We start from the raw sequence: 46014 nt of genomic DNA, 5'->3' as shown, positions 1-46014 counted from the left end.
CGGAGCCGAGTGGCCCGCCGGTGCCGCCCTCCCGTAGCCCCCGCCACCCACCGGTCCCGCCCCGGAGCCGAGTGGCCCGCCGGTGCCGCCCTCCCGTAGCCCCCGCCACCCACCGGTCCCGCCCCGGAGCCGAGTGGCCCGCCGGTGCCGCCCTCCCGTGGCCCTCGCTACCACCGGTCCCGCCCCGCGGCCCGAGCCGGGTGGCCCACCGGCGCCGGCCTTCGGTAGCCCCCGCCACCCACCCGACCCGCCCCGAGCCGAAGGGGCGCGCCGGTGCCGAAAGGGAGAAGCGAGGACGACCGAGGTACGAGGGCGTTGGAGCGCCGACCGTCGGCACCGGATCAAGCGCCCCGGAGGCGAGCGGGCGACGGATCAGTGCGCCGTGCCGCTGAGTTGGAGGCCGATCACCCCGGCGATGACCAGGGAGATCGAGACCAGCTTGAGCACCGAGGTGGTCTCGTCCAGGAAGAGCATGCCGTAGATCGCGGTGCCGGCCGCGCCGATGCCGGTCCAGACCGCGTACGCCGGACCGACCGGCAGGCTCTTCAGGGAGAGGGTGAGCAGGCCGAAGCTGCTGAGGGCGAAGACGCAGAAGCTGATGGTGGGCCAGAGCTTGGTGAAGCCTTCGCTGAGCTTGAGGTTGATCGCGAAGCCGGTCTCCAGGAGGCCGGCCAGGATCACCAGGGCCCATGCCATCGCGTGCTCTCCCTGTCGATCGACGGGCCGGGCCGTGATCCGGCCCGACTTTCCTATGATCACCAGGCTGGCCCGCTCCGACACCTCGAACGCGGCGAAAACGGCCGGGGCCGCGCCGTCAGTCGCCCTCGCGGGTCTCCTTGCTCGCCAGCAGACGGCGCAACGAGTACAGCCGGGCCTGCTCCGCGTGGCCGTCCGCGACCCAGGCGTCCAGCGCGCAGTCCGGTTCGTCGTGGCTGCACGCGCGCGGGCAGTCGACGGTGCCGGGCTCCAGGTCGGGGAAGGCGTGGATGACCCGGGACGGGTCGATGTGCGAGAGGCCGAAGGAGCGGAACCCCGGGGTGTCGATCACCCAGCCCGGGTCGAGCGCCTTCTTCGAGCCCGGCTTGGCGCCCGGGGGCGGCGGCAGCCGCAGCGCCAGCGCCGACACGGTGGTGTGCCGGCCGCGACCGGTCACCGCGTTGACCACCCCGGTGGTCCGCTGGTGGAGCGGCACCAGGGCGTTGACCAGGGTGGTCTTGCCGACGCCGGAGTGGCCGATGAACACCGTCGAGCGGCCGCGCAGGTGCGCCCGGACCGCCTCGGCGCCCTCGGTGGCCAGCTCGTCCCGCCGGGTCACCACGTAGTTGATGCCGAGCGGGGCGTAGGACTCCAGCAGCGGCTCGGCCGGGGCCAGGTCGGACTTGGTGAGCACCAGCAGCGGCTCCATGCCGGCGTCGTACGCGGCCACCAGGCAGCGGTCGATCAGCCGGGGCCGGGGCTCCGGGTCGGCCAGCGCGGTGACGATGGCCAACTGCTGGGCGTTGGCGACGACGATCCGCTCGAACGGGTCGTCGTCGTCCGCGGTCCGGCGCAGCACCGAGGTGCGCTCCTCGACCCGGACGATCCGGGCCAGGGTGTCGGCGTCCCCCGAGAGGTCGCCGACGATGTTGACGATGTCGCCGACGACGACGCCCTTGCGGCCCAGCTCACGGGCCTTCATGGCGACGATCTCGCGCTCCTGCTTCGTTCCGACGTCCAGCAGGCAGGTCAGCCGGCCGCGGTCGACGGTGAGCACCATCGCCTCGGCCGCGTCGTCGTGTTTGGGCCGGATCCGGGTCCGCGGCCGGGAGCCCCGGCGGGCGGGGCGGTTGCGGATGTCGTCCTCGTCGGCGTCCTTGCCGTAGCGGCGCATGTGCCCAGTCTCCCGCTCAGCCGCCCACCACTGCTCCGCCGAGCAACTCGTCCCACATCCTCGGGAAGTCCGGCAAGGTCTTGGCGGTGGTGGCCACGTTCTCCACCTGGACCCCCTCGACGGCCAGCCCGATCACCGCGGCCGCGGTGGCCAGGCGGTGGTCCTCGTAGGTGTGGAACACGCCGCCGCGCAGCGCGCGCGGGCGGATCCGCAGGCCGTCCTCGGTCTCGGTGACGTCGCCGCCGAGGTCGTTGATCTCCTTGGCCAGCGCGGCCAGCCGGTCCGTCTCGTGCATCCGCAGGTGTGCGATGCCGTACAGGTGGGACTCGGAGTCGGCGAGCGCGGCGACGGCGGCGATCACCGGGGTGAGCTCGCCGACGTCGTGCAGGTCCGCCTCGATGCCGTGGATCCGGCCGGTGCCGGTGAACTGCAGGCCCTCGTCGGTGAACTCGCAGACGCCGCCCATCCGGGTGTAGATGTCGCGCAGCTGGTCGCCGGGCTGGGTGGTGTGCTTCGGCCAGTCGCGGACGGTCACCCGACCGCCGGTGACCAGGGCGGCGGCGAAGAACGGCGCCGCGTTGGAGAGGTCCGGCTCGACCACCATGTCGCGGCCGAGCAGGGCGCCGGGGGTGACCCGCCAGACGTCCTTCTCGCCGCCGTCCTCCGGGGCGTCCACCTGGGCGCCGGCCAGCCGCAGCATCTCGACCGTCATCCGGATGTGCGGCAGCGAGGGGACCGGTCCGCCGACGTGGCGGACCTCGACGCCCTGGTTGTACCGGGCGCCGGAGAGCAGCAGGGCGGAGACGAACTGCGAGGAGGAGGAGGCGTCCAGCTCCACCACGCCGCCGTCCAGCGCGCCGGTGCCGTGCACGGTGAGCGGGAAGGCGCCGCGGCCGCCGTCGTCGATCCGGGCGCCGAGCGCGCGCAGGGCGTTGATCACGCCGTGCTGGGGGCGCTCGTAGCTGCGCGGGTCGCCGTCGAAGTGCACCGGGCCGTCGGCGAGGACGGCGAGCGGGGGGAGGAAGCGCATGACCGTGCCCGCGTTGCCGACGTCCACGGAGGCCGGGCCGCGCAGTGCGGGGGCCGGGATGACCCGCCAGGCCTCCCCGCCGCCGAGGCCGCCGGAGTCGTTGTTGACCTGCTCCTCGATGCCGACCCCGAGCGCCCGCAGGCCGTCGGCCATCAGCTGGGAGTCGCGGCTGCGCAGCGGGCGCCGCACCCAGCCGGGTTCGGTGGAGAGGGCGGCCAGCACCAGAGCCCGGTTGGTGACCGACTTGGAGCCGGGGATGGTGACGGTGGCGTCAACGGGGGTGGTCGCGACGGGGGCGGGCCACAGGGTCTCGGTCATGGGGCAAGTTTAGGGGCCGTACGGGAACTGTCCGCTCCGCGGCCGGATGGCGGGACGGGCCGGCCGGCGGGGCACCGTCGGCCCCGCGGCTCACAGCGGGGACAGCAGCCAGCTCGCGCCGAGACCCAGGCAGGCCAGCGCGGTGACCAGGAAGAGGAACACCCAGGCGAGCCCGGGAACGCCGGTGAGCCGGGCGAGCTGGTCGGCGTCGGAGTCCCCGCCCTGGCCGCGCCGGCGCTGGTGCTGCAGCTCCAGGACCGGGCGGACGGCGCCGAGCAGCAGGAACCAGCTGCCGAGGCAGGCGAAGCCGGCCTGGACGTCGGTGCTGCCGAACCAGGAGACCAGGAAGAAGGCGGCGCCGGCGAGCAGCACGGTGAGGAAGCCGAAGGCGTTGCGGATCCGGACCAGCAGGGCCAGCAGCAGGGCTATCGCGAGCCAGAGCAGCAGGGTGATCCGGTCGGCCGCGAGCAGTGCGGCGCAGCCGAGGCCGAGCAGGGCGGGGGCGCAGTAGCCGGCGGCGGCGGTGAGCACCATGCCCGGCCCGGTGGGGCGGCCGTAGGAGAGGGTGAGGCCGGAGGTGTCCGAGTGCAGCCGGATGCCCGCGAGCTTGCGGCGGGTGGCCAGGGCGGCCAGGCCGTGTCCGCCCTCGTGGGCGATGGTGATCGCGTTGCGGGCGAACCGCCAGAGCGGGCGGGCCGCCACCAGGAGCAGGGCGGCGGCGCCGGTGGCCAGGGTGAGCCAGCCCGGCGGGGCGGGCTGGGTGCCGGTGACGCGGTCCCACACCTCGCCGATGCTCTGTGCGTCCATGCCCGCTCCCGTTCTCGTCCGGCCCGGTCCGGGGCGGCCGCGGTCGGCCGGCCCGGGTGGCAGCCTCCCATGCGGGGACGGCCGGGCGGGAGGCCGCGGTTCGCACTTCGGGATGAGGAAGTGCTGAGAGCGGCGGTCGTGGCAAGCTGACGGCATGTGCGGTCGCTTCGCCTCCAGCCTCCGGCCCGAGGACCTCGTCGAGCTCTTCGGCGTCCAGCAGTGGGACCCGGTCGAGACGCTGGCACCCAGTTGGAACGTCGCGCCGACCGAGCGCGCCTTCGTGGTGCTGGAACGGCAGCGCAGGGGTGAGCCGGCCCCGGTCCGGCAGTTGCGGGTGCTGCGCTGGGGCCTGGTGCCGCAGTGGGCGAAGTCGCCCGAGACCGCGGTGAAGATGATCAACGCCCGCTCGGACACGGTGCACGAGAAGCCCTCGTACCGGCAGGCCCTCGCCTCCCGGCGGTGCATCCTGCCGGTCGACGGCTACTACGAGTGGCAGACCCTGCCGGGCGAGCGCGGCAAGCCCCGGAAGAAGCCGTTCTTCGTCTCCCGGGCCGACGGCGGCCCGCTGGCGCTGGCCGGGCTGTACGAGTTCTGGCGCAACCGGGCGGTGCCCGCGGACCACCCGGAGGCCTGGCTGGTGACCTTCACCGTCGTCACCACCGAGGCGGAGGAGCTGCTGGCCCCGATCCACGAGCGGATGCCGCTCTTCCTGGACCGGGAGTCCTACGACGACTGGCTGGACCCGGGCCTGGTGGACCCGGACGCGATACGCCCGCTGCTGGTCCCGCCGCCGCCCGGCGCGCTGCTGGCCACGCCGGTCTCGCCGGCGGTCGGCAGCATCCGCAACAACGGTCCCGAGCTGACCCGGCCGTGGGTCGAGGCCGAGCACGAGACCACCCTCTTCTGAATTCTGAGCACCGCTTCCCGCCGGCGCGCCTCGTCGGCACCGCTCTCCGAGCACTGGAGTCCACGCCGTGACGCAGGAACTCGTCCCCACCCCCGCCGGGGACGCCCGGATCAGTTACCACCCGGCGGCCGCGCCGAAGGCGCTGCTCGCGCTCGGCCACGGCGCCGGCGGCGGGATCGGCGCGCGCGACCTGGTGGCGCTGGCCGCGGCGCTGCCGCCGCGCGGGATCACGGTGGCACTGGTCGAGCAGCCCTGGCGGGTGGCCGGGAAGCGGCTGGGGCCGGCGCCCAGGACGCTGGACACCGGGTGGACGCCGGTCGCCGAGCGCCTCGCCGGGCAGGGGGTGCCGCTGGTCGTCGGCGGGCGCAGCGCCGGGGCCCGGGTGGCCTGCCGGACGGGCGCCGCCACCGGCGCGGCCGGGGTGGTGGCGCTGGCGTTCCCGCTGCACCCGCCGGGCAAGCCGGAGAAGAGCCGGGCCGCGGAGCTGCTGGAGTCGGGGCTGCCGACGCTGGTGGTGCAGAGCGTGGCGGATCCGTTCGGCGGGCCGGCCGAGTTCCCGGCGCTGCCGGCCGGGCACCGGATGGTGCCGGTGCCCTACGGCAGCCACGGCTTCGAGGTGCCGAAGCGGGCGCCCACCGGGCAGGACGAGGTGCTGGAGCTGATCACCGGGGCGGTCGGCGACTGGGTGCTCGGGCTGCTCTGAGCCGCCCGGGAACGCACGGTCGCGAACCGCTCACCCGTGCGGGTGAAAACCTGCCGGGGGCCGGGAATGCGGGCGCCCTCGGCATGGTTGACACCCTCGTCAGCTTGAGTCCCGGACGGAAGGCAGCACAGATGGGTTCGATCGCGTGCCCCGAGCGGCCGGAGGAGCGCGAGGCCTCCGCGGCCTTCACCCCTTCCTGGTCGGAGTGGATTGCCGCGGGCGAGAAGCCCGTCAGCCCGATATCCTCCATTTCGGGGCGGCCCGCTGTGGGCGGCCATGCCGAGGAGGTGGGTCCGGTCGTCGGGACCGAGCACGAGGCCGAGCCGGGCCGGGGCCCGGAGGAGAGCCTGCCCGCGGGCGAGGCGCTCACCGGTGAGGAGCTGGCCGAGGCGATCGGTGAGGACACCTTCCGGGTGTCCGCGGCGGAGAGCGAGGCGGCCCGGCGGGAGCGCTTCGAGCGCGACGCCCTGGGCTACCTGGATCCGATGTACTCCGCCGCGCTGCGGATGACCCGCAATCCGGCCGATGCGGAGGACCTCCTCCAGGAGGCGTTCGCGAAGGCGTACGCGTCGTTCCACCAGTTCCGCGAGGGCACCAACCTCAAGGCCTGGCTGTACCGCATCCTCACCAACACGTTCATCAACTCGTACCGCAAGAAGCAGCGGGAGCCCCAGCGGACCGCCGCCGAGGAGATCGAGGACTGGCAGCTGGCCCGGGCCGAGTCGCACATGTCGACGGGTCTGCGCTCGGCCGAGACCCAGGCGCTCGACCACCTCCCGGACAGCGATGTGAAGGACGCCCTCCAGGCCATCCCGGAGGAGTTCCGCATCGCCGTCTATCTCGCGGACGTCGAGGGCTTTGCGTACAAGGAGATCGCGGACATCATGGGTACTCCCATCGGTACGGTGATGTCCCGGCTGCACCGCGGCCGCCGTCAGCTGCGCGGCATGCTGGAGGACTACGCCCGTGAGCGCGGGCTGGTCCCGGCCGGCAGCGGGGCAGGGCAGGAAGCGAAGGGCTCGGGCTCATGAGCTGCGGCGATCCGCACGACACCGAGTGTGGCGAGGTCCTCGACCACCTCTACGAATTCCTCGACAACGAGATGGCCGAGGGCGACTACGACAAGCTGCGGGTGCACTTCGAGGAGTGCTCGCCCTGCTTGGAGAAGTACGGCCTGGAGCAGGCCATCAAGGCGCTGATCAAGCGGTGCTGCGGCTGCGACGACACCCCGGCCGACCTGCGGGGCAAGGTGCTGGCCAGGATCGACTCGATCCGGGCCGGGCAGCGCTCCGGCGAGGCGGTGGTGGTCGCCGTGGACGCCGCGGCCGAGGCGCACGGCGACAGCGAGCAGGGCCGGCCGCCCGCGAAGGCCTCCGCCGAGGCGGCGGCCAGGCCCGGTACGCCGGTCGAGGCGGGCGCTCCGGCGGAGTGAGCACGCCGCCGTCCCACGGCGGGCCGTCCACCCGAGGACCAGGCGACCCCCGGAGCGTGCGCTCCGGGGGTCGCTCCGTCTCTGCTTGCGGGCGCCCTCACTCGTTCGAGTGAGTTGGTGGTGCGCCAACTGCGGCATTCCGCGATCATGCGCCCCGACGCCGGAACGGCGGCCTATCCTCCTGACGGACGCTCACCGCCGGTAGCCCGGTGCGCTGAGCGCGGAGCGGGCCAGGACGGCGGGGAGGTCGAGATCGCTACCGACAGTGGAGGAACGGACCTGCCGACGGGCGCGGTGTGCTACCTCGTGGCCGTCCCGGTGGCGGCGCTCTGCTGCCTGCTGCCCCTGCTGCCGGGGCCCGTCCCGGCCGCCGTGCCACGCTGGCTCGGCGCTCCGGTGGACTGGCCCAAGGTCGGCCTGCTGGCCTTTCTGCACGGCTGCTGGGAATCGCTGGCGCAGGGCCAGCCCACCCCCTGCCGACGGCTGCTCCGGGCCCTGCTGGGCCGGCCGCCGCTGCCCTCCCGGCCACCGGCCCGGCCCCTGGCCAACGCCTTCTTCCCGGTGCTGTTCGCCGGGGTGCTGATGCTCGCCCCGGCCGCCGCCGCCCTGGTCGCGGTGCCGATCGCACTGTTCGGCAACACCGAGCCGGACTGCCGCCGGCGCCAGGTGTGGAACGGCGCCCAGCTCGCCCTCTCCGCCTTCGCCGCCTCGGCGGTCTTCCACCTGCTCGCCGGACCGCAGCTGCTGCTCGGCTCCCGCTTCCCGGCCGCGCTGCTCCCCGGGGCCGCCGCGCTGGCCGCGTTCTGCCTGGCCAACGGGGTGCTGGTGGGCGGCATGCTGGTGCTGGCCGAGGGCCGGCGGGCGAGTGTCCTGCTGCTCGGCCCGGTCGCCGCGTTCGGGCTGCCGGTGCTGGTGCACGCGGCCGGCGGGCTGATGGTCGCGGTGCTCTGGCAGGGCCCGTACGGGGCCTTCGCGGCGCTGCTGGCCCTGCTGCCGCTCTCCATCTCGGCCTGGGTGTTCGCCCAGGGCCACCGCGAGCGGGACGCCCACCAGGCCACCGTCCAGGCGCTGGTGCAGGCCGTGGAGATCAAGGACTCCTACACCCGGGGGCACAGCGAACGCGTGGGCAAGGCCGCGGTGCTGATCGCCGGTCAGCTGGGCATGGAGGCCGAGCGGCTGCGTACCCTCCGGTTCGCGGGCATCCTGCACGACGTCGGCAAGCTCGGCGTGGCCACCGAGCTGCTGCGCAGGAACGGTCCCCTCGACGAGGCCGAGCGGCGGGCCGTCGAGGTGCACCCGGTGCACGGCTACGAGCTGGTGCGCGGCATCGTCTTCCTCGGCGAGGCGCACGCCGGGATCCTGCACCACCACGAGCGGATGGACGGCCGGGGCTACCCGAGCGGGCTGGCGGGCGAGCAGATCCCCGAGTTCGCCCGGATCATCTCGGTCGCCGACGCCTTCGACTCGATGACCTCCACCCGGTCCTACCGGCGCGGCCGGCCGGTCACCGAGGCGGTGGCCGAGCTGGAGCGCTGCTCGGGCAGCCAGTTCGACCCGGTGATGGTGCGGGCGCTGGTCGACGCGCTCGCCGTGCACGACTGGCAGCCGGTGCTGCCCCCCGACGACGACTGCATCCGGGCGGTGCCCGACATCCCGCTGGGCGTGCCCGAACCGGTGCGGCCGGGCCCGGGCCGGGTGCCCGCCCAGGGCGGCACCGTGCCGACGGCCGGACCGTCGTGAGCGCCCGCCCGCCGGCCGGCGGGGTGGCCGCGGTGCACGCCGCGGCCGTCGTGCTGCTGGCGTTCTCGTTCGGCGCGGTGGCGGTGCGCGGGATGGCCGAGCCCGGGGTGGCGCTGGCGTTCACCGTGCTGATCGCGCTCGGCGAGTGCGTCCGGATCACTCTTCCGGGCGATCGCGAGCAGGCACCGATCGGTGCCGCCGGTGCGCTGGCGTACGCCCTGCTGGGGCCGCTGCGCGGGCTGCCCACCGCGCACGGCGTGCTCCAGGCGGTCGCGGTGACCGGCGCGGGGCTACTGCTGGCGCTGCTCCCGGCGGTGGCGCTGCCCCGCGGGGCCCGGCGGCCGCGGCGAGCGCCGTGGCGGGACCGGGCCCGGCTCGACGGCGCCGCCCGGCGGCTGCTCGGGGCCGGGTTCGCGGCCGCGATCTTCCAGCCGCTCTACAACAGCGGAGTGGTCGACCGGTTCTCGGCGGACGGCCCCGCCTACGGGGTGTTCCTCACGGTGGTGGCGGCGCTGGCCGCGCTCTGCGACGCCACCCTGGCGGCGGTGCTGCGGCGGGCCCGGAGCGGGCTGCGGTTCCCGGCGGCGCTGGAGGACGAGCTGCGGTCGCTGTTCGGGATCGGCTCGGCGATCGCCGCCACCGGGATGCTGGTCAGCCTGGCGGCGGGCGAGGTCGGGCTCTGGGCGCTCCCGCTGTTCTGCGCGCCCCTGCTGCTGGCGCAGGTGTCGTTCCGGCGGGCCGCCGCCGTCCGGGCCACCACCGGGCAGACCATCGCCAGCCTGGCCAAGGCCACCGAGGTGGCCGGCTACACCCCGTACGGCCACGCCCGCCGGGTCGCCGACACGGCGTGCGCGGTCGGCCGCGAGCTGGGGCTGAGCACCCGCGAGCTCGCCCTGCTGGAGTACGCCGCGCTGATGCACGACATCGGGCAGCTGTCGCTGGTCGAGCCGGTGCCGGACGGGGCGACGGCGCTGCTCCCGGAGGAGGAGCAGCAGCGGATCGCCCGGCTGGGCAGCGAGGTGATCCGGCGGACGGGGGTGCCGCGGCAGGTCGCCGAGCAGGTCGCCCGGCTGGCCGATCCCTGGCCCGGGCGGCCCGACCCGGACGAGCGGGCGGTGCCGCTGGCGGCCCGGATCATCCGGGTGGCGAACGCGCACGACGACCTGCTGACGGCGGCGCGCGGGCGCGGGGTGGAGGAGGTGGTGGGGCGGCTGGAGGTGCTGGAGGTGCTGCGGCTGGGGCGGGGCCGGATCTACGACGGACGGGTCGTGGACGCGCTGGTGAGGGTGCGGGGGTAGGGGAGGGGCGCGCGGCGGGTGGGGGCGGCGGGCGCTGTTCAGGGGTTGGGGTTGAGGCGGGGCGTCGGGGCGGGCAGGCTGGGTAGGGGTGGGGCCGGGAGCGGCCGGAACCCCGGCTGCGGGGAGCGCGGGCGACGGCGGGCGTGGTTGGATGCGGTCGTAGCGTGGAACACCGACCCGGGGCACCGGGCCCGTGGCAGCGGGAGCGGACACGGGACTTGAGCGGACGACGACGGCAGGGACGAACGTGAGGATCTTCCACCGGGCACGGCACCGGCCGTCCGCCACCTGGCGGCAGACGACCGATCGGGCTTTCACGCTGATCGGCGACGGCCGCTACGAGGACGCGGGCGCCCTGCTGGTGATGGCGGCCGATCTGGAGCCGTGGCTGTCGGACTCCTGGTTCAACCTCGCGCTGTTGCACAAGTTCCGGCGGGACTGGGAGCAGGCGCGGGCGGCCGGCCTGCGGGCGGTGGCGCTGCTGGACCGCGAGCAGGGCGCCCCCGACTGGTGGAACCTGGGGATCACGGCGACGGCGCTGCAGGACTGGCCGCTGGCGCGGCGGGCCTGGCAGGCGTACGGGCTGCGGCTGCCGGGCGGGGCCGGGGCCCACCCGGACGGCCCGGTCAGCCTGGACCTGGGGACGACGCCGGTGCGGCTGTCGCCGGACGGCGAGTCCGAGGTGGTCTGGGGGCGCCGGCTGGATCCCGCGCGCATCGAGGTGCTGTCCATCCCGCTGCCTTCGTCGGGCCGCCGCTGGGGCGAGGTGGTGCTGCACGACGGCGCCCCGCACGGCGAGCGGGTGACCGACGGGGTGGCGTACCCGGTGTTCGACGAGATCGAGCTGTGGGCGCCCTCCCCGGTGCCGACCTACGTGGTGCTGCTGCAGGCCGCCACCGCGGCGGACCGGGACGCCCTGGAGCGGCTGGTCGCGGACGCGGGGTACGCGGCGGAGGACTGGACGTCGTCGGTGCGGCTGCTCTGTCGGGCGTGTTCGGAGAGCCGGATGGCCTCCGACGACGGGCACACCGCGCACCACGACCCGCACGACGACGGGGACGCGGCCCACCCGGGGCACCTGAGCCATCTGAGCCAGGGCGCCGGCGGGATGTCCTGGCTGGTGGAGCGGGAGTGCGGGATCGCGGCTCCGGCGCTGCTGGTGCGTACGCTGCTGGACCGCTGGGTGGCGGCGGCCCCCGGTACCCGCGCGTACCGGGATCTCGAAGAGGTCTGCTGAGCGGTCCGCTTACCCTTGGTCGGTACGGCCAGACGATCCAGGGAAGCGGAAGACACACAGCGATGGCGGAGCAGCACGACCACCAGCACGACCACGACCACGAGCCCGCGCAGGGTGAGGCCCAGCCGGTGAAGGTGGTCGGCGAGGAGCCGGACCTCTCGAAGGGCACCGCGCGTCCGATCACCGTCTACGGCAACCCGGTGCTGCACCGGGAGGTCAAGACCGTCACGGCCTTCGACGGCGAGCTGTCGGGGCTGATCGACGACATGTTCCAGTCGATGTACGCGGCCGAGGGCGTGGGCCTGGCGGCCAACCAGATCGGCGTGGACCTCAAGGTGTTCGTCTACGACTGCCCGGACGACGAGGGTGTGCGCCACATCGGCCACGTCATCAACCCCGTCCTGGAGGAGCTGCCGGCCGGCAGCAAGCGGGTGCTGGACGACGGCAACGAGGGCTGCCTGTCGGTGCCGACCGCGTACGCCGAGCTGCCCCGGCCGGACTACGCCGCGGTGACCGGCCAGGACAAGGACGGCAACCCGATCCGGGTCGAGGGCACCGGCTTCTTCGCCCGCTGCCTGCAGCACGAGACCGACCACCTGTACGGGTTCCTCTACATCGACAAGCTGTCGAAGCGGGACCGCAAGGACGCGCTGCGGCAGATGGCCGAGGGCACGCCGCGGTACGCGACGGTGTCGAACGGCTGACGTGTCACGGAAGGGCCGGTGCACGCGCACCGGCCCTTCCGCGCGGGTGCCTACCGCGGCACGAACAGCCACTCCGGGCCGTACGTGAAGCGGGGGGCGGCGGGCAGCTTGACGCCGTTGATCTGCTGGGCGGTCCGGCGCATCTGGCCCATCTGCCCGATCGCCGGGCCGATCGAATCGGGGCCGGCGTCGCCCCAGGCGCCTTCGAGGGCGTACAGCATGTCGCTGTAGTGCTGGTTGAAGGTCGCCAGGAGGGTGGCGGTGGGCTGGTCGGGCTCGTTGCCGGGGCTGTTGGCCCAGCCGCCCAGGGGGACCCGGGCGACCGGGGAGGCGTCCGGCAGCGGGACCTCCGGGCCGGTGAACCCGTACTTCTTCGTCCCCTCGTCGAGGACGAGCTTGCGGCCTTCGGCGATCTCCTTGAAGGCGTAGTAGTGGGCGAGTTCGCCCGGGGCGCCGGGGAAGGGGTTCTCCGGCGAGGCGTCCGTGCCCTCGCCCTGCGACTGGATGACGTGGATGGCGGCCAGCACGTCGTCGATGGTGTTCATCGGGACGATGTCGTTGCCGGCGCCGTGGCTCGACCCGAGCGGGAAGCTCACCTGCCGCTGCCCGGTGAGCAGGTGGGCGAAGGTGGGGAAGACGTTCGCGATCCGCTGGTAGAAGGCGCCGATGGTGTTGCCGTCGGCGGCGAAGGCGAGCGGGTGCTCGGGCTTCTCGATGTCGGCGAACAGGCCCGCCGAATCGCGGGTCAGCCCGCTCAGGTAGACCTCCAGGCCGGGGTTGACGCCGCCGGGGAGCTCACCGGGGTACTTGGGGACGGTGAGCGGGTCGGTGAGGACGACCGTGCCGCCGATGCTGGTGAGCATGTTGCAGACCAGGCCGAAGTGCGACATCTCGTCGAAGACGATCTCGCGGATGGTGTGGCGCACCGGCTTGGAGCTGTCGGGGTCGGTGATCGACCAGAGCGCGGTGGCGTAGGGCGGGATCGTGGACAGCTCCAGCATGATCGCCCGCTGGAGCGCGTCCTTGAGTTCCTGCTCCGTCCAGTCCTCCTCCGCCATGCTCATGAGCTGGACGATGGCGTCGCTCCGGTAGTCGAGGATTCCGGTCGGCACGGTGGGCCCCTTTCGTTCGGCTGTGGCCGGACCGTAGCGGGGGACGGCACCGTCCGTATGCGTGCCGTTCCGGTGGGGCCCGGCGGTTTCATTCGGACGAGCGAACGACGCCGCCCCGCCCGGTGCGAACACCGGGCGGGGCGGCGGCTGTTGGCCGGGCCCCCGGAGGAGCGGGACCGGGCGGGCCGGGCGGGCCTAGAAGTCGTCGTCGAAGGAGACCGAGCCCTCGACGGCGACCTGGTACGCGGAGACCCGGCGCTCGAAGAAGTTGGTCAGCTCCTGGACGTTCTGCAGCTCCATGAACCCGAAGGGGTTGGTGGAGCCGTAGCGGATCGGCAGGCCGAGGCGGGCGAGCCGCTGGTCGGCCACCGCCTGCAGGTACTCGCGCATGGACTCGGTGTTCATGCCCGGCAGGCCCTCGCCGCAGAGGTCACGGGCGAACTGGAGCTCGGCCTCGACGGCCTCCTCCAGCATCTCGGTGACCTGCTGGGCCATCTTCTCGTCGAAGAGGTCGGGCTCCTCCTCGCGGACGGTGTCCACCACCGACATCGCGAAGTCCATGTGCATGGACTCGTCCCGGAACACCCAGTTGGTGCCGGTGGCGAGGCCGTGCAGCAGGCCGCGGCTGCGGAACCAGTACACGTACGCGAAGGCGCCGTAGAAGAACAGGCCCTCGACGCAGGCCGCGAAGCAGATCAGGTTGAGGAGGAACGCGCGGCGGTCGTCCTTGCTCCGCAACGAGTCGATGTGGTCGACCGCGTTCATGTACTTGAAGCAGAACTGGGCCTTCTGGTGGATGGAGGGGATGTTCTCCACCGCGGCGAAGGCCGCGTTGCGGTCCTCGGGATCGGGCAGGTAGGTGTCGAGCAGCGTCAGGTAGAACTGGACGTGCACGGCCTCCTCGAACAGCTGCCGGGACAGGTAGAGCCGGGCCTCGGGGGAGTTGATGTGCTTGTAGAGGCTCAGCACCACGTTGTTGGAGACGATCGAGTCACCGGTGGCGAAGAAGGCGACCAGCCGGCCGATCATGTGCCGCTCGCCGTCGCTCAGCTTGGCGAGGTCGGCGACGTCGGAGTGCAGGTCCACCTCCTCGACGGTCCAGGTGTTCTTGATCGCGTCCCGGTAGCGGTCGTAGAACGACGGGTACCGCATCGGCCGCAGGGTCAGCTCGAAGCCGGGGTCGAGCAGCATCTTCTCGCGGTCGGGACGGGCTTCGGGGGTGGTGCTCACTGGCAGGCCTCGCAGGACTCGGGGTTCTCCAGGGAGCAGGCCAGCGCGGCCTCCTCCTCCGGGCTGAGGGTCGGGGACGCCACCGGCACCGGCGCGGCGGCGCGGGCGGTGCCCGAGGCGGCCTGGGCGATCCGGGTGGCGGGCCGCGACCGCAGGTAGTAGGTGGTCTTCAGACCGACCTTCCACGCGTACGCGTACATCGAGCTCAGCTTGCCGATGGTGGGCGCCGCCATGAAGAGGTTCAGCGACTGGCTCTGGTCGATGTACGGCATCCGGGCGGCGGCCAGGTCGATCAGCGCGCGCTGGGGCAGCTCCCAGGCCGTGCGGTACAGCGAACGGACCTCGGCGGGCAGCCAGTTGAGGTCCTGGACGGAGCCGTTGGCGTCGCGCAGCGCGTCCCGGGTCTGCTGGTCCCAGACGCCGAGCTCCTTCAGCTCGCGCACCAGGTACGGGTTGACCTGGAGGAACTCGCCGGAGAGGGTCTCGCGCTTGAACAGGTTGGAGACCTGCGGCTCGATGCACTCGTACACACCGGCGATCGAGGCGATCGTGGCGGTGGGGGCGATGGCGAGCAGCAGCGAGTTGCGCAGACCGGTCTCGGCGATCCGGGCGCGCAGCGCCTCCCAGCGGCCGGCCCAGTGCGGCGCGGCCGAACCGAAGTGGTCGATGTGCAGCTCGCCGCGGGCGGCGCGGGTCTCGCCGTAGGCCTCGTGGCGGCCCAGCTGCTCGGCCAGATCGGCGGAACGCTCGTACGCGGTGAGCATGATGCGCTCGGCGATGAGGGTGGAGAGGGCCTTCGCCTCGGCGGAGTCGAAGTCCAGGCGGAGCTGGAAGAAGACGTCCTGGAGGCCCATCACGCCGAGGCCGACCGGGCGCCAGCGCGAGTTGGACGCGCCGGCCTCGGGGGTCGGGTAGAAGTTGATGTCCACCACGCGGTCGAGGAAGGTGACGGCGGTGCGGACGGTGGCGTCCAGGCGGTCCCAGTCCATCGCGTTCAGCAGGTCGGCGGCGGTGGCGCCGGGGGCGACGTGGGCGCCGAGGTTGACCGAGCCGAGGTTGCAGACGGCGGTCTCGGAGTCGTCCGTGACCTCCAGGATCTCGGTGCAGAGGTTGGAGCTGTGCACCGTGCGGCCGGGCAGCGCGGTCTGGTTGGCGGCGCGGTTGGAGGCGTCCTTGAAGGTCATCCAGCCGTTGCCGGTCTGCGCCAGGGTGCGCATCATCCGGGAGTAGAGGGTCTGCGCCGGGATGGTGCGGACGGCCTTGCCGGCCTGCTCGGCCTTCAGGTACGCCTCGTCGAACTCGGCGCCCCAGAGGTCGACCAGCTCGGGCACGTCGGCGGGGGAGAACAGCGACCAGTCGGCGTTCGCGTTGACGCGGCGCATGAACTCGTCCGGGATCCAGTGCGCCAGGTTGAGGTTGTGGGTGCGGCGCGCCTCCTCACCGGTGTTGTCGCGCAGCTCCAGGAACTCCTCGATGTCCGCGTGCCAGGTCTCCAGGTAGACGCAGGCCGCGCCCTTGCGGCGGCCGCCCTGGTTGACCGCGGCGACCGAGGAGTCGAGGGTGCGCAGGAACGGGACGATGCCGTTGGACTTGCCGTTGGTGCCCCGGATCAGGCTGCCGCGCGAGCGGATCCGCGAGTAGGACAGGCCGATGCCGCCGGCGTGCTTGGAGAGGCGGGCGATCTGGGCGTACCGGGAGTAGATCGAGTCCAGGTTGTCCAGCGGCGAGTCCAGCAGGTAGCAGCTCGACATCTGCGGGTGCTTGGTGCCGGAGTTGAAGAGCGTCGGCGAGGAGGTCAGGTACTCCAGCCGGCTCATCAGGCCGTACAGCTCGGAGACCTCGCGCACCGACTGCTCGTTGTCGCCGACCGCCAGACCACAGGCGACGCGGAGCAGGAACTGCTGCGGGGTCTCGACGACCTTGCGGGTGATCGGGTGGCGCAGCAGGTACCGGGACTGCACGGTGCGCAGGCCGAAGTACTCGAAGCGGCCGTCGCCCTCGGGGTCGATCAGCGCGTTCAGGGCGGTGGCGTGCTTGGCGACGAAGTCGGCGGTGGAGTCGCCGATCAGGCCCTCGGCGTGGCCGACCGCGATCGAGTCCGAGAAGGTGACCGAACCCTGGCTCACCGCCTCGTCGACGATCTCCAGCGCGAGCAGTCGCGCGGCCAGCTTCGAGTACTGCGGGTCCTCGGCGATCATCGACGCTGCGGCGTCCACGGCCAGCCCGCGCAGCTCGGCGAAGTCCGAGCCGGCGTGGCGGCCGCGCAGCGCGGCGGCGGCGACATGGCCGGGGTCCACCTGGGGGAGGTCGGCGCTGCGGTCGGTCAGCAGCCGGAGCAGTGCGCCACCGGGGTCGGACACCGTCGGGTCGACGGGGGCGGAGCTGGAACCCTGGGCGGGCAGGGTGACTGAGGCAGCGGTGGTCAAGGCGCTCTCTCCTGGCGGCGATCGGCGTCGGCGGTGGCTCGGGCCGGACCGTTCGGGGCAGGGGAGCACGGCGCGCCGGCCCGGAGGCGGCGCGCGACGGTGGCATCCCCGGCCCGCCCGCGAGGCCCGGAAGTGGTGCTGGTGCGAAAGGCCTCTGCGGGGAGGCCAGGCGGCACGCCGTCGGCAGGTATTCGGACTCGCGGGCTCTGTCGGAGCCGCCCGCACACCGCTGCGGGGCAGTCCCGGACTCGCACCGGGTTCCCCTGCGTCGACAGCAGGGATGAGCATACATCTAGTGGTGTCCGCTCGATGCGACCCCACATGTTGTGCGGCGTCGCGTGTCGACGTGATCGCAGGTGGTACCGGCGAGAGGCCTTTCCCGGGCTGTTCCGGGGCCGTTCCGGGGCTGCGGCCGGCCCCCGGCCGCCCGCCGCGGGGGCCGGCGCCGGGGGCCGCCGCAGGGTCGTTCCAGGGCCTTCGCGGACCGCGGCGCAGGGCGTCGCCGGGAGTGCCCGGGGCCCGGCCGGTGTTCGGATTCGGAAACGGATCGGCCACCGGGCAGGCCCGCCGTCAGGGGCATGCCCTACGATCTCGGCTCATGAGGGAGCGGAGCCAGCGGGTCGTCGACACCGACGTGATTCGCGGAGCGGCCGCCGAAGGCAGTGAGGGGGGCGCATGAGCGACGGAACGGGCACGCCTGGGGAGTGGAGCGGCCGACCCGGCTCGCCGGGGCAGCAGCCGCACCCTCCCGCCGGGCCGGGTGGCGCGCAGAACCAGCAGCCGGGCACGCCCGGACAGCCGCCGCAGGGCCCGCCGCCCGCGCCGTACCCCGGCGTGCCGCAGCCGGTGCCGCCGGCCCCGGGCGGGTTCGGTCCGCCGCCCGCCTCGTACGGGCCGCCGGTGCCCGCGCCGCAGCCGGTCCAGCCGCCGGTGCCGTCCGTGCCGCAGCCGCCGCAGCAGGTCCAGCCGCCCGTGCCGCAGCCGGTCCCGCAGCAGCAGCCGGTCCCGCAGCAGCCGGCGCCGGTGCAGCCGCAGCCCCAGCCCCCGGTGCACCAGCAGCATGTCCAGCCGCAGCCGCAGCCGCAGCCGCAGCCGCAGCAGCACCAGTGGCAGCCGCAGCCCCAGCACCCCCAGCCCGTGCCGCAGCACGCCGAGCCGGACTGGGCCGCCCTCGCGGACCGGAACGAGGCGGAGGCCAAGCGCAAGGGCCGGACGCGGATCATCGGCGGCGTGGTCGCCCTCCTGGTGGTCGGCGGCCTGGTCGCCGGCGGCCTGCTGTTCCTGAACAAGGGCGACGACAAGAAGCCGGTCGCGGATCCCACCGGCGCCGCCACGGCGGCCACCCAGCCGCCGGCGCCCACGGCGTCCGGCAAGGCGTCCCCGACGGCCACCCCGAGCGCCACGCCCGAGGACCCGTCGAAGCCGCTCTGGGAGGCGACCACCGACCCGGCTCCGCAGGACGCGGCGGCGCTCTTCTCGGCGCTCACCGTGACGGTCAACGGCGCCACCTGGAACCGCACCGTGGTCTCGCTCGACTCGCCCTGCTGGGACGGCAACTCCACGGTCGGCGGCCTCGGCAAGGTCCTCGGTGACCAGGGCTGCCGCCAGGTGCTCCGGGCCACCTACGTCTCCGGCGACAGCGCGGTGACGGTCGGCGTCGCGGTCTTCGACCACAAGCAGCAGGCCGAGACCGCGGTGAAGAACTACGTCGGCCACCTCAAGGGCGCCGCGGCCCCCGGCTCGCCGGCGTTCTGCACCACCCCCGGCTGCACCAACACCAAGGGCACCCTGGGCCGGTACGGCTTCTTCACCGTCGAGGGCTCCGCCAAGGGCGGCAACACCGCGGACGCCGCCGCGACCGCGGCCGCCGCGGGCTTCGACGAGCACGTGAAGAACCAGCTCCTCCAGCGCACCAAGGCGGCGGGCGGCGCACCGGCCGCCACCCCGGCAGGCTGACGGTCCGCCCGGTTCGGCCCGGTTCCGGCCGGGCCCGCCCCGGTTCGCGCCCGGCGGGTCCGCTCGCCCCGGCCCCGGGGGATGTGGCAGGCTCACCGCCTGTCAGTCGTACACGTGTTCCGGTTGTGACGGCGCAGGCCGGTGCCGGTGAGCATCCGGAGGAGTGTCCGTGGCCCTGCCCCGCGCGCTGCGTGCCAAACCGGCCGTGCTGGCCGCGGCCGGCGCGCTGCTCGCCGCCGGCGCGGTGGTGCTGGCCGGCCAGGACGGCCGGGCCGACGGCGACCGCCGGGACGCGCCCGCCCGCAGCACGCTCACCCTGGGCGGCGCCGGGCGCACCCTGGCGCCGGAGGTCGGCCGCGAGCTGCTGGCCCGCGACCCGCAGGCCTCGCCCAACGCGCGGGCCGTCCAGCAGTTCCTCGCCGACCTGGAGAGCGCGGCCCGCGCCGGCCGCTCCGGCGGGACGGTGATCGGCCAGCACGTCGAGGCGCACAACGAGCTCTACAACCCCGAGTACGGGGACTACCGGGGGACCAAGCCGGTCGGCTACTACTACAAGAAGGCCGCCGACATCACCGGCCGGCTGCCCGGCTTCGTCGAGACCGACCTCGGCCCCGGCTACGGCCAGACCGGCTGGGGCGTCGGCAACCCGCGCTCCTACTCGGCGGGCCGCTGGCCGGCCTGCGCGGTCGGCTGGCAGTACACCGACGACGCCGTCGACCTGATGACCGCCGTCTGGTCCGGCCACCCGCGCCCGGACGACGGCACCTACGGGGCGTCGGGCACCCAGAAGAACTGCGACGGCACCAGCACCGAGCTGCCCGACAACGGCGGCGGCCCGGCCGGACTGGTCGGGATGTCCTTCCACGAGCCGTACCCGGGCTCGGACGTGAAGTCCTTCGACCGGGTGCTCTGCTCGGCCTCGCCCGGCGCGAAGGACCCGGGCTGGTTCGGCCGGGTCGTCGACAGCGCCGGCGACACCCCCGAGTACCGCGCGCTGCTGACGGACCTCTCCTTCCTGGCGGACCACCTGGAGTACCTGGCGGCCCACGACGTGCCGGTGCTGCTGCGGCCGTACCACGAGATGAACGCGGCCGACTGCGCCCGCGGCTTCTGGTGGTCGGGCCGCAAACCCGCCGACTACCAGGCGCTCTGGCGGATCACCTACCACTACCTGGTGGAGACCAGGGGCCTGCACAACCTGCTGTTCGCCTGGACGCCGGTCTCCTGGGACGGCGCCCCGGGCGTCGATCCGTGGGACTACTACCCGGGCGCGCGGTACGTCGACGTGGTCGGGGTGGACGACTACAGCGGCAGCCCGGCGCACCCGATCGGCACCGGCGAGGTGTGGACCAAGCGCTACTACGACGGCCTGGCCGGCTACGGCAAGCCGCGGATCCTGGCCGAGTCCTTCGCCGCGCCGGTCAACTCCCGCCAGCCGGACACCCTGCGGCGGACCCCGTGGACGATCTGGACGGTCTGGGGTCAGTCGCTGACGGCGGACAACCTGACCCCGGACCAGCCCCGCAACTCCAACGCCGACGTCAAGGCCACCTACGGCAACGGCCTGGCGCTCACCGGCGGCTCCGGCCCGTTCGGCGCGGACGTCGACTGGAGCGGTCTGCACGTCCGGTGAACCGGCCGGTCTCGTCCGTGAGATCGACAACACGTCCGCACCCTCCTGAACCGGGGGAATTCCTGGTCCGTTCGCGCGTGTGGCATCCTGTGGCCCGGAATCGAACGGGTTGAAGCCGGGTGCGCCCGGCAGGGGCGGGGGTACGGGAGATGACACAGGCGCGTCCTGACCGTCCGGCCGGTGGCCTCGCGGTGGCCTGGGGGGCGGTGATGCTCGGCTGGGCGGTCTACAACTGCTTCTGGCAGGTCGGCTTCGCCACCTTCGCCAAGGGCGTCTTCTACTACGGCGGCTCCTCGGTGGGCGCCGAGACCGGCAGCCTCAACTTCGCGGTGCTGTACCTGACCTCCGGCATCCTGCTGCTGCGCGGGCGGGACTGGGCACGCGGCGTGGTGGTCGGCGTGGCGCTGGTCGAGGGCTACAACCGGGTGCGCAGCCTGACCGGCGCGCTGCTGGACGCCCCGCAGCGCCGGTGGTTCACCGGCACCACCGAGGGCTGGCTGAAGCTGGCGACCTTCGGGCTCGGGGTGGCCGTCACCGCGACGCTGGCGGTGCTGCTGGTCGTCTCGCTGCGCCGGACCGGATCCCGCTGGGCGCCGGCGCCGGGCCCGTGGGCGGCCGCCGGGCAGCCCTCGCCGTTCCAGCCGCTGCCCGCCCAGCAGTCGGGGCAGCAGCCCGGCCAACTGCACTGGTCGCTGCTGCAGACCCTGCCGCAGGACCAGGCTCCCGGCCACCCGCCGACCCAGCCCCAGCAGCCCGCGCAGGCCTGGCCGCAGCCCCAGCAGGTTCCGCAGCCCCCGCAGCCCCAGCAGGCTCCGCACCCCCCGCACGACCGGACGCAACCCGGCTGGACCCCACCGCCGGCCGCCGTCCCGCCGCAGCCCCCGCAGCCCCAGCACTCGTGGCCGGCCCCGCCGGTGACGCCCGGACCGGTTCCGCCGGCCCCGGGGACGCCGCCCTACCCGGGGTAGCGAGCAGGACCCGCCGGCCCGGACCGGCGGGGTGAACGGACAGACGCAACAGACGAGGAACGACTTTCGCCATGACAGCACCAGCACCCGCGCGGACGGTACTCACCACGTCCCGCGAGGCCGCTCGGCTCGCCGACCGGCAGATGTCGTGGAAGCCGCGCATCGTCCCGTTCTACCTCTCGTTCGTGATCATCTTCGGCTTCTCGCTCTGGGCGTACGTGCCCAACCCGACCCCGCTCGGCTGGGCGATCACGATCCTCTGGGGCATGCCGGTCTTCGGCGTGCTGATCGGCTTCCAGGGTGTGCTGATGGTCCGCCGCCGGCTGCGCAAGGCGAACCGGATGACCCCGGCGGTGCCGGTCGACGACGACTACCTGATCGTCCTGGTGCCGACCATCGGCCGGCACGACACCTACCCGGCGCTGGAGCGCTCGGTGCTGTCGTACGTCGACCACCTGCCCGCCTACTTCCCGTGGATGCGGGTGGACATCCTCACCGAGGAGGGCTGCGCGGCCGGCGAGAAGATCGACGAGCTGGCCGCCCGCAACCCGCTGATCCGGGTGGTGACCGTCCCGAAGGCCTACCAGACGCCCAACGGAACCAAGTTCAAGGCCCGCGCCAACCACTACTCGCACGAGCTGCGGATCGAGGAGGGCGAGGCCGAGGACGACGTCTGGGTGCTGCACATGGACGACGACACCGGGGTCGGGCCGGACACCGCCGCCGCGGTGGCCCAGTTCATCAACCGGCAGCGCCGGGCCGGGGACGACGCCAAGCACATGGCCCAGGGGATCCTGACGTACCCCCGGGAGAACGCCGTCTCCACCTTCACCTGGCTCGCCGACGCGATCCGCCCGGCCGACGACATCGCCCGCTTCCGCGCGATGACCGGGACCGGGACGCCGATCGCCGGCGTGCACGGCGAACTGCTGCTGGTGCGCTCCTCGGTGGAGGCCACCATCGGCTGGGACTTCGGCCCCGACACCATCGTCGAGGACGCCCAGATGGCGCTCAACTTCTGCGTGCGCTACCCCGGCCGCAGCGACTGGTTCAACGGCCGCTGCTACGGCGCCTCGCCGGCCGGCCTCAAGGACTTCCTCAAGCAGCGCGAGCGCTGGGCCTGGGGCCTGGTGGCGCTCTGCTTCAACAAGAGCATCCCGCTGCGGTTCCGGCTGTTCATCGGGATGGGCATGGTCAGCTGGGTGCTCGGACCGCTCCAGCACGTCGGCCTGGTGCTGCTGATCGCCTGGTTCACCGGGACGATGAACACCTCGCCGGTGACCCAGTCGGTGGTGCTGATCTGGTCGATCAACTTCGCCTACGTGATCTGGACGTACTGGGAGGGCCTGCGCCTGAACGTGGTGGGCTCGGCCGACCACCGGCGCAAGTGGTGGGAGCCGATGGCGGTGGTGGCGGCCATCCCGCTGTTCTCCCTGCTGGAGGGCTGGGGCGGGATGCGGGGACTGATCAAGTTCCTGCGCCGCGAGGAGAACAAGTTCGTCGTCATCGCCAAGCCGGCCTGACCGGCGACCAGGGGCTGCTGCCAGATATGAAACGCTTCGTCATCTTCATCCTGCCGACCGTCGTGCTCGGCCTCACCGTGGGCGTGCCGATCGTCTGGGGCGACCACCCGATCAAGTTCGACCACAAGCGCCCGACCGAGGTGCACTGGGCCGGCGCGCCGGCCGAGCAGGGCCGGGTCTGGGGCTTCGGCAAGGACGCGCCGCCGGAGGACACCGGGCCCAAGGTGGCCCGGCCGTGGGCGAAGGGCAGCCCGGAGTGGGGCGTCCAGGTGTACTGGCTGGACGACCCGGCCGACCCGGAGAGCTTCGTCCAGGGCAAGGCGGACCGCATCGTCAAGTACGTGGTCGGCCTGAACGCCAACGCGCTCTCGGTGTCCTTCCCGTTCTACACGGTGGGCAGCAAGTCCAACGCGGTCGCCGCCCGGCCGACCACCCCGAGCCCGGACCGGCTGGCGATCCTGCTGGACACCGCGCACCGGGCGGGCCTGCGCACCACCGTCCGGCCGATCCTGGACGAGGAGTCGCTGAAGCCGGCCAACAACGGCTGGCGCGGCAACATCGCCCCCACCGACCGGGACGCCTGGTTCGCCAGCTACTCGGCCTTCCTGGCGCCCTACCTGAAGGCGGCCGAGGAGCACGGCGCGACCGAGTTCACCATCGGTACCGAGTTCAACTCGCTGGAGGCCGACCCGCACTGGGCCCCGCTGGTCGAGCAGGCCGGGAAGACCTTCCACGGCGAGGTGGCCTACGACGCCAACTGGGACAACTGGTCCAAGGGCGCCGTCGCGGTGCCGACCGGGCGCACCGGCGTCGACGCCTACTTCCCGGCCAAGTCGGCCGGGGACGACGCCACCCCGGCCGACCTGGCGGCCAGCTGGAACAGCTGGCTGGACAAGCGAGGCAAGGGCCCGCAGCCGACCACCAAGCTGACCGAGGTGGGTATCCCGGCCCAGAAGGGCGCCTACAAGACGCCCGGTGACTTCTACACCAAGCGCGAGCTCAACGAGCCCGTGCAGGCCACCTGGTTCACCGCGGTCTGCCAGGTGGCGCAGGAGCGGAAGCTGGCCGGACTGTACTTCTGGTCGCTCTACTTCGGCATCGACCCGACCCTGCCCACCAACCAGGACACCCCGCGGATGGACTTCGCCGGGCGCCCCGCCTCCGAGCAGGCGATCCGCGACTGCTTCGCGCAGACCTACGCCGTCCCGGAGGGCGCGGCCGGCTGACCGGCCGGCGGGGTCGCCGCCCGGCTCGGGCCGGTGGTGGGCTTGCGGGACGGCGTGGTGGTGGGCTTGCGGGACGGGGTCGTCGAGTGGCTCGGGGACGGCTGCTCGGTCGGGGTGGCCTGTTCGGTGGCCGGCGGGGCGGTCGGCGTCGCCGGGGCGGTCGGCGTCGGCTGGGGAGCCGGCGCGTCCGGCGGCCGGACCCCGGCCAGCGCGTCCGCGATCTGCTGCTCCAGCCACGGCGTCACCAGCCGCATGCCGGCCGGCGTGAGGTGCACGCCGTCGGTGGCGGGGGAGACCAGGTGGCCGTCCCGGTCCTTCCAGAGGCAGTTGCCGCCGGGGCAGTAGAAGGCGTTCAGGTCGAGCAGCTGGACGGCGCCGCCGGAGGCCTTCACGAAGTCGCCGACCTGCTGGTTGTAGCAGGTGCCCCAGGCCTTGCTGATCGCGCCGTTCTGCACCCGCTCGTTCATCAGCAGCACCCGGGCGCCGTGCGCGCGCTCGCGGACCAGGTCCGTCGCCTGGGTGAGCTGGGCGGTGTACCGGGTGCGGTAGTCCTCGTCGCAGGGGTTGAGCCAGCTGCCGTCCAGGTACTGCTCGGCGGCGTCCCAGCCGAGGTGCAGGACGACCGCCTGCGCCTGGACGCCGTCCAGGCTCTTCGCCCAGAGCGCGGTGCGGTCGCGGCAGTCGTCCGTGGTGTCGAACTCCACCCGGGAGGTGCCGCGGACCTTCTCGGAGCCGAACACGCCGCAGCCGCTGATGCCGCCGTCGACCACCCGGAAGCGGTCGCCGTGCCGGTACAGGCCGGTGGCCAGGTCCTCGGAGAAGGAGTCGCCGAGGGCGAGTACCAGCGGCTTGTCGGCGGGGCCGCCGCGCATGTCGTGCTCGACCCAGGCGGGCAGGTACCAGGCGCCGGCGGTGGCCGTCAGCGCGGCGGCGGCCAGCAGCGGGATGGTCGGCAGCGGCCGCCAGCGCAGCACCCGCAGCCGCTCGGTGCCGGTGTGCAGCAGCCAGGCCAGCACCCAGGAGACGGGCGCGCCGATGGCCAGCAGCAGCGCCGGCGAGATGTCGTCGACGAACCGCTGGAGCAGCCAGTAGACCGGCAGGTGCAGCAGGTAGAGGCTGTAGGAGATGGTGCCGGTGAGCCGCAGCGGGGGCAGTGCGAGGAGCCGGACCAGCGGACCGCGGTCGTGGCAGAGCGAGGCGGCGAGGACGGCCGAGAGCACCGCGACGCCGGCCAGCCCGCCCCGGTACAGCCAGGGCTCGTGGTAGTTGTCCACGCTGAGGCTGGCCCAGACCAGGCCGCCCAGCGCGAGGGTGCCGACCACGGTGGGCAGCACCGTGCTCCCGGCCCCCGGACGGCCGGGCGAACGCCGCTGGGCCCGCGAGCCCGTCTCCGGACCCTCCTGGACCGTGCGGCGCAGCCGCAGGTAGACCACGAAGGCGGCGGCGGCGCCGGCCGCGAAACCGACCGCGCGGGACTCGGTGCCCAGGTAGAGCCGGTCGCTGTTGGAGCCGTTCCACATCAGCGGGGCGACGGCGGCGGCGCCGGCGAACAGCACACCGGTCACGATGCCCGCGGCCTTGAGCGAGCGGCGGCAGACGGCGTAGATCAGCAGCAGCAGCAGCGGCCAGACCACGTAGAACTGCTCGGTGATGCTGAGCGACCACATCGCGGCCAGCGGGTCGATGCCGGCGAAGTGCTGCCAGTAGGCGTCACCGCGCTCCAACTGCGCCCAGTTGGCGACCTGGGCCAGCGCGGCCAGCGCCTGCGGGCGCAGCTCCTTCACGTCCTTGAGCGGGCTGAGCAGGGCCGAGAGGAGGACCACCAGGAGCACGGTGACCAGCAGGCCGGGCAGCAGCCGCTTGGCCCGGCGGCGGTAGAAGACGCCGAGGGCGATGCCGTCGGTGCGGTCCAGCTCCCGGATCAGGACCAGGGTGACCAGGAAGCCGGAGAGGACGAAGAAGGCGTCCACACCGAACAGGCCGTTCTGGAACCAGTTGGTGTGGTAGAGCAGCACGGAGGCGATGGCGAGGCCGCGCAGGCCGTCCACCGCCTTGAAGCGCACCGACGGCGGCACCGGCCGCCGGGGGGCGGGCGGCTCCGCGGGGATCGCGTACCGGCTGCCGCGCGGCGCGGGGATCCCGCGTGCCTCGCGCATGTCCTGCAGGGTGGGTCCGCTCGCCGCGGAGGGCGCGCCGATGCCGGGCCCGTCGTACATGAGGTGCTGCTCCTCTGATCGATGGGCTATCACGACGTGTCTCGATCAGAGGTTTATATCAAAAGAGCGGCCTGATCGTTCGTCGGCCACCGGGGCAGCCGGCCGATCCGGTCCCCGGCCCGCCGCTCCGCCGCCCCCTGACCGGCGGGCCGGCCGCGGCCGGACCGCCCCCGGTGGGCCGTCAGAAGGCCATGCTGTAGACCATCAGGTCCATCCCCGGGTACGGCGCCCAGTCGCGTTCCGGGGTCCGGCGGAAGCCGATCCGCTCGTAGATGCGGTGGGCGGCCGTCATGTCGGGGCGGGTGGAGAAGGCCATCCCGGCCAGGCCGAGTTCGCGGCTGCGGGTCAGGGCGGCCCGCACCAGGCTCTCGCCGACGCCCCGGCCGCGGGCGGCCGACGCGGTGGCGAGCATCCGGATCTCGCCCTCGTCCGGGGTGGCGATGTCGGCCCACTCGGTGCCGCCCACGGCGAAGGTCACGCAGCCGAGCACCCGTCCTTCGGCCGCGTCGACCGCGACGAGGAGCTCGGCCTCCCGGGACCGGCGGGCGGTGTCGCGCAGGAGGTCGACGTACTGGCTCTCGGGCGAGGTGTAACCGTCGCCGACGAAGGCCTCGACGGTGACGTGGCCGGCTGCTTCGAGGTCCGCTTCGCGGGCCGGGCGGATGACGATGTCCATCCGGTCAGTGTGCCGGAGCCGCGGCCGGCGGCGGGCGCCGGGGCGGCCGCCCGCGGACCGGTGGCAGCGGCCGCCGCGGGGCCGGCGACGGCGGGGGTGGTGGTGGCGGCCGGGTCGGCGTCGGGGCGCAGCGAGGCGGCCGGCATGGTGCCGTAGAGCCGGTCGGGCAGCGCCGGGTCGACGGGGTACCCGCCGGGCCGGTGCCAGTTGTCGCGGCCGGTGGCGGCGCCGCGGGCCACGTCGCGCCCGATCAGGGTGCCGAGCAGTCCGAAACCGCCGACGGTCCCGACCAGGGCGAGTGCACTTGCGAGCGTGTCGGAGTCCATGGCTCCACTCTCGCGGCGCGGCAGGCCGGCCACGAGTGGCAGGAATGCCCGATCCCATCGAAATCCTGCCACCGGGCCCTTCCCCGCGGACTCCCCGGGGAGGCATCCTGGGCGGCATGCTGAAGAACGTGGTCGCGGTGGTGCTGGAGGAGCTCCACCCCTTCGAACTCGGGGTGGCCTGCGAGGTCTTCGGCCTGGACCGCAGCGCGGACGGCCTGCCCCGGTACGACTTCGCCGTCGCCGGTGCCCGCCCCGGGCCGCACCGCACCCACGCCGGCTTCTCGGTGGACGTCCCGTACGGCCCGGAGCGGCTCGCCGGGGCCGACCTCGTCGTGGTGACCGCCACCGGGGTGCGCCCGCACTACCCGGAGCCGCTGGTGGACGCCGTGCGCGCGGCGGTGGAGGGCGGTGCCAGGGTGCTCTCGATCTGCAGCGGCGCCTTCGTGCTCGGCGCCGCGGGGCTGCTGGACGGCCGCCGCTCGACCACGCACTGGCGGCACACCGCGGAGCTGGCCGCCCGGTTCCCGCGGACCACCGTCGAGCCGGACGTGCTTTACGTGGACGACGACCCGGTGATCACCTCGGCCGGCACGGCGGCGGGCATCGACGCCTGCCTGCACCTGGTCCGCCGGTTCCAGGGCGCCGAGGTGGCCCGGGGGATCGCCCGCCGGATGGTGGTGGCCCCGCACCGGGAGGGCGGCCAGGCCCAGTTCGTCGCCCGGCCGCTGCCCGAGGGGGACGGCGAGTCCCTCGCGCCGCTGCTCGACTGGATGCGCCACCACCTGGACGAGGAGTCCACCGTCGAGCAGTTGGCGGCCCGGGTGCACCTGTCGCCGCGCACCTTCGCCCGCCGCTTCCAGCAGGAGACCGGCACCACCCCGCACCGCTGGCTCACCGGGCAGCGGCTGCTGCTCGCCCAGCGGCTGCTGGAGAGCACCGCCGAGCCGGTCGACGCGATCGCCGCGCGCTGCGGCTTCGGCAACGCCGCCACCCTGCGGCACCACTTCGGCCGCCGGCTCGGCACGACTCCGCTGGCGTACCGCCGCTGCTTCGCCGAACCGGCGGCCGGCTGACGGCGGCCCGCCCGGGCCTGCCGCCGTCGGCCGTCGGCCCGCGGCCTCAGCCGAGCGTCAGGTGCCCGGTGTCGTTCCAGTGCGCCGGGCGCAGCCGCCCGGCCTCGGCCCGCCACAGGCTGGTGGAGCAGTTGCGGACCGTGTCCAGGGCCGTCAACTGCGCCTCGGTGAGCCGGTCCAGCGCGTAGCGGAGCATCAGCACCGTACAGTCGTGCGCGACCAGCAGGACCGGTCGCCCGGCCTCCTCCGCGCAGATGTCACGCAGCACGCTGCGCACCCGCAGGGCCACGTCCGCCCAGGACTCCCCGCCGGGCGGGCGGTAGTAGAGCTCGCCCATCTTGCGGCGTCTCGCGGCCTCGTCCGGGTGCCTGGCCTCGATCGCGGCCTTGGGCAGCATCTCCAGGATGCCCAGCTCCCGGTCGCGCAGCCGCTCGTCGTAGCGGACGGCGAGCGAGACCGGTACCGCGCCCAGCCCGGCGGCCTGGGCCAGCGCGATCCGGGCGGTCTCGGTGGTGCGCTCGTAGGGGGAGCACCAGACGCTGCGCGGGCGGTCGGCGCTGGGCAGGCCGGCCCACCAGCGGCCGAGCGCCTGGGCCTGCTGCCGGCCCTGGAGCGAGAGCGGGATGTCCGCGTCGCGGCAGCTGATCGGCACGCTCAGCGCGCCGGCCGCCTCGGCGAGCTGGAACTCGACGTTGGCGGTGGACTCGCCGTGCCGGGTGGCGATCAGCACGGACGGCAGCGGGCCGGGGGCCGTCACCGGCGCGGTGTGCGGGGCGGGCGCCGCCGGGTAGGGCGCCGCGGTGACCTGCGGGCCGGGCCGGTGGGTGGACTGGTGCTGACCGTTGAGTGTGGTGCCGAGCTCTGCCATCGCCGCTGCTCCCCGTGGGTCGATCGGGTGCCGGCCGGATGCCGGTCCGGTCTGGTGGTGCCCTGCATGTGCGGCCGTTCATACATATGATCGCGCCGCCTCCTCCAGTGTTCACGGAGGAGGCGGCGCGGTCACAGGGCGCGCGCGGAGCGAATCAGTGCGCCGCCACGGGCTCCGGCGCGTTCTTCAGCTCTTCGTCGCCGGATTCGGCGCTGTAGTCGCCCGGCCGGGTCTCGTCCGGCCCGTCCGGCGCCTTGACCGCCCGGAGCACCAGGGTGAGCACCACCGAGACGACCAGGTTGAGCACGAAGGCGGTGAGGCCGATGTAGCCGAGCTCGCCGATGCCGGGGATCTCGGCGGCGTTCCCGCCGAAGTGCTTGGTGGCGGGGCTGGCGATGTCGTACGCCTCCCAGGTGCCGTAGATCATGCCGACCGCCCAGCCGGCGAACAGCGCCCAGTGGTGGAACCACCGGGTGAACAGGCCGCCGACGATCGAGACGAAGGTCTGCAGGATCCACAGCCCGCCGAGCAGCTGCAGGTTGATCGCCGCCTGCTTGTCCATGCTGAGCACGAAGACCAGCGCGCCGACCTTGACCAGCAGCGAGGCCAGCTTGGCGACCCTGGTCTCGTCGGCGGGGGTGGCGGCCGGCTTCAGGAACTCCTTGTAGACGTTGCGGGTGAAGAGGTTGGCCGCCGCGATCGACATGATGGCGGCCGGCACCAGCGCGCCGATCCCGATCGCCGCGAAGGCCACGCCGGTGAACCAGTCCGGGAACATGTTCTCGAACAGCTGCGGCACCGAGAGCTGGGCGTTGAACTTCTTGTCGCCCTTGCCGATGCCGGCCGCGATCGCCATGAAGCCGAGCAGCGCCAGCAGGCCCAGCATCAGCGAGTAGGCGGGCATGATCGCCATGTTGCGGCGGACGGTGTTGCGGGACTTCGAGGCCAGCACGCCGGTCACCGAGTGCGGGTACATGAAGAGCGCCATCGCGGAGCCGATCGCCAGCGTGGCGTACGTCCACTGCTTGTTCTCGGGCACGGTGAGCGAGCCGGCCGACTTGGGAGCGCTGAACTTCTCGCCGACGGCGTCGAAGATGTGCCCGTAGCCGCCGAGCCGCAGCGGGATGTAGATCACCGCGACGATGATCACGATGTAGATCAGGGCGTCCTTGACGAAGGCGATCAGCGCCGGCGCCCGCAGCCCGGAGGAGTAGGTGTAGGCGGCCAGCACGCCGAAGGCGATGAAGAGCGGCAGGTCCTTGACGAACCAGTTGGCGTTCTCCCCGCCGCCGACGCCCAGCACGTCCAGCACCGCCTGGATGCCGACCAGCTGGAGCGCGATGTAGGGCATCGTGGCCAGGATGCCGGTCAGCGCCACGACCAGGGCGAGCGGCTTGGACCCGTACCGCCCGCGCACGAAGTCGGCCGGGGTGACGTAGCCGTGCACCCGGGAGACCGACCAGAGCCGGGGCAGGAAGAGGAAGACCAGCGGGTACGCGATGATCGTGTACGGCACCGCGAAGAAGCCGGCCGCGCCGGTCGCGTAGACCGCCGCCGGGACGGCGACGAAGGTGTAGGCGGTGTAGAGGTCGCCGCCGAGCAGGAACCACGTCACCCAGGTCCCGAAGCTGCGGCCGCCCAGGCCCCACTCGTCCAGGTGCAGGGCGTCGTCGGCCCGGCGCCAGCGCGAGGCCATGAAGCCCATCACGGTGACCAGCACGAAGAAGAGGACGAAGACGGTCAGGGCCGGTACGTTGACGCCGGTCATCGCGCGCCACCCGCCTTGCGGGCCTTCTCGTCCCGGTTGATCAGCAGGTACGCGGCCACCGTGAAGACGGCCGAGACCGGCACCCAGAGCAGCTGGTACCAGTAGAAGAAGGGCACCCCGCCCGCCTCGGGGTCGGTCTTGTCGTACGAGGACACCCAGAGCATCGCGACGATCGGCACGAGCAGGGCGAGCCCGGCCAGGACCCGTTCCGGGGTCACCGCCGGCACGGCCGCCGGGCCCGGTGGCTCGGGCATGACAGGTTCGGTGGCAGCAGGATCTGACGACATGGTTCGGCTCCGCTCCAGAGGGCTCACCCCGACGGCGCCGCAGCCCCGGAGCACCGCACAGCCCCCCGGAACCCGCCGAGCAGCACCACTGGTGATCGACAGTCAATACGGCTGCGAAATCTAGAGCATGGCGTGATCTGTGTCACCGGGAACGACAGAACTTCCCGCATTCCGGACGCTCCGCGCGCCGGGGCGGGCCGCCGCGCGCCGGGGCGGGCCGCCGCGCGCCGGGCCCGTACACGAAGGCACCGGCGTACGCCGTGCGTACGCCGGTGCCGGGAGAGCGGTGGGGGAGCGGCCGGAAGCCTACTCGGGGCGCTTGAGCCGGGTGATGAACTTGTACCGGTCGCCGCGGTAGATGGACCGCACCCACTCGACCGGGGCGCCGTCCGCGTCGAAGGAGTGCCGGGCGAGCTGGAGCATCGGCAGCCCGAGGTCGGAGCCGAGCAGCCCGGCCTCGCGCGGGGTGGCCAGGGTGGTCTCGATGGTCTCCTCGGCCTCGGCCACCGTGACGCCGTACACCTCGCGCAGGGCGGTGTACAGCGAGTTGTGCTTGGCCAGGTTGCGGCGCAGGGCCGGGAAGCGCTTCGCGGAGAGGTGGGCGACCTCGATGGCCATCGGGTCGCCGTTGGCCAGCCGCAGGCGCTCGATCCGCAGCACCCGCCCGCCGGGCTTGATGTCCAGCAGCGGGGCCAGCCGGTCGTCGGCGGTGATGTAGCCGATCTCGATCAGCCGGGAGGTGGGCTCCAGGCCCTGGGCGCGCATGTCCTCGGTGTAGGAGGTGAGCTGGAGCGCCTGGGCGACCTTGGGCTTGGCGACGAAGGTGCCCTTGCCCTGGATGCGCTCCAGCCGCCCCTCGACCACCAGCTCCTGGAGGGCCTGGCGGACGGTGGTGCGCGAGGTGTCGAACTGGGCGGCGAGTGCCCGTTCGGGCGGTACCGGGGTACCGGCCGGCTGGGTCTCGGTGAGCTGCAGCAGATGCCGCTTGAGGCCGTAGTACTTGGGCACCCGCGCGGTGGCGTCCGCGCCGGTCTGCGCGGGGAGGTTCTTCACCTGGGGGTCGTTGACCTGGGCCGTGCTGCCCCCGTCGCTGCTCATCGGACCTGTCTCCCGCTTCTCGCGGGGTCTTTGGGCGCCCCGCCGCATCGTTAACAACTCACATCGTTGCATGTATGGCTACGGAACGAATACCTCATCACGCGATGAACGATGTGCGGTGTCGGCTTGATAACGGGTGGTCCGGATCGGTCTAAGAGCCGTTGACAGGCCCATTGGTCTAGGCCAAGCTCCAGGCATCTGGTCTACACCACTAGATCGGTAACTATGAATCCCCCCACCCGTTCGATGGGGTCCGCGGCACCTTTCCTCCCGCTTTATGTGGGTCTGCCGCTGCCACCCGACGGGGGTCACTCAGGCATCCCTCAGGAGGATGGCGTGAAGCGTCAGCTCATCGCGGCGGTCGGCGTCGCAGCAATGGTCGTCGGCCTGGCGGCTTGTGGTTCGGACGCCAAGAGCGACGGCGACAAGGCCGGCTCGTCCTCGTCCGCCGCCAAGAACTACAGCGGCAAGACGCTCAAGGTGTGGCTGATGTCCGGCTCGGCCCCCAAGGGCTGGGACGACGCGGTCAAGACCGAGTTCGAGTCCACCTACCCGGGCTCCAAGGTCGAGTACCAGATCCAGGAGTGGACCGGCATCGGCCCCAAGGTCACCGCCGCGCTGTCCGAGGGCTCGGTCGACGTCCTCGAGGTCGGCAACACCCAGACCGCGGGCTACGCGGCCACCGGTGGTCTCCTCGACATCACCAAGGACAAGGCCGCCCTGGGCGGTGCCGACTGGAACGACAACCAGAGCGAGTCCGCGATCCTGGACGGCAAGCAGTACGCCGCCCCGTGGTTCGTGACCAACCGCGTGGTCGCCTACAACAAGGAGATCTGGGGCAAGGCGAACATCACCACGCCGCCGAAGACCCTGGACGAGTTCTACGCCGACCTGGAGAAGGTCAAGGCCGTCCCCGGCGTCACCGACCCGATCTACATGCCGGGCCAGGAGTGGTACACCTACTTCGGTCTGCTCACCAGCGAGGGCGGCAAGCTGGCGAAGAAGGACGGCGACAAGTGGGCCGGCGGTCTGTCGACCCCCGAGGCGCAGAAGGCCTTCGACACCTACAAGAAGCTGCAGAGCTACTCGGCCACCGCCGCCAAGGACGGTGACGAGGCCAAGCCGCAGCAGAAGGACGTCTTCGCCAAGGGCGACATCGGCTCGATCATCGGCCTCGGCTGGGAGATCCCGACCGAGAAGGAGATGCCGAAGGAGAAGATCGGCTACTTCCCGCTCCCGGGCAAGACCGCCGACAAGGCCTCCGGCGTGTTCCTCGGCGGCTCGAACCTCGCCATCGCCCAGGCGAGCAAGAACACCGACATGGCCAAGGACTTCCTGAAGATCGCCCTCAACGACAAGAACGAGGGTCTCGTCGCGGGTGCCGGCAGCATCCCGAACAAGAAGTCGCTGGACGACAAGGTGGTCGGCGACTTCGCCGCCGCCGCCAAGGTCGCCGCCTCCTCCGGCGGGATCACCCCGACCACGCCGAACTGGGCGAGCGTCGAGAACAACCCGAACCCCATCAAGGAGTTCCTGACCGGCGCCCTGACCGGTGACTACGCCGCGGCCGCCAAGAAGGCCGACGACGAGATCGCCAAGCGTCTGAACGCCAAGCAGTAGTAGTCGAGCGGCGTCGCTCACCGGCCCCCGGCGGGGGGCCGGTGGGCGGCGCCTGTCCGTCGTGGTCAGGTTCCAGGAAGAGAGAACGATGGCTGTGCATTCGGAGCGGGTGCAGACACAGTCCCCGGACACAGGGAAGGCTGCTGTGGCCACTATTGAGACGAGCGTCGCCGGCGGCGCCGAGGGCACTCCGAAGAAGAGCACCAGAACAGCGGGCGGACCGGGCTTCGGCACGCGGTTCGCCCCGTACCTGCTGCTGCTGCCGGCCACCGTGGTGACCCTGGGCCTGCTGGGCTGGCCCCTGCTGAAGACCGTGCTGGTCTCGTTCCAGAACCTGAACGCGCGCCAGCTCGTCCAGCACCTGACCGAGTGGAACGGCTTCGAGAACTACACCGAGCAGCTGACCAACGCCGACTTCTGGGCGGTCACCGGCCGGACGGTGGCGTTCACCCTGGTCAACGTGGTCCTGATCATGGTCGGCGGTTCGCTGGTCGGCCTGCTGCTCAACCGGCTCGGCAAGAAGATGCGGCTGGTGCTCTCGGTCGGCCTGCTCCTCGCCTGGGCCATGCCGGTGGTCGCCGCGACCACCGTCTACACCTGGCTGTTCGACACCCGCTTCGGTGTCGTGAACTGGTTCCTGGACCAGCTGGGCTGGCACTCGATGGCCGCCTACAACTGGACCGGCAGCCAGTACTCCACCTTCTTCGTGATCATCCTGCTGATCGTCTGGGGCTCGATCCCCTTCGTGGCGTTCAACATGTACGCCGGTCTGACGACCATCCCGAAGGAGCTCTACGAGGCGGCCCGGATGGACGGCGCCGGCCCCGCCAAGATCTTCACCTCGGTGATCTTCCCCAGCCTGCGGCCGTTCTTCCTGGCCACGACCTTCCTTGAGGTCATCTGGGTCTTCAAGGCCTTCACCCAGGTCTACGCGATCAAGGCGGGCGGTCCCGACTCGCTCACCCGGACGCTGCCCGTCCACGCCTTCCTGGAGGGTTCCGGCGCCCAGCACTACGGGACCGGCGCCGCGATCGCGGTGCTCACCATCCTGATGCTCGGCGTGCTGATGGCGTACTACTTCCGGATCATTCTGAAGCAGGAGGACGAGCTGTGAGGCGCTCGCTCATCGGACGTACCTGGCCGAACGTGATCGCGCTCGTCCTCTTCGTCTTCTTCATCTTCCCGGTCTACTGGATGGTCATCACGGCCTTCAAGGACGACAAGGACATCGTCAGCCGGACGCCGGTCTTCCTGCCGATCCACGCGACGTTCGACCACTTCACCACGGCGGTCAACGCGCCCAAGTTCTGGACGTACGTCACCAACAGCTTCACGGTGACGGTCGTCGCGGTGCTGATCTCGCTGGTGATCGCGACCCTGGCGTCCTTCGCCATCGCCCGGATGCGGTTCCGCGGCCGCAAGGCCTTCGTCCTGGTCGTGATGGCGGCGCAGATGGCGCCCTGGGAGGTCATGACCATCGCGGTCTACCTGATCGCCCGCGACAGCGAGATGCTGAACAGCCTGGTCCCGCTGACCGCCTTCTACATGATGATGGTCCTGCCCTTCACCATCTGGACGCTGCGCAGCTTCATCGCCGCCGTCCCGAAGGAGCTGGAGGAGTCGGCGATGGTGGACGGCTGCACCCGCACCCAGGCCTTCGTGAAGGTGATCTTCCCGCTGCTCGCCCCGGGCCTGATGTCGACCTCGCTGTTCGGCTTCATCACCGCGTGGAACGAGTTCCCCCTGGTCCTGATCCTGAACAAGACCGAGGGGCAGACCCTGCCGCTCTGGCTGTCCTCGTTCCAGACCAACTTCGGCACCGACTGGGGTGCCACCATGGCCGCCTCGACGCTGTTCGCCCTCCCGGTGCTGATCCTCTTCGTATTCCTCCAGCGCAAGGCCGTCGGTGGCTTGACCGACGGTGCAGTGAAGGGCTGACGCGACGTGAGCATCCTTGTCCCCACCCTCCCGGCCAGCGACCAGCTGCACCGTGACGCGCTGACCGTCCTGCAGCCCGGCTTCGTCGGCACCGAGCCCCCGGAGTGGGTCCGCCGCCACCTCGCGGCCGGCCTCGGTTCGGTCGCGCTCTTCGACCGCAACGTCACCGGTCTCGACCAGCTGTCGGCGCTCACCAGGGCGCTGCGCGAGGAGAACCCCGACCTCCTGATCGCGATCGACGAGGAGAGCGGCGACGTCACCCGCCTGGAGGCCGGCTCCGGCTCCTCCTGGCCGGGCAACTTCGCCCTCGGCGCGATCGACGACCCGGCGCTGACCCGCGACGTCGCCCGCGAGCTGGGCCGCGCGCTGGCGGCCGCCGGCGTCAACTACAACTGGGCGCCCACCGCGGACGTCAACTCCAACCCGCGCAACCCGGTGATCGGCGTCCGCTCCTTCGGCGCCGACCCGGAGCTGTGCGCCCGGCACACCGCGGCCTGGGTCGAGGGCCTGCAGTCGGCCGGCGTGGCCGCCTGCTCGAAGCACTTCCCCGGGCACGGCGACACCGCGGTCGACTCGCACCACGGCCTGCCGGTGATCGACGTCGACCTGGCGACCCTGCGCGCCCGCGACCTGATCCCGTTCCAGGCCGCCATCGCGGCCGGGACCAAGGCCGTGATGACGGCCCACATCATGATCCCGGCGCTCGACCCGAAGCTGCCGGCCACGCTCAGCCCCCGCGTGCTGCGCGACCTGCTGCGCGCGGCCCCGGCCGACGGCGGCCTCGGCTACCAGGGCCTGATCGTCAGCGACGCGATCGAGATGGGCGCCATCGCCGACACCTTCGGCATGGGCGAGGGCACCGTCCTGGCCCTGGCGGCCGGTGCGGACGCGATCTGCGTCGGCGGCGGGCTGGCCGACGAGGACACCGTGCTGCTGCTGCGCGACGCCATCGTGGCGGGCGTGCGGGCCGGCAAGCTCCCGGAGGAGCGGCTGGCCGAAGCCGCCGACCGGGTGCGCGCGCTCGGCAGCTGGGGCCGGATCGCGGCCCAGGGCGAGCGGCTGGAGCCCGATCTGGCGGTCGGCCTGCGGGCCGCCCGCCGCGCGCTGCGGGTGGTCCGGGCACCGGGCCGGGAGGCCCTGCCGGTGACCGAGCGCCCGTACGTGGCCTCGTTCTCCGACGAGCCCAACATCGCCGTCGGCGCGGTGACCCCGTGGGGCGTGGCCGACATGCTGGCCGACCGCTTCCCCGGCACCCGCACCCGGGAGGTCGGTCCGAAGGACGCCGCCCCGGAGCAGCTGGACGCGCTGGTCGCCGAGGTGGTGGCCGGCGCCGAGGGCCGCCGCCTGGTGCTGGTGGTCCGCGACGCGCACCGCTACGCCTGGATGTCCGCCGCGCTGTCCCGGCTGGTGGCGGCCCGCCCGGACGCCGCGGTGGTCGAGATGGGCCTGCCGCAGTCCGAGCCGGTCGGGGCGCTCCACATCGCCACCCACGGCGCCGCCCGGGTCTGCGGGCTGGCGGCCGTCGAGGTGCTCACCGGCCAGTCGGGAGCGATCGGCTGAGGTCCCGTCGGACCGTGACCCCGGGGGCCGGGAAGGCCTCCGCGAGCGGGCCCGTCATGCGCATGGCGCATGACGGGCCCGTTCCGTTTTCCCGCCGTTGGCCCTGCGGCGTTCCCAGATGACGGTGTTCCCTCAAATCAGCCTTAAGGCAGCCTTAAGTTCTACTTAGGGTGATGACGTCGCAACTGATCGCCACGGGCTACAACAGGTCTGCAACGTCCTTGTCGGCCAGGCCATTTGGCGTTGACACCGCCAGTGGTCTAGGCCAGGCTCCAGTCCATCCGGTTCGAACTTCAACCTCACCGGATGTGGTATAGGCCCTTCCTGAAGCACTTCGCCGTCCCCGCCCGGATCCCTCCCGGCGGACGCGCCATCACGCTGCCGGCGGGCACAGGCTCTAGCACCCTCGGAGGATGGCGTGAAGAAGCGTCAGCTCATGGCGACGTTCGGGATCCTGGCGCTCGCCGCCGGATTGACGGCCTGTTCCTCGGGCGGCTCGCCCTCGGGGGACGGCAAGGCCGCCACGGCGGACCCGAAGTCCGCCACCGGCACGGTCACCGTCTGGCTGATGGACGACGCCCAGAAGAACTGGCCGGACCTCGTGCAGCGGGTGAACGACGAGTTCGCGGCGAAGTACCCCAACGTCACCCTGCGGCTCGCCTACCAGGGGTGGGCCGACAAGGTCGGCAAGCTGGACAAGGCGCTCGCCGAGGGCAACGCCCCCGACGTGGTGGAGCTCGGCAACACCGAGACCATGAAGTACGTGCTCGCCGGCGCGCTGGCCCCGGTGGAGCGCTCCAGCTTCGACAACTCGGACGCCTGGATCAAGGCGCTCGCCAACACCTGCACCTACCAGGACAAGCTCTGGTGCGTGCCGTACTACGCGGGCGCCCGGGTCGCCATCTACAACGCGACGGCCTTCCAGGCGGCCACCGGCAGCGCGGAGTTCCCCAAGACCGAGGACGACCTCAAGGCGGCCCTGGACAAGGTCGCGGACAAGAACAAGGCCGACAAGGGCTACTCCGCGCTCTACCTGCCCGGCCCGTACTGGTACGCCGCGATGAGCTACGTCTCCGCGTACGGCGGCGCCATCGCCCGCTTCGACAGCGCCGGGAACTGGCACGGCACGCTCAGCGACCCGAAGTCCCAGCAGGGGCTGAACCACTTCGTCGACCTAGTGCGCAAGTACAACAAGGGCGACCTGGCGGTCAACGAGCAGAACCAGTTCGAGGCGATGGCCCGCGGCCACGCCGGGGCCTTCTACGGCAACGGCTACGAGGCCTCCAGCGTGACCGCGCCGGTCACCGGCGACCCGACCCTCAAGGACGCCGTCAAGCTGGCCACCATGCCCGGCCCGGGCGGCAAGCCGCTGCCGACCTTCATCGGCGGCTCGGACCTCGCCGTCACCGCCAAGTCGCCGTCGGCCGCGCTGGCCACCGACTGGGTCCGGATGTTCACCAGCACCAAGTCCCAGCAGGCGCTGGCGGACAAGGACATCCTGCCGAACAACCTCACCCAGCTGAACCCGCTGAAGAGCAAGCCGGCGACCGCCGCCGCGGCCAACGCGGTGCCGGACGCCTGGTTCACCCCGCTGGCGCCGGGCTGGGGCGCGATCGAGAAGCAGAAGATCCTGCCCGACATGCTCACCGCGATCCTCAAGGGCAACAAGCCGGTGGACCAGGCCGCCAAGGAGGCGGACGCCGCGATCGACCAGCTGATCAACAAGCAGGGCTGAGCCGCGCCGGCGGGGCCGGCGCCCCGGGGAGAGCCCCTTCCGGACCACCGGGAGGGGCTCTCGGATGTGCCGCGCGGGGGACTCCCCGTACGATTGCCGCAGGAATCACGGAACCACCGCAGCGAGTGTGCGGACTCGCCGCCGTAGAGGTCCTCGCCGGGCATCCCCGTCCGGGCGGGGTCGAACCATCTCATCGGAGGCACATCCTGATGTCCGACCCGCAGACTGCTCCCGTCCCCGGCCGGATCATGGCGGCGGAGATGGCCGAGCAGCCGGCCGTCCTGCGGCGCATCCTCGACGAGGGCGCCCCGAAGATCTTCGACATCGCGGCCCGGATCGCCGCCCGCAACCCTCGCTTCGTCCTGCTCACCGCGCGCGGCACGTCCGACAACGCGGCGCTCTACGCCAAGTACCTGGTCGAGATCCTGCTCGGCAAGCCGGCCGGTCTGACCTCGATGTCCACCACCACCGCGTACGGCGCCAAACCGGACCTCACGGACGTGCTGGTCGTCACCGTCAGCCAGTCCGGCGGCTCGCCGGACCTCGTCGCCTCCACCAAGGCGGCCCGCGAGGCCGGTGCGATCACGCTGGCGGTCACCAACAACGCCTCCTCGCCGCTCGCCGAGGTCTCCGAGTTCCACATCGACGTGCTGGCCGGCCCGGAGAAGGCGCTGCCCGCCACCAAGACCTACACCGCCGAGCTGCTCTCGCTCTACCTGCTGGTCGAGGGCCTGCGCGGCGGCGACGGCACGGCCGCCCGCGAGCTGCCGGAGCTGGCCGCCGGCATCCTGGCCCGGCAGCCCGAGGTGAAGGCCCTGGCCGAGCGCTACCGCTTCGCCCAGCGCCTGGTCATCACCTCGCGCGGCTACGGCTACCCGACCGCCCGCGAGGCGGCGCTGAAGCTCATGGAGACCACCTACATCCCGGCCTCCCCGTTCTCCGGCGCCGATCTGCTGCACGGCCCGCTGGCCATGGTCGACAACGTCTCCCCGGTCATCGCGATCGTCCCGGAGGGCAAGGGCGGGGAGGCCCTGCAGCCGGTCCTGGACCGCCTGCGCGGCCGCGGCGCGGACCTGGTGGTCATCGGCCAGCGGCAGCAGGTGGACGCCGCCTCGGCGGGCTTCGTGCTGCCGGCCGGCGTACCCGAGGAGGTCCAGACGATCCTGGAGATCCTGCCGCTGCAGCTGCTGGCCTACGAGGTCACCATCGCCCGCGGCCAGGACCCGGACGCCCCGCGCGCCCTGGCCAAGGTCACCGAGACGCACTGAGCGCGGGCGCCACGAACGCCGCACCCCCGTCCACGGGCCGTGGACGGGGGTGCGGCGTTTGAGCGGCCGGAGCGGTCCGCGGGTGTCCCGCCGGGGCGGGGAGCGCCCCCGGCCGGGGGCGGGAAGCACTACGGGCCACGGCGCCGACACGGGACCCTCAACCCATGCGGCACCGCAGCCCGGAGCTGTCGTCGGGTACCGGGACGACCGAGAACTGTGCGGGGTCCTCGCTCGGCGGTATCCGACCGAGGAGCGGCGTCGCGCGGTCAGGGCAGTTGCGCGGCGGCCTCTCCTTGGTGCTCTTTCATTGTGGACTAGACCAATCTGGGTTGTCCAGGGGACCCCGAAAATTGGTCTGGACAACCTGCGGCGACCCGCGCGCGGGCGGGTGCGCCACGTCCGCGCCCGGGACCTGGAGCTACGCTCGCCATGTGCCCTCGCTGAACGAACTCGTCCGCCGCCACACCACCCTGACCGGTGCCGACGTGGACTGGCTCCACATGCTGGTCTCGGAGTGGCAGCTGCTCTCCGACCTCTCCTTCGCCGACCTGGTCCTGTGGATCCCCACCTGGGACGGCATCCGGTACGTCTCGGTGGCCCAGATGCGGCCCAACACCGGGCCCACCTCCTACCAGGACGACATGGTCGGCCACCTCGTCCCGCGCGGCCGCCGGCCCCTGCTCGACGCCGCCTTCGACGAGGGGCGGATCGTGCGCGAGGGCGACCCGGAGTGGCGCGAGGAGGTGCCCGTCCGGGTCGAGTCGATCCCGGTGCGGCGCGAGGGCAAGGTGCTCGGCGTGATCGCCCGCAACACCAACCTGCTGACCGTCCGCACCCCCAGCCGGCTCGAACTCACGTACCTGCAGAGCGCCTCCGACCTGGCCCAGATGATCGCCGCCGGGACGTTCCCGTACCACGGTGTCGAGCAGACCGACATGGACGCCGCCCCCCGGGTCGGCGACGGCCTGATCCGGCTCGACGCCGACGGCATCGTCACCTACGCCAGCCCCAACGCGCTCTCCGCCTACCACCGCCTCGGGCTCACCACCGACCTGGTCGGCAGCCACCTCGGCCGGGCCACCGCCGAGCTGGTCCCGCCCTCGCGGTCGGCGGTGCACGAGGCACTGGTGAAGCTGGCGAGCGGCTGGGCGCCGCGCCAGACCGAGGTCGAGGTGCAGGGCGGGGTGGTGACCCTGCGGGCGATCCCGCTGAAGCCCAAGGGCACCCTGACCGGCTCCCTGGTGCTCTGCCGCGACGTCACCGAGCTGCGGCGGCGCGACCGCGAGCTGATGACCAAGGACGCCACCATCCGGGAGATCCACCACCGGGTGAAGAACAACCTGCAGACGGTGGCGGCCCTGCTGCGGCTGCAGTCCCGCCGGATGGACTCGGACGCCGGCCGGGCCGCGCTGGACGAGGCGGTCCGCCGGGTCGGGTCGATCGCGATCGTGCACGAGACGCTCTCCCAGGCGCTGGACGAGCAGGTCGCCTTCGACGAGATCGCCGACCGGGTGCTGGCCATGGTGATGGAGCTGTCCCAGGACGGCCGGGTGGCGACCCGGCGCAGCGGCAGCTTCGGCATCCTCTCCGCCGAGGTGGCCACCCCGCTGGCGATGGTGCTCACCGAGCTGCTGCAGAACGCGCTGGAGCACGCCTTCGGGCCGTCCGCCTCCGGGAACCTGGAGGTCAGCGCGTTGCGCGGGCGGGCCCCGGCCACCGGCATGGGCTGGTCGGACAGCTGGAACGGCGGCGCCCGGCCGGAGGAGTACCTGCTGATCACCGTGCAGGACGACGGCCGGGGCATGCCGGAGGGCTTCGACCCGCAGCAGGCGGGCAACCTCGGGCTGCAGATCGTCCGGACCCTGGCCACCGGGGAGCTGGGCGGCACCTTCGACATGGTGGCGGGACCGAACGGCGGCACCAAGGTGATCCTGGAGATCCCGGTGCCCTGAGCCGTCCCGGCTCGACGGACACGGCGCGGCACCCCGAGGCGCAGTGGAGTGTGTCGGGGGCGTGTACCCGCAACGGGCGCCGGGTGCGCACCTCCGCACCACCGCAGGTGGCCATCGGGAAGCGCCCCGAACGGCGGGTGGCCGCCGCGCGTGACCGGACGCGGAAACAGAAACGAGGCCCTGTCGACCGGGGGGGGTGGGTCGACAGGGCCTCTCAACCCGTTCCGGCCGTCGGGGGGAGTCGGCCGGAACGGGGGCTCTGGGTGATACGACACCTCACCGGTGCGTTGCACACGGTGAGCGCCTCAGCTCCACAATATTGCTCTAAGTGAACAGTATCAAGTGCCTGGGCGGCCCGGTGTCGTCGGACCGTGTCGAGCAAGGCCCTTTGTACGGAAGGCTTCGCCAGGAAGTGCAGGGAAGCCCTTGATCATGTGTTGATCGGCACTGCGGTCACTACTGGTGTTACGGCGTGTGATCAGGCGGTGCGGGCGCGGTTGCGGGCAGCGCGGCGCTTCATCGCGCGACGCTCATCCTCGCTCATACCGCCCCAGACGCCGGCATCCTGGCCGGTCTCGAGCGCCCACTGCAGGCACTGCTCCATGACCGGACAGCGGCGGCACACGGCCTTGGCTTCCTCGATCTGCAGCAGAGCAGGACCGGTGTTCCCGATCGGGAAGAAAAGCTCCGGGTCCTCTTCGCGGCAGACAGCGCGGTGGCGCCAGTCCATGGTCGTCCAACTCCTCCTGCCGGCGGGGGTGACCCGATCGGCATAATCGATGGCTTGTGAATGTGAACGCTTTCACGAATCCCGCAACAGCAAAAGAGACCAAAGGCCCATCGGGCCCGGGTGGTCTGTGCTGGGGAGGGATTCGGCGATTCGAGGGACACTCCGCGGTCGGCACCCGCCAGGGTCTGTGGTTGCCGTCGCTGCGATGTGTCCCGATCGCCATGTAGAGGTTCGCAAACCTCGGGCCCGGATACAACCCCCTTCAGGGAGGAATTTTTGATTCTTCGGTGTCGCCTAGCTCACAGCCAGTACTTCTATGGAGTGAAGGGGGCTTGTGCGTTCGAGAAGAAGGGAGAACCCTCCTTCCAGTCACACAATCACACGCAGTGCCCGCCGTACGCCTGTGAAACTGACGCGACTCCTGTCTCCAAGGTGGTCCCCGTCCACCTGGAATGGGGCCGGTTCCTGCGAAACCAAGGTGAAGTGCCGAGCGTCGTGGTAGGAGACGACGTGCTTTCCGGACGGGCCGACAGGGGCGGCGCCATCGGCCGAAGGCGTGTGCGACCGCAGGATCTGACGGACCGTTCGAGCGGTGCCGAACGCGGTCATCCGGGTGATGCCGAAGACATCGAGGTCCGTGTCGAAGGAGGCGAGCGGGGAGGGATAGACCGGGCGGTTGCCCAGGAACGTCCACGGCGAGGTGTTGCTGACTATGGCCAGCACCAGGCCCGGCACCGGCGCCCGGCCCGGCAGTTGCAGGGTGACGGGGCCCGATCGGCGCTGCTCACGCTGGGTGACGTAGTGCCGGAGCGCCTGCCCCACGTAGAGCGCGTGGGTCGACCTGCGCCCCGCTCTGCGCTGCTCCTCCACCCGGCCCACCACGCCCGCGTCGAAGCCGAGGCCGGCGGTGAAGGTGAACCAGCGGTCCGGCAGCCCCTCCGTCATCGCCTTGCCCAGGCCGATCGGCCGCTCCCGGCGCTGGTCCAGGGCGTTCAGCAGGGCCCCGGTGGCCTCCACGGGGTCGTTGGGCAGACCCAGCGCGCGGGCGAACACATTGGTCGACCCGCCGGGCACCACGGCCAGCCGGGGGACCTTCTCGCCCGGGCCGTGCGTCAGCAGTCCGTTGACCACCTCGTTGACCGTGCCGTCGCCGCCCAGGGCCACCACCAGGTCGACGGCGCCGTCCTCGACCGCCTCGCGGGCCAGGTCGCGCGCGTGGCCGCGGTACTCCGTCTGGGCCACTTCCAGCTTGAGGTCGCTGCGCAGGGCATGGATCAGGACATCCCTGGTGCGGCCACTGGTGGTGGTCGCTTTCGGGTTGACGACCAGGAGAGCGCGCATGTGCTCAGCCTACGGGGCGGTACGGACCAACCGGCGGCTACCCTGCTGGAGTGACCGCAGAATCCTCCGCACCCGTACCCGCGCCCGGCGCCGACCGGCCGGCGGCCCTGACCGCGGGCGCCGCCATCACCGCCCTGGAGGGCGCCGCACTCGCCGTCGTCGGCGTCTGGGACATGGTGTCCGCCGTGTCCGGCGACTCCAGGCAGTTCGCGCTGAACGAGTTCGGCGGCCTCGTGATCGTCCTGCTCGGCGTGCTGCCGCTGCTGGCCGCCCGGGCGCTGCTCAAGGGCCGCCGCTGGGGCCGCAGCCCGGCGGTGCTGACCAACTCGATCTGCCTGCCGGTGGCCTACTACATGTGGCAGACCGGCGGCGCCATGGTGGCCGTCGGGGCGGCGATCGGCCTGCTCGGGCTGGCCGGCATCGGCGCCCTGCTCAGCCCGAAGGCGACGACGGCCCTCTACGCTCCGCACGAGGGCTGAGCGCGGAGGGCCGGCGACGGCGGCCGCTGAGCGGCCGTCAGTCCTACTCCTCCACCAGGAGCTTCTCCCGGAGCTGGGCCAGGGTACGGGCCAGCAGCCGGGAGACGTGCATCTGCGAGATGCCCACCTCGGCGGCGATCTGCGACTGGGTCATGTTGCGGAAGAACCGCAGCACCAGGATCTTCTGCTCCCGGGGCGGCAGTTGGGCCAGCAGCGGCTTGAGGGACTCGCGGTACTCGACGCCCTCCAGTGCCTCGTCGGTGGCGCCCAGGGTGTCCGCCACGGCCGGCGACTCGTCGTCGCTGTCGGGGACGTCCAGCGACAGCGTGGAGTACGCGTTGGCGGACTCCAGGCCCTCCAGCACGTCCTCCTCGGAGATCCCCAGGTGCTCGGCCAGCTCGTGCACGGTGGGGGAGCGGCCGTGCCGCTGGGAGAGCTCACTGGTCGCCGTGGTCAGCGACAGCCGCAGCTCCTGGAGCCGGCGCGGTACCCGGACCGCCCAGCCCTTGTCCCGGAAGTGGCGCTTGATCTCGCCGACGATGGTCGGCGTCGCGTAGGTGGAGAACTCGACCCCGCGTTCGTGGTCGAAGCGGTCCACCGACTTGATCAGTCCGATGGTGGCGACCTGGGTGAGGTCGTCCAGCGGCTCGCCCCGGTTGCGGAACCGCCGGGCCAGGTGCTCCACCAGGGGGATGTGCATCCGCACCAGCTGGTTGCGCAGCTCGACGCGCTCCGCGGAGCCCTCGGGCAGCGCGGACAGCCGGACGAACAGGGCCCGGGCCGCCTCCCGGTCCGGCGCCCCCGAACGGTGCGGCGCCTGCGAGGGCACCGCACCGCGCAGCGCCTCGGCCGCGTCGGGCACCGGGGACTCCGGGGCCGCGGACGGCGGCGAGGGCGTGGGCGACGGATCAGACGTCGGCTCGGTCGGCTGGCTCATCCGGTGGGCGTCCTTCGGGTGC

General features: G+C 72.5%; 38 protein-coding genes and 1 riboswitch (1 of these 39 cut by a window edge). Of the genes, 22 read left to right on the top strand and 16 right to left on the bottom strand.

What is annotated here, in order from left to right; genetic code table 11:
• Positions 1–372: 372 nt before the first annotated feature.
• The 4 genes from ABZ497_RS03895 to ABZ497_RS03880 form a co-directional block, all read right to left on the bottom strand.
• The gene (locus tag ABZ497_RS03895) at positions 373–696 is read right to left on the bottom strand and encodes a multidrug efflux SMR transporter (RefSeq protein WP_329489522.1); all 324 of its coding nucleotides are present in this window, start codon (positions 694–696) and stop codon (positions 373–375) included.
• A gap of 118 nt (positions 697–814) precedes the next feature.
• On the bottom strand, positions 815–1870 hold the full coding sequence (gene rsgA, locus ABZ497_RS03890) for a ribosome small subunit-dependent GTPase A (protein ID WP_329489523.1): 1056 nt from the start codon (positions 1868–1870) through the stop codon (positions 815–817).
• Between the two features lie 16 nt (positions 1871–1886).
• On the bottom strand, positions 1887–3218 hold the full coding sequence (gene aroA / locus ABZ497_RS03885; RefSeq protein ID WP_352293076.1) for a 3-phosphoshikimate 1-carboxyvinyltransferase: 1332 nt from the start codon (positions 3216–3218) through the stop codon (positions 1887–1889).
• Between the two features lie 90 nt (positions 3219–3308).
• On the bottom strand, positions 3309–4025 hold the full coding sequence (locus ABZ497_RS03880; protein ID WP_352293079.1) for a M50 family metallopeptidase: 717 nt from the start codon (positions 4023–4025) through the stop codon (positions 3309–3311).
• Positions 4026–4179: 154 nt separating this feature from the next.
• Here ABZ497_RS03880 and ABZ497_RS03875 point away from each other — a divergent pair, with 154 nt between their 5' ends.
• The 8 genes from ABZ497_RS03875 (at position 4180) to def (ending at position 12046) form a co-directional block, all read left to right on the top strand.
• Positions 4180–4932, top strand: a complete 753-nt coding sequence (locus ABZ497_RS03875) for an SOS response-associated peptidase (protein WP_329489526.1) — start codon at positions 4180–4182, stop codon at positions 4930–4932.
• Between the two features lie 67 nt (positions 4933–4999).
• Complete coding sequence (locus tag ABZ497_RS03870) at positions 5000–5635, top strand: alpha/beta family hydrolase (protein ID WP_359803236.1); 636 nt, start codon at positions 5000–5002, stop codon at positions 5633–5635.
• A gap of 131 nt (positions 5636–5766) precedes the next feature.
• On the top strand, positions 5767–6666 hold the full coding sequence (locus tag ABZ497_RS03865; protein ID WP_329489528.1) for a sigma-70 family RNA polymerase sigma factor: 900 nt from the start codon (positions 5767–5769) through the stop codon (positions 6664–6666).
• Complete coding sequence (rsrA, locus tag ABZ497_RS03860; RefSeq protein ID WP_329489529.1) at positions 6663–7067, top strand: mycothiol system anti-sigma-R factor; 405 nt, start codon at positions 6663–6665, stop codon at positions 7065–7067. Before ABZ497_RS03865 ends, rsrA begins: the two co-directional genes overlap by 4 nt.
• A 306-nt stretch (positions 7068–7373) precedes the next feature.
• Positions 7374–8807 carry an HD-GYP domain-containing protein gene (locus ABZ497_RS03855; protein WP_359803234.1) on the top strand — a complete coding sequence of 478 codons (1434 nt, stop codon included), beginning with the start codon at positions 7374–7376 and terminating at the stop codon, positions 8805–8807.
• Positions 8804–10105 carry an HD domain-containing protein gene (locus ABZ497_RS03850; protein ID WP_352293086.1) on the top strand — a complete coding sequence of 434 codons (1302 nt, stop codon included), beginning with the start codon at positions 8804–8806 and terminating at the stop codon, positions 10103–10105. The genes ABZ497_RS03855 and ABZ497_RS03850 overlap by 4 nt, the downstream gene beginning before the upstream one ends.
• Before the next feature lie 247 nt (positions 10106–10352).
• On the top strand, positions 10353–11342 hold the full coding sequence (locus tag ABZ497_RS03845; protein ID WP_329489532.1) for a hypothetical protein: 990 nt from the start codon (positions 10353–10355) through the stop codon (positions 11340–11342).
• Between the two features lie 62 nt (positions 11343–11404).
• The gene (def, locus tag ABZ497_RS03840) at positions 11405–12046 is read left to right on the top strand and encodes a peptide deformylase (protein ID WP_352293088.1); all 642 of its coding nucleotides are present in this window, start codon (positions 11405–11407) and stop codon (positions 12044–12046) included.
• Between the two features lie 50 nt (positions 12047–12096).
• On the opposite strand, the gene ABZ497_RS03835 is transcribed toward def, so the two are convergent.
• From ABZ497_RS03835 to ABZ497_RS03825, 3 genes are all read right to left on the bottom strand, one after another.
• Positions 12097–13158, bottom strand: a complete 1062-nt coding sequence (locus ABZ497_RS03835; RefSeq protein ID WP_359803231.1) for a ferritin-like protein — start codon at positions 13156–13158, stop codon at positions 12097–12099.
• Positions 13159–13353: 195 nt separating this feature from the next.
• Positions 13354–14349: a ribonucleotide-diphosphate reductase subunit beta gene (locus ABZ497_RS03830; RefSeq protein ID WP_329492241.1), complete on the bottom strand. Its 996-nt coding sequence runs from the start codon at positions 14347–14349 to the stop codon at positions 13354–13356.
• 35 nt (positions 14350–14384) lie between these two features.
• A complete protein-coding gene (locus ABZ497_RS03825; RefSeq protein WP_352293134.1) occupies positions 14385–16790 on the bottom strand; it encodes a ribonucleoside-diphosphate reductase subunit alpha in 2406 nt (801 codons plus the stop codon).
• Between the two features lie 188 nt (positions 16791–16978).
• Positions 16979–17119: riboswitch (cobalamin riboswitch) on the bottom strand.
• Between the two features lie 370 nt (positions 17120–17489).
• On the opposite strand from ABZ497_RS03825, the gene ABZ497_RS03820 reads away from it, so the two are divergent.
• From ABZ497_RS03820 to ABZ497_RS03800, 5 genes are all read left to right on the top strand, one after another.
• A complete protein-coding gene (locus ABZ497_RS03820; RefSeq protein ID WP_359803229.1) occupies positions 17490–18770 on the top strand; it encodes a hypothetical protein in 1281 nt (426 codons plus the stop codon).
• A 169-nt stretch (positions 18771–18939) separates the two neighbouring features.
• A complete protein-coding gene (locus ABZ497_RS03815; protein ID WP_359803227.1) occupies positions 18940–20403 on the top strand; it encodes a glycosyl hydrolase in 1464 nt (487 codons plus the stop codon).
• Positions 20404–20552: 149 nt separating this feature from the next.
• Positions 20553–21371, top strand: coding sequence for a hypothetical protein (locus ABZ497_RS03810; RefSeq protein WP_359803226.1), 819 nt, complete (start codon positions 20553–20555; stop codon positions 21369–21371).
• A gap of 71 nt (positions 21372–21442) precedes the next feature.
• On the top strand, positions 21443–22894 hold the full coding sequence (locus ABZ497_RS03805) for a glycosyltransferase family 2 protein (RefSeq protein ID WP_329489538.1): 1452 nt from the start codon (positions 21443–21445) through the stop codon (positions 22892–22894).
• 26 nt (positions 22895–22920) lie between these two features.
• Positions 22921–24120, top strand: a complete 1200-nt coding sequence (locus ABZ497_RS03800) for a hypothetical protein (RefSeq protein WP_359803224.1) — start codon at positions 22921–22923, stop codon at positions 24118–24120.
• Here the strand turns inward: ABZ497_RS03800 and ABZ497_RS03795 are convergent.
• Both ABZ497_RS03795 and ABZ497_RS03790 read right to left on the bottom strand, forming a co-directional pair.
• Positions 24090–26336: an acyltransferase family protein gene (locus tag ABZ497_RS03795; protein WP_359803222.1), complete on the bottom strand. Its 2247-nt coding sequence runs from the start codon at positions 26334–26336 to the stop codon at positions 24090–24092. The two genes, ABZ497_RS03800 and ABZ497_RS03795, sit on opposite strands and share 31 nt — an antisense overlap.
• Positions 26337–26517: 181 nt before the next feature.
• Entirely contained in the window at positions 26518–27012 is a 495-nt protein-coding gene (locus ABZ497_RS03790) for an N-acetyltransferase (protein ID WP_359803220.1), read from the bottom strand.
• 442 nt (positions 27013–27454) lie between these two features.
• On the opposite strand from ABZ497_RS03790, the gene ABZ497_RS03785 reads away from it, so the two are divergent.
• Entirely contained in the window at positions 27455–28411 is a 957-nt protein-coding gene (locus ABZ497_RS03785; protein WP_329489542.1) for a helix-turn-helix domain-containing protein, read from the top strand.
• Positions 28412–28457: 46 nt separating this feature from the next.
• Here the strand turns inward: ABZ497_RS03785 and ABZ497_RS03780 are convergent, their stop codons facing one another.
• From ABZ497_RS03780 to ABZ497_RS03765, 4 genes are all read right to left on the bottom strand, one after another.
• Complete coding sequence (locus tag ABZ497_RS03780) at positions 28458–29279, bottom strand: histidine phosphatase family protein (protein WP_329489543.1); 822 nt, start codon at positions 29277–29279, stop codon at positions 28458–28460.
• A 154-nt stretch (positions 29280–29433) separates the two neighbouring features.
• Positions 29434–31047 carry a monocarboxylate uptake permease MctP gene (gene mctP / locus ABZ497_RS03775; protein WP_352293106.1) on the bottom strand — a complete coding sequence of 538 codons (1614 nt, stop codon included), beginning with the start codon at positions 31045–31047 and terminating at the stop codon, positions 29434–29436.
• Positions 31044–31301 (bottom strand): DUF3311 domain-containing protein, encoded by a 258-nt coding sequence (locus ABZ497_RS03770; RefSeq protein ID WP_329489545.1) that lies wholly within the window; start codon positions 31299–31301, stop codon positions 31044–31046. Before ABZ497_RS03770 ends, mctP begins: the two co-directional genes overlap by 4 nt.
• A 339-nt stretch (positions 31302–31640) precedes the next feature.
• Positions 31641–32432: a GntR family transcriptional regulator gene (locus ABZ497_RS03765; protein WP_359803217.1), complete on the bottom strand. Its 792-nt coding sequence runs from the start codon at positions 32430–32432 to the stop codon at positions 31641–31643.
• 336 nt (positions 32433–32768) lie between these two features.
• Between ABZ497_RS03765 and ABZ497_RS03760 the strand changes: the two genes are divergently transcribed.
• From ABZ497_RS03760 to ABZ497_RS03730, 7 genes are all read left to right on the top strand, one after another.
• Entirely contained in the window at positions 32769–34052 is a 1284-nt protein-coding gene (locus ABZ497_RS03760) for an extracellular solute-binding protein (protein WP_329489547.1), read from the top strand.
• A gap of 88 nt (positions 34053–34140) precedes the next feature.
• The gene (locus ABZ497_RS03755; protein WP_329489548.1) at positions 34141–35166 is read left to right on the top strand and encodes a sugar ABC transporter permease; all 1026 of its coding nucleotides are present in this window, start codon (positions 34141–34143) and stop codon (positions 35164–35166) included.
• Entirely contained in the window at positions 35163–35990 is an 828-nt protein-coding gene (locus ABZ497_RS03750; RefSeq protein ID WP_329489549.1) for a carbohydrate ABC transporter permease, read from the top strand. The genes ABZ497_RS03755 and ABZ497_RS03750 overlap by 4 nt, the downstream gene beginning before the upstream one ends.
• 6 nt (positions 35991–35996) lie before the next feature.
• Positions 35997–37550, top strand: a complete 1554-nt coding sequence (locus ABZ497_RS03745; protein ID WP_329489550.1) for a glycoside hydrolase family 3 protein — start codon at positions 35997–35999, stop codon at positions 37548–37550.
• Positions 37551–37968: 418 nt separating this feature from the next.
• On the top strand, positions 37969–39285 hold the full coding sequence (locus tag ABZ497_RS03740; protein WP_329489551.1) for an extracellular solute-binding protein: 1317 nt from the start codon (positions 37969–37971) through the stop codon (positions 39283–39285).
• Positions 39286–39494: 209 nt separating this feature from the next.
• The gene (locus ABZ497_RS03735) at positions 39495–40553 is read left to right on the top strand and encodes an SIS domain-containing protein (protein ID WP_359803214.1); all 1059 of its coding nucleotides are present in this window, start codon (positions 39495–39497) and stop codon (positions 40551–40553) included.
• A 431-nt stretch (positions 40554–40984) separates the two neighbouring features.
• Positions 40985–42505 (top strand): PAS domain-containing sensor histidine kinase, encoded by a 1521-nt coding sequence (locus ABZ497_RS03730; RefSeq protein ID WP_329489553.1) that lies wholly within the window; start codon positions 40985–40987, stop codon positions 42503–42505.
• A 478-nt stretch (positions 42506–42983) separates the two neighbouring features.
• On the opposite strand, the gene ABZ497_RS03725 is transcribed toward ABZ497_RS03730, so the two are convergent.
• Together ABZ497_RS03725 and ABZ497_RS03720 are read right to left on the bottom strand one after the other, a co-directional pair.
• Positions 42984–43235, bottom strand: a complete 252-nt coding sequence (locus tag ABZ497_RS03725; RefSeq protein ID WP_014138019.1) for a WhiB family transcriptional regulator — start codon at positions 43233–43235, stop codon at positions 42984–42986.
• 369 nt (positions 43236–43604) lie between these two features.
• Complete coding sequence (locus tag ABZ497_RS03720; protein ID WP_359803212.1) at positions 43605–44576, bottom strand: diacylglycerol kinase family protein; 972 nt, start codon at positions 44574–44576, stop codon at positions 43605–43607.
• Positions 44577–44626: 50 nt separating this feature from the next.
• On the opposite strand from ABZ497_RS03720, the gene ABZ497_RS03715 reads away from it, so the two are divergent.
• Positions 44627–45055 (top strand): hypothetical protein, encoded by a 429-nt coding sequence (locus ABZ497_RS03715; protein WP_359803210.1) that lies wholly within the window; start codon positions 44627–44629, stop codon positions 45053–45055.
• 43 nt (positions 45056–45098) lie between these two features.
• On the opposite strand, the gene ABZ497_RS03710 is transcribed toward ABZ497_RS03715, so the two are convergent.
• Positions 45099–46014: the 3' portion of an RNA polymerase sigma factor SigF gene (locus ABZ497_RS03710; RefSeq protein WP_329489556.1), read on the bottom strand. Its footprint extends 92 nt past the window's final position; 916 of the gene's 1008 nt are visible here — the last part of the coding sequence; the start codon falls outside the window, past its right edge — the gene reads right to left on this strand; its stop codon occupies positions 45099–45101.

The organism is Kitasatospora sp. NPDC005751 (assembly GCF_040630835.1).
Taxonomy (GTDB): Bacteria; Actinomycetota; Actinomycetes; order Streptomycetales; family Streptomycetaceae; genus Kitasatospora.
Note: the sequence above shows the minus strand (reverse complement) of the source record. Positions and strands in the feature narration are given on the sequence as shown.

Excerpts from the sequence above, each read along its gene's own strand:
- ABZ497_RS03895 (WP_329489522.1), bottom strand. The coding sequence starts at position 696 with ATGGCATGGGCCCTGGTGATCCTGGCCGGCCTCCTGGAGACCGGCTTC.
- rsgA (WP_329489523.1), bottom strand. The coding sequence starts at position 1,870 with ATGCGCCGCTACGGCAAGGACGCCGACGAGGACGACATCCGCAACCGC.
- aroA (WP_352293076.1), bottom strand. The coding sequence starts at position 3,218 with ATGACCGAGACCCTGTGGCCCGCCCCCGTCGCGACCACCCCCGTTGAC.
- ABZ497_RS03880 (WP_352293079.1), bottom strand. The coding sequence starts at position 4,025 with ATGGACGCACAGAGCATCGGCGAGGTGTGGGACCGCGTCACCGGCACC.
- ABZ497_RS03875 (WP_329489526.1), top strand. The coding sequence starts at position 4,180 with ATGTGCGGTCGCTTCGCCTCCAGCCTCCGGCCCGAGGACCTCGTCGAG.
- ABZ497_RS03865 (WP_329489528.1), top strand. The coding sequence starts at position 5,767 with ATGGGTTCGATCGCGTGCCCCGAGCGGCCGGAGGAGCGCGAGGCCTCC.
- rsrA (WP_329489529.1), top strand. The coding sequence starts at position 6,663 with ATGAGCTGCGGCGATCCGCACGACACCGAGTGTGGCGAGGTCCTCGAC.
- def (WP_352293088.1), top strand. The coding sequence starts at position 11,405 with ATGGCGGAGCAGCACGACCACCAGCACGACCACGACCACGAGCCCGCG.
- ABZ497_RS03830 (WP_329492241.1), bottom strand. The coding sequence starts at position 14,349 with ATGCTGCTCGACCCCGGCTTCGAGCTGACCCTGCGGCCGATGCGGTAC.
- ABZ497_RS03820 (WP_359803229.1), top strand. The coding sequence starts at position 17,490 with ATGAGCGACGGAACGGGCACGCCTGGGGAGTGGAGCGGCCGACCCGGC.
- ABZ497_RS03810 (WP_359803226.1), top strand. The coding sequence starts at position 20,553 with ATGACACAGGCGCGTCCTGACCGTCCGGCCGGTGGCCTCGCGGTGGCC.
- ABZ497_RS03805 (WP_329489538.1), top strand. The coding sequence starts at position 21,443 with ATGACAGCACCAGCACCCGCGCGGACGGTACTCACCACGTCCCGCGAG.
- ABZ497_RS03800 (WP_359803224.1), top strand. The coding sequence starts at position 22,921 with ATGAAACGCTTCGTCATCTTCATCCTGCCGACCGTCGTGCTCGGCCTC.
- ABZ497_RS03795 (WP_359803222.1), bottom strand. The coding sequence starts at position 26,336 with ATGTACGACGGGCCCGGCATCGGCGCGCCCTCCGCGGCGAGCGGACCC.
- ABZ497_RS03790 (WP_359803220.1), bottom strand. The coding sequence starts at position 27,012 with ATGGACATCGTCATCCGCCCGGCCCGCGAAGCGGACCTCGAAGCAGCC.
- ABZ497_RS03785 (WP_329489542.1), top strand. The coding sequence starts at position 27,455 with ATGCTGAAGAACGTGGTCGCGGTGGTGCTGGAGGAGCTCCACCCCTTC.
- ABZ497_RS03780 (WP_329489543.1), bottom strand. The coding sequence starts at position 29,279 with ATGGCAGAGCTCGGCACCACACTCAACGGTCAGCACCAGTCCACCCAC.
- mctP (WP_352293106.1), bottom strand. The coding sequence starts at position 31,047 with ATGACCGGCGTCAACGTACCGGCCCTGACCGTCTTCGTCCTCTTCTTC.
- ABZ497_RS03770 (WP_329489545.1), bottom strand. The coding sequence starts at position 31,301 with ATGCCCGAGCCACCGGGCCCGGCGGCCGTGCCGGCGGTGACCCCGGAA.
- ABZ497_RS03765 (WP_359803217.1), bottom strand. The coding sequence starts at position 32,432 with ATGAGCAGCGACGGGGGCAGCACGGCCCAGGTCAACGACCCCCAGGTG.
- ABZ497_RS03755 (WP_329489548.1), top strand. The coding sequence starts at position 34,141 with ATGGCTGTGCATTCGGAGCGGGTGCAGACACAGTCCCCGGACACAGGG.
- ABZ497_RS03735 (WP_359803214.1), top strand. The coding sequence starts at position 39,495 with ATGTCCGACCCGCAGACTGCTCCCGTCCCCGGCCGGATCATGGCGGCG.
- ABZ497_RS03725 (WP_014138019.1), bottom strand. The coding sequence starts at position 43,235 with ATGGACTGGCGCCACCGCGCTGTCTGCCGCGAAGAGGACCCGGAGCTT.
- ABZ497_RS03720 (WP_359803212.1), bottom strand. The coding sequence starts at position 44,576 with ATGCGCGCTCTCCTGGTCGTCAACCCGAAAGCGACCACCACCAGTGGC.